The 55,687-nt window shown below is 58.9% G+C and carries 57 protein-coding genes (1 of these 57 cut by a window edge); 33 read left to right on the forward strand and 24 right to left on the reverse strand.

Annotated elements, in window-relative coordinates; translation table 11 throughout:
• Together SJY13_RS16775 and SJY13_RS16780 are read right to left on the reverse strand one after the other, a co-directional pair.
• On the reverse strand, positions 1-699 hold the 5' portion of the coding sequence (locus SJY13_RS16775; RefSeq protein ID WP_085823417.1) for a winged helix-turn-helix domain-containing protein. 3 nt of this gene lie to the left of the window's left edge; the window shows 699 of its 702 coding nt (coding positions 1-699); the start codon lies at positions 697-699; its stop codon lies beyond the left edge, outside the window.
• Positions 671-958, reverse strand: a complete 288-nt coding sequence (locus tag SJY13_RS16780; RefSeq protein WP_377192471.1) for a hypothetical protein — start codon at positions 956-958, stop codon at positions 671-673. Before SJY13_RS16780 ends, SJY13_RS16775 begins: the two co-directional genes overlap by 29 nt.
• Before the next feature lie 177 nt (positions 959-1,135).
• On the opposite strand from SJY13_RS16780, the gene SJY13_RS16785 reads away from it, so the two are divergent.
• The 4 genes from SJY13_RS16785 (at position 1,136) to SJY13_RS16800 (ending at position 5,089) form a co-directional block, all read left to right on the forward strand.
• Positions 1,136-1,624 (forward strand): hypothetical protein, encoded by a 489-nt coding sequence (locus tag SJY13_RS16785; protein ID WP_377192473.1) that lies wholly within the window; start codon positions 1,136-1,138, stop codon positions 1,622-1,624.
• 109 nt (positions 1,625-1,733) lie between these two features.
• Positions 1,734-2,351, forward strand: coding sequence for a ribonuclease HII (locus tag SJY13_RS16790; RefSeq protein WP_377192475.1), 618 nt, complete (start codon positions 1,734-1,736; stop codon positions 2,349-2,351).
• Positions 2,352-2,457: 106 nt separating this feature from the next.
• On the forward strand, positions 2,458-3,561 hold the full coding sequence (locus SJY13_RS16795; RefSeq protein WP_377192477.1) for a site-specific DNA-methyltransferase: 1,104 nt from the start codon (positions 2,458-2,460) through the stop codon (positions 3,559-3,561).
• 145 nt (positions 3,562-3,706) lie between these two features.
• Positions 3,707-5,089 (forward strand): adenylate/guanylate cyclase domain-containing protein, encoded by a 1,383-nt coding sequence (locus tag SJY13_RS16800; RefSeq protein WP_377192479.1) that lies wholly within the window; start codon positions 3,707-3,709, stop codon positions 5,087-5,089.
• 84 nt (positions 5,090-5,173) lie between these two features.
• Here SJY13_RS16800 and SJY13_RS16805 read toward each other — a convergent pair whose 3' ends face one another.
• Together SJY13_RS16805 and mutY are read right to left on the reverse strand one after the other, a co-directional pair.
• Complete coding sequence (locus tag SJY13_RS16805; RefSeq protein ID WP_377192481.1) at positions 5,174-6,310, reverse strand: alkane 1-monooxygenase; 1,137 nt, start codon at positions 6,308-6,310, stop codon at positions 5,174-5,176.
• Positions 6,311-6,368: 58 nt separating this feature from the next.
• On the reverse strand, positions 6,369-7,424 hold the full coding sequence (gene mutY / locus SJY13_RS16810; protein ID WP_377192483.1) for an A/G-specific adenine glycosylase: 1,056 nt from the start codon (positions 7,422-7,424) through the stop codon (positions 6,369-6,371).
• Between the two features lie 81 nt (positions 7,425-7,505).
• Here mutY and SJY13_RS16815 point away from each other — a divergent pair, with 81 nt between their 5' ends.
• Entirely contained in the window at positions 7,506-8,012 is a 507-nt protein-coding gene (locus tag SJY13_RS16815; RefSeq protein ID WP_377192485.1) for a DUF721 domain-containing protein, read from the forward strand.
• Positions 8,013-8,026: 14 nt separating this feature from the next.
• A complete protein-coding gene (locus tag SJY13_RS16820; RefSeq protein WP_377192487.1) occupies positions 8,027-8,692 on the forward strand; it encodes a DsbA family protein in 666 nt (221 codons plus the stop codon).
• Between the two features lie 41 nt (positions 8,693-8,733).
• On the opposite strand, the gene lpxK is transcribed toward SJY13_RS16820, so the two are convergent.
• The 5 genes from lpxK to SJY13_RS16845 form a co-directional block, all read right to left on the reverse strand.
• Positions 8,734-9,732, reverse strand: coding sequence for a tetraacyldisaccharide 4'-kinase (gene lpxK, locus SJY13_RS16825; protein ID WP_377192489.1), 999 nt, complete (start codon positions 9,730-9,732; stop codon positions 8,734-8,736).
• Positions 9,719-10,954, reverse strand: a complete 1,236-nt coding sequence (locus tag SJY13_RS16830; RefSeq protein WP_377192491.1) for a 3-deoxy-D-manno-octulosonic acid transferase — start codon at positions 10,952-10,954, stop codon at positions 9,719-9,721. Before SJY13_RS16830 ends, lpxK begins: the two co-directional genes overlap by 14 nt.
• Positions 10,951-11,751: an inositol monophosphatase family protein gene (locus SJY13_RS16835; protein WP_377192493.1), complete on the reverse strand. Its 801-nt coding sequence runs from the start codon at positions 11,749-11,751 to the stop codon at positions 10,951-10,953. Before SJY13_RS16835 ends, SJY13_RS16830 begins: the two co-directional genes overlap by 4 nt.
• On the reverse strand, positions 11,738-13,084 hold the full coding sequence (locus SJY13_RS16840) for a TldD/PmbA family protein (protein WP_377192495.1): 1,347 nt from the start codon (positions 13,082-13,084) through the stop codon (positions 11,738-11,740). The genes SJY13_RS16835 and SJY13_RS16840 overlap by 14 nt, the downstream gene beginning before the upstream one ends.
• A gap of 155 nt (positions 13,085-13,239) precedes the next feature.
• Entirely contained in the window at positions 13,240-14,763 is a 1,524-nt protein-coding gene (locus SJY13_RS16845) for a DUF2125 domain-containing protein (RefSeq protein ID WP_377192497.1), read from the reverse strand.
• A gap of 139 nt (positions 14,764-14,902) precedes the next feature.
• Here SJY13_RS16845 and SJY13_RS16850 point away from each other — a divergent pair, with 139 nt between their 5' ends.
• Genes SJY13_RS16850 through SJY13_RS16860 form a run of 3 tightly spaced genes read left to right on the forward strand, consistent with a single transcriptional unit; the run spans position 14,903 to position 16,985 of the window.
• A complete protein-coding gene (locus tag SJY13_RS16850; protein ID WP_377192499.1) occupies positions 14,903-15,646 on the forward strand; it encodes an SDR family oxidoreductase in 744 nt (247 codons plus the stop codon).
• Positions 15,643-16,251, forward strand: a complete 609-nt coding sequence (locus tag SJY13_RS16855) for an enoyl-CoA hydratase/isomerase family protein (protein WP_377192501.1) — start codon at positions 15,643-15,645, stop codon at positions 16,249-16,251. The genes SJY13_RS16850 and SJY13_RS16855 overlap by 4 nt, the downstream gene beginning before the upstream one ends.
• Positions 16,242-16,985: a VOC family protein gene (locus SJY13_RS16860; RefSeq protein WP_377192503.1), complete on the forward strand. Its 744-nt coding sequence runs from the start codon at positions 16,242-16,244 to the stop codon at positions 16,983-16,985. Before SJY13_RS16855 ends, SJY13_RS16860 begins: the two co-directional genes overlap by 10 nt.
• Here the strand turns inward: SJY13_RS16860 and SJY13_RS16865 are convergent, their stop codons facing one another.
• Positions 16,986-17,282, reverse strand: a complete 297-nt coding sequence (locus SJY13_RS16865; protein WP_377192505.1) for an HNH endonuclease — start codon at positions 17,280-17,282, stop codon at positions 16,986-16,988. It lies immediately after the preceding gene.
• A gap of 48 nt (positions 17,283-17,330) precedes the next feature.
• Here SJY13_RS16865 and SJY13_RS16870 point away from each other — a divergent pair, with 48 nt between their 5' ends.
• Complete coding sequence (locus tag SJY13_RS16870; RefSeq protein WP_377192507.1) at positions 17,331-18,515, forward strand: TIGR03862 family flavoprotein; 1,185 nt, start codon at positions 17,331-17,333, stop codon at positions 18,513-18,515.
• Here SJY13_RS16870 and holA read toward each other — a convergent pair.
• The 4 genes from holA to SJY13_RS16890 all read right to left on the reverse strand — a co-directional run bounded on the left by holA (position 18,512) and on the right by SJY13_RS16890 (position 23,110).
• Positions 18,512-19,540, reverse strand: coding sequence for a DNA polymerase III subunit delta (gene holA, locus SJY13_RS16875; RefSeq protein ID WP_377192509.1), 1,029 nt, complete (start codon positions 19,538-19,540; stop codon positions 18,512-18,514). The genes SJY13_RS16870 and holA overlap by 4 nt on opposite strands.
• Positions 19,537-20,028 (reverse strand): LPS assembly lipoprotein LptE, encoded by a 492-nt coding sequence (lptE, locus tag SJY13_RS16880; RefSeq protein WP_085823398.1) that lies wholly within the window; start codon positions 20,026-20,028, stop codon positions 19,537-19,539. Before lptE ends, holA begins: the two co-directional genes overlap by 4 nt.
• Positions 20,015-22,552, reverse strand: coding sequence for a leucine--tRNA ligase (gene leuS / locus SJY13_RS16885; RefSeq protein ID WP_377192511.1), 2,538 nt, complete (start codon positions 22,550-22,552; stop codon positions 20,015-20,017). Before leuS ends, lptE begins: the two co-directional genes overlap by 14 nt.
• A gap of 72 nt (positions 22,553-22,624) precedes the next feature.
• Positions 22,625-23,110 carry a DUF3576 domain-containing protein gene (locus SJY13_RS16890; protein WP_377193690.1) on the reverse strand — a complete coding sequence of 162 codons (486 nt, stop codon included), beginning with the start codon at positions 23,108-23,110 and terminating at the stop codon, positions 22,625-22,627.
• Between the two features lie 283 nt (positions 23,111-23,393).
• Here SJY13_RS16890 and SJY13_RS16895 point away from each other — a divergent pair, with 283 nt between their 5' ends.
• Positions 23,394-24,407 carry a porin gene (locus SJY13_RS16895; RefSeq protein ID WP_377192513.1) on the forward strand — a complete coding sequence of 338 codons (1,014 nt, stop codon included), beginning with the start codon at positions 23,394-23,396 and terminating at the stop codon, positions 24,405-24,407.
• A 102-nt stretch (positions 24,408-24,509) separates the two neighbouring features.
• Positions 24,510-25,169, forward strand: a complete 660-nt coding sequence (locus tag SJY13_RS16900; RefSeq protein WP_377192515.1) for a YggS family pyridoxal phosphate-dependent enzyme — start codon at positions 24,510-24,512, stop codon at positions 25,167-25,169.
• Here the strand turns inward: SJY13_RS16900 and SJY13_RS16905 are convergent.
• Entirely contained in the window at positions 25,153-25,653 is a 501-nt protein-coding gene (locus SJY13_RS16905) for a L,D-transpeptidase family protein (protein WP_377192517.1), read from the reverse strand. The two genes, SJY13_RS16900 and SJY13_RS16905, sit on opposite strands and share 17 nt — an antisense overlap.
• Complete coding sequence (gene ribA / locus SJY13_RS16910; protein WP_377192519.1) at positions 25,650-26,744, reverse strand: GTP cyclohydrolase II; 1,095 nt, start codon at positions 26,742-26,744, stop codon at positions 25,650-25,652. The genes SJY13_RS16905 and ribA overlap by 4 nt, the downstream gene beginning before the upstream one ends.
• Before the next feature lie 162 nt (positions 26,745-26,906).
• Here ribA and SJY13_RS16915 point away from each other — a divergent pair, with 162 nt between their 5' ends.
• Positions 26,907-27,593, forward strand: coding sequence for a response regulator transcription factor (locus SJY13_RS16915; protein WP_068337060.1), 687 nt, complete (start codon positions 26,907-26,909; stop codon positions 27,591-27,593).
• A 191-nt stretch (positions 27,594-27,784) separates the two neighbouring features.
• Here the strand turns inward: SJY13_RS16915 and SJY13_RS16920 are convergent, their stop codons facing one another.
• Positions 27,785-28,387, reverse strand: a complete 603-nt coding sequence (locus SJY13_RS16920; protein ID WP_377192521.1) for a hypothetical protein — start codon at positions 28,385-28,387, stop codon at positions 27,785-27,787.
• Between the two features lie 255 nt (positions 28,388-28,642).
• On the opposite strand from SJY13_RS16920, the gene SJY13_RS16925 reads away from it, so the two are divergent.
• From SJY13_RS16925 to SJY13_RS16940, 4 genes are all read left to right on the forward strand, one after another.
• A complete protein-coding gene (locus tag SJY13_RS16925; RefSeq protein ID WP_085823388.1) occupies positions 28,643-29,431 on the forward strand; it encodes an exodeoxyribonuclease III in 789 nt (262 codons plus the stop codon).
• Positions 29,432-29,507: 76 nt separating this feature from the next.
• Positions 29,508-30,425, forward strand: coding sequence for a thioredoxin (trxA, locus tag SJY13_RS16930; RefSeq protein ID WP_377192523.1), 918 nt, complete (start codon positions 29,508-29,510; stop codon positions 30,423-30,425).
• A 27-nt stretch (positions 30,426-30,452) separates the two neighbouring features.
• Positions 30,453-31,094, forward strand: a complete 642-nt coding sequence (locus SJY13_RS16935; RefSeq protein ID WP_377192525.1) for an LON peptidase substrate-binding domain-containing protein — start codon at positions 30,453-30,455, stop codon at positions 31,092-31,094.
• Positions 31,091-31,276 carry a Trm112 family protein gene (locus tag SJY13_RS16940; protein WP_085823385.1) on the forward strand — a complete coding sequence of 62 codons (186 nt, stop codon included), beginning with the start codon at positions 31,091-31,093 and terminating at the stop codon, positions 31,274-31,276. The genes SJY13_RS16935 and SJY13_RS16940 overlap by 4 nt, the downstream gene beginning before the upstream one ends.
• 25 nt (positions 31,277-31,301) lie before the next feature.
• Here SJY13_RS16940 and SJY13_RS16945 read toward each other — a convergent pair whose 3' ends face one another.
• Positions 31,302-32,564 (reverse strand): FAD-dependent monooxygenase, encoded by a 1,263-nt coding sequence (locus SJY13_RS16945; protein WP_377192527.1) that lies wholly within the window; start codon positions 32,562-32,564, stop codon positions 31,302-31,304.
• A 54-nt stretch (positions 32,565-32,618) separates the two neighbouring features.
• Between SJY13_RS16945 and SJY13_RS16950 the strand changes: the two genes are divergently transcribed.
• The 4 genes from SJY13_RS16950 (at position 32,619) to SJY13_RS16965 (ending at position 38,775) form a co-directional block, all read left to right on the forward strand.
• Positions 32,619-33,947: an amidase gene (locus tag SJY13_RS16950; RefSeq protein WP_377192529.1), complete on the forward strand. Its 1,329-nt coding sequence runs from the start codon at positions 32,619-32,621 to the stop codon at positions 33,945-33,947.
• A gap of 109 nt (positions 33,948-34,056) precedes the next feature.
• Positions 34,057-35,238, forward strand: coding sequence for an aminotransferase class I/II-fold pyridoxal phosphate-dependent enzyme (locus tag SJY13_RS16955; protein ID WP_377192531.1), 1,182 nt, complete (start codon positions 34,057-34,059; stop codon positions 35,236-35,238).
• A gap of 14 nt (positions 35,239-35,252) precedes the next feature.
• On the forward strand, positions 35,253-38,138 hold the full coding sequence (locus tag SJY13_RS16960) for a DNA translocase FtsK (protein WP_377192533.1): 2,886 nt from the start codon (positions 35,253-35,255) through the stop codon (positions 38,136-38,138).
• A gap of 40 nt (positions 38,139-38,178) precedes the next feature.
• Positions 38,179-38,775, forward strand: coding sequence for a LolA family protein (locus SJY13_RS16965; RefSeq protein ID WP_085823380.1), 597 nt, complete (start codon positions 38,179-38,181; stop codon positions 38,773-38,775).
• Between the two features lie 12 nt (positions 38,776-38,787).
• Here the strand turns inward: SJY13_RS16965 and SJY13_RS16970 are convergent, their stop codons facing one another.
• Positions 38,788-39,366, reverse strand: a complete 579-nt coding sequence (locus SJY13_RS16970; RefSeq protein WP_377192535.1) for a transglycosylase SLT domain-containing protein — start codon at positions 39,364-39,366, stop codon at positions 38,788-38,790.
• Between the two features lie 60 nt (positions 39,367-39,426).
• Positions 39,427-40,308, reverse strand: coding sequence for an AEC family transporter (locus tag SJY13_RS16975; RefSeq protein ID WP_377192537.1), 882 nt, complete (start codon positions 40,306-40,308; stop codon positions 39,427-39,429).
• Positions 40,309-40,387: 79 nt separating this feature from the next.
• Here SJY13_RS16975 and hspQ point away from each other — a divergent pair, with 79 nt between their 5' ends.
• Complete coding sequence (gene hspQ / locus SJY13_RS16980) at positions 40,388-40,714, forward strand: heat shock protein HspQ (protein WP_085823377.1); 327 nt, start codon at positions 40,388-40,390, stop codon at positions 40,712-40,714.
• 23 nt (positions 40,715-40,737) lie between these two features.
• Here hspQ and SJY13_RS16985 read toward each other — a convergent pair whose 3' ends face one another.
• From SJY13_RS16985 to SJY13_RS16995, 3 genes are all read right to left on the reverse strand, one after another.
• Complete coding sequence (locus SJY13_RS16985) at positions 40,738-42,315, reverse strand: gamma-glutamyltransferase family protein (protein WP_377192539.1); 1,578 nt, start codon at positions 42,313-42,315, stop codon at positions 40,738-40,740.
• Between the two features lie 214 nt (positions 42,316-42,529).
• On the reverse strand, positions 42,530-42,970 hold the full coding sequence (locus SJY13_RS16990) for an ATP-binding protein (RefSeq protein WP_377192541.1): 441 nt from the start codon (positions 42,968-42,970) through the stop codon (positions 42,530-42,532).
• A gap of 32 nt (positions 42,971-43,002) precedes the next feature.
• Complete coding sequence (locus tag SJY13_RS16995; protein ID WP_377192543.1) at positions 43,003-43,341, reverse strand: STAS domain-containing protein; 339 nt, start codon at positions 43,339-43,341, stop codon at positions 43,003-43,005.
• A 101-nt stretch (positions 43,342-43,442) separates the two neighbouring features.
• Here SJY13_RS16995 and SJY13_RS17000 point away from each other — a divergent pair, with 101 nt between their 5' ends.
• Together SJY13_RS17000 and SJY13_RS17005 are read left to right on the forward strand one after the other, a co-directional pair.
• Positions 43,443-44,615, forward strand: coding sequence for a thiolase family protein (locus SJY13_RS17000; RefSeq protein ID WP_377192545.1), 1,173 nt, complete (start codon positions 43,443-43,445; stop codon positions 44,613-44,615).
• Between the two features lie 54 nt (positions 44,616-44,669).
• Positions 44,670-45,122, forward strand: coding sequence for a GAF domain-containing protein (locus SJY13_RS17005; protein WP_377192547.1), 453 nt, complete (start codon positions 44,670-44,672; stop codon positions 45,120-45,122).
• 3 nt (positions 45,123-45,125) lie between these two features.
• Here the strand turns inward: SJY13_RS17005 and SJY13_RS17010 are convergent, their stop codons facing one another.
• The gene (locus tag SJY13_RS17010) at positions 45,126-45,470 is read right to left on the reverse strand and encodes a DUF1294 domain-containing protein (RefSeq protein WP_377192549.1); all 345 of its coding nucleotides are present in this window, start codon (positions 45,468-45,470) and stop codon (positions 45,126-45,128) included.
• Positions 45,471-45,526: 56 nt separating this feature from the next.
• Here SJY13_RS17010 and SJY13_RS17015 point away from each other — a divergent pair, with 56 nt between their 5' ends.
• The 9 genes from SJY13_RS17015 (at position 45,527) to SJY13_RS17055 (ending at position 55,559) form a co-directional block, all read left to right on the forward strand.
• A complete protein-coding gene (locus SJY13_RS17015) occupies positions 45,527-46,096 on the forward strand; it encodes a helix-turn-helix domain-containing protein (RefSeq protein WP_085823486.1) in 570 nt (189 codons plus the stop codon).
• On the forward strand, positions 46,096-46,719 hold the full coding sequence (locus SJY13_RS17020; RefSeq protein WP_377192551.1) for a LysE family translocator: 624 nt from the start codon (positions 46,096-46,098) through the stop codon (positions 46,717-46,719). Before SJY13_RS17015 ends, SJY13_RS17020 begins: the two co-directional genes overlap by 1 nt.
• 4 nt (positions 46,720-46,723) lie before the next feature.
• A complete protein-coding gene (locus SJY13_RS17025; RefSeq protein WP_085823369.1) occupies positions 46,724-47,104 on the forward strand; it encodes a GFA family protein in 381 nt (126 codons plus the stop codon).
• Positions 47,105-47,119: 15 nt separating this feature from the next.
• The gene (locus SJY13_RS17030; protein ID WP_377192553.1) at positions 47,120-49,567 is read left to right on the forward strand and encodes a GcvT family protein; all 2,448 of its coding nucleotides are present in this window, start codon (positions 47,120-47,122) and stop codon (positions 49,565-49,567) included.
• A gap of 16 nt (positions 49,568-49,583) precedes the next feature.
• Complete coding sequence (locus SJY13_RS17035) at positions 49,584-50,060, forward strand: cupin domain-containing protein (protein WP_377192555.1); 477 nt, start codon at positions 49,584-49,586, stop codon at positions 50,058-50,060.
• Between the two features lie 12 nt (positions 50,061-50,072).
• On the forward strand, positions 50,073-51,125 hold the full coding sequence (locus SJY13_RS17040) for an alcohol dehydrogenase catalytic domain-containing protein (protein ID WP_377192557.1): 1,053 nt from the start codon (positions 50,073-50,075) through the stop codon (positions 51,123-51,125).
• Positions 51,126-51,137: 12 nt separating this feature from the next.
• Positions 51,138-52,031 (forward strand): homocysteine S-methyltransferase family protein, encoded by an 894-nt coding sequence (locus tag SJY13_RS17045; RefSeq protein ID WP_377192559.1) that lies wholly within the window; start codon positions 51,138-51,140, stop codon positions 52,029-52,031.
• Positions 52,032-52,041: 10 nt separating this feature from the next.
• Positions 52,042-53,016: a GlxA family transcriptional regulator gene (locus SJY13_RS17050; RefSeq protein WP_377192561.1), complete on the forward strand. Its 975-nt coding sequence runs from the start codon at positions 52,042-52,044 to the stop codon at positions 53,014-53,016.
• A gap of 89 nt (positions 53,017-53,105) precedes the next feature.
• Entirely contained in the window at positions 53,106-55,559 is a 2,454-nt protein-coding gene (locus tag SJY13_RS17055; RefSeq protein WP_377192563.1) for a GcvT family protein, read from the forward strand.
• Positions 55,560-55,687: the final 128 nt, after the last annotated feature.

Raw genomic sequence — 55,687 nt, forward strand, 5'->3', positions numbered from 1 at the left:
GACCATCTGGATCACGTCTTTTTCAATGGACAGCATGTAGCCCTTTTTGGCGATGTTCTTGACCAGCAGCTCGCTGACCATCTGGTTGCCAAGTGTATCCCGCAGCCGTTTTATGCGCGTGGCCCCTGCGGCTTCATCGCAATCGGCAGCGTCACGGCCGGAAATCATGCCTTCGATCTGTGCGCCGGACAGAACCTCGTCATCCAGCCGGGATTCGGCCAGAACAGACAGGGTTTCCATCGCCGCCGGGGTCAGTTTGAAATCCATGTTGTTCAGGTAAACGGTGTTTTCCTCGCGGCTGATCAACAACGAGGTCACCTGAATACCGGTGCGTTCGATCTGTGCCATACGTCGGTTCAACAGCACCAGCATCACCAGAAACACCAACGCCGTCACCAGCATCGCGCTGGCAAAGACCAGCAGAACGAAGATCACCATCCGATAGCTGGACAAGGTGTCGGCAAAAGCCGTGCCTGATTGGGCCAGAATCTCAAGCAGGCGAATTTCGGTCTGTGAGGTCAGGTCGCTTTCGATAAACAGCCGTTCGACCCGGGCATTGAAGGCATTGGCGTCGGGCAGAGTCCAGAACAGGAAAATGGCCGCCGTCACCAGTATCAGGACGATTGCCACGATGCCCGCGCCAACCAGTCGCACGCCCGAGCGTCTGGCCTCAGTAACGGAGATAGAATTTTCCGGCATTGGCCTTCCTTTTATCCAACCCTTCGGGTCCGAAAACGGACATGATGTTCAGCAAGGTCCAGCCCGACCCCTTGAGGCGTTGGGCAACCTCTTTTTTGGCCTGCCCTTTGTCACAGGCCGAGACTTGCATGACGCCATAGTGCAGGCGCAACGGATTGTCCTGCTTGGCCTTGTAGTCGGCATAGCAGTCGGCCGCCTGCGCCGCAGTGCCTAGCGATATCAGGGCCATAACGGCCAGAGAAGAGAGGATCTGTTTCATAGGCCGCATCCTGCGCATGGGATGGTCCGATATTCAATAACCTAAGGGGTTTCGCGGGTCTGCTATCGGATAACACCGGGGCGTTATTGCTTGTCTGACAGGGGGGCAGCCAGTGTCGGGACATCGAATACACGGCCCGCCCCGGGCCTTATCTGAGACTATTGAAGGACACGCACCATGCATAAGAAATTTATCGCCCTGATCGTGGCAACAGCGGTTGCAGTCACCGGCGTCTCGGCCTCACAGGCGCGGGCCGCAGATGCCGGGGACATCCTTGGCGGGCTGGCCGCCATTGCGCTGATCGGCGCTGCCGTGAAGCATTTCAGCGATGAGAACAAGAAAAACACGGTGACGCATAACTACAATCATGTGCACCAACCGCCCAAGCACCACGCGCACCCCAAGCCCGCAATCAGGCCGCATCATGTGCGCCCGCTGCCGAAACACATCGCTAAATACGACCTGCCGCAGCGCTGCCTGCGCACCTTCAAGGCGTATTCCCACAAACGCCCGCTGTTGGGGGCGGGTTGCCTCAACAAGCACTACAAATACAGCAAAAGCCTACCGAACCAGTGCAAGGTCAAGTTCTGGAACGGCAAAAAAACCAGACGGGCGTATCACCCCGGTTGCCTGCGCCAAAAGGGATACCGCGTGAGTTACAGGTAACGGTCTTCGAGCAGGAGCGGCACCGCAGAAGTGCCGCGCTGGAGAGGGTGGCGCAAGCTGCCCTCTCTTTTTTCTTGCGATGGGCGGTAAAACGCGTTTTTCCTGATCTATGACATCTCCGGATTACTCTATTGAACAAGACGCCGTGGCGCAGGGCTATTTTCGGATTGCCGGCGTCGATGAGGTGGGCCGTGGGCCACTGGCCGGTCCGGTGGTGGCAGCCGCCGTTATCCTCAACCCCGACGATATCCCCGAAGGGCTGAACGATTCCAAAAAGCTGGCCGCGAAAAAGCGCGCCGTTCTGGGGGCAGCCCTGCACGATCGGGCTGAGGTCGCCGTGGCCCAAGCCTCGGTCGCCGAGATTGATGAGATCAACATCTTGCGGGCCTCTCATCTGGCGATGGAGCGCGCGGTGGCGGCGCTGGACCCACCGCCGGATTACTTGCTGATCGACGGGAACATGATTCCGCGCGATCTAGCGCCTCCGGCGCAGGCGGTGGTCAAAGGTGATGCTTATTCGGTGTCGATTGCGGCCGCTTCGATCGTCGCCAAAAACTGGCGCGATCAACTGATGGTGGATTTGGCGCAACAGCATCCCGGATATGGCTGGGAGACAAACGCCGGTTATCCGTCGAAACAACACAAGCAAGCGCTGCAAAATCTTGGTGTGACCCCACACCATAGACGTTCGTTCAAGCCGGTGCACAATATCTTGTATCAAGAGTAAATTGTAAGTCGCTGATTCAAAAAAGAAATTGACGGCGAATCCAGGATGACTCATCCTTGTCTCAACCAAATGAGCGCAAAAGCGCCGTGGAACTTGAGGCAGTGATATGACAACGACCAAGACAAAGGGCGCAGCAGCGCTCCCTCTAAACACGATTCTATCCGGGGACTGCATCGAAGTGATGAACAGTCTCCCCGAGGCGTCGGTAGACCTGATTTTCGCCGATCCACCCTATAATCTTCAACTCAAAGGTCAGTTGCACCGCCCGGATAACAGCCAAGTGGATGCGGTTGACGACCACTGGGATCAGTTTTCCAGCTTTGGGGTCTATGATCAGTTCACGCGGGAATGGTTGAAGGCGGCACATCGTCTTCTGAAACCTAACGGCGCAATCTGGGTGATCGGGTCGTATCACAATATTTTCCGCGTTGGTTCCGCCCTGCAAGATGCCGGATACTGGATTCTGAACGATGTCGTCTGGCGCAAGTCGAACCCGATGCCAAACTTCCGCGGCAAACGGTTCACCAACGCGCATGAGACGATGATCTGGGCCAGCAAACGCGAAGGTGCGAAATACACCTTTAACTATGAGGCGCTGAAGGCTCTTAACGAAGGCATTCAGATGCGCAGCGACTGGGTCCTGCCAATTTGCACCGGGCATGAGCGTCTGAAGGACGAAAACGGCGACAAGGCACATCCGACGCAAAAACCGGAATCACTGCTGCACAGGGTGTTGATCGGGTCTACCAATCCCGGTGACGTGATCCTGGACCCGTTCTTTGGCACTGGCACAACCGGGGCTGTGGCCAAGATGCTGGGCCGCGAATTCATCGGGATCGAGCGCGAGGAAAACTATCGCAAGGTGGCCGAGAAACGCATCGCCAAGGTCCGCAAGTTCGATCGCGAGGCGCTGGAGGTCAGCGCCAGCAAACGCGCCGAGCCGCGCGTGCCCTTTGGTCAGTTGGTCGAACGCGGCATGCTGCGCCCGGGCGAAGAGCTGTATTCCATGAACCAGCGCCACAAGGCCAAGGTGCGCGCCGATGGAACGCTGGTGGGTGACAACGTCAAAGGCTCGATCCATCAGGTGGGGGCGCATCTGGAAAACGCGCCTTCCTGCAATGGGTGGACCTACTGGTGCTTCAAACGCGACGGCAAGACCGTGCCGATCGACGTGCTGCGCCAGCAGATCCGGGCCGAACTGCACAACTGATTTCACGAATACCGCCGGTGCCTGTGGCCTGACACACGGCACTAAGCCTTGCCCCGCCGTCTTCGGCGGGGTCTTTTGTTTTCATCCGCCTCAGGTTTCGATATGAGCCTTCTATACTTTACGGCCCAGTGAAGGAGCCCCAGCCATGTCGGATACCACAGCCAGCGTTTCCCGTTTTGGGCGGTTCTTTGGAACGCAGCCCGACAGGGTCGAGGTGGAAAACAAATACACCGAGGCTGCATTGGAGCGGCATAAGCGCGAAGGGCTGGAACTGGCTGTTCGAGCCCGCTGGATCGCGATGGGGCTGACCGGGGTTTTGCTGATCTATCTCAACCCGCATTGGGATGTGCTTTGGTATCACTTCATCTTGGTGCTGATCTGCGCCAATGGCTGGCTAATCCAGCGTGCAGGTCGCGTAGGCCAGTCCCGGACCGAGCTGCTGCTGATCTTTGCCGATCTGCTGATCATGACCTTGGGCATGATCGTGCCAAACCCGTTCAGCGACGATGTGCGGCCGTTGGCCATGCAATACCGGTTCGACAATTTCCAGTATTTTTTCATCATCCTGGCCGCGGGTACGCTGGCTTATTCCTGGCGGACGGTGATTGCTATCGGGTCCTGGACTGCCATGATGTGGACGGTAGGTTGGATCATCGCCTGGTGGGTGTCCACACCGATGCCAGAGATCAGCACCCGATTGACTGACGCTCTGACCGGATACCCGGATATGGCTCAAATCCTAGATCCTAATAGTTTCAGATCCTCCATACGCGTTCAGCAGGTGGTTGTGTTCATGATGGTGGCCGTGACTTTGGGTGTGTCGATGCGGCGGCTCAATCTGTTGTTGATGACAAATGCGGGGCTGGAACGTGAACGGGCCAATCTATCGCGGTACTTTTCACCCAATGTGGTTGAGGAGTTGAGCCAGAATGACGACCCTCTCAAGCAGGTGCGCAAAGAGAATGTAGCGGTCCTGTTCATCGATATTGTCGGGTTCACCAAATATGCGGCCGGTCGCGATCCCTATGAGGTGATCGAAGTTCTGCGCGGGTTTCATGCACGCATGGAGGCTGAGGTCTTCCGCCATCACGGTACATTGGACAAATACCTGGGCGATGGTCTGATGGCCACGTTTGGCACGCCAGTGCCGACACCGTCGGATGCCAGCAACGCGGTGGCCTGCGCGCGGGATATGATTACTGTTATCAACCGCTGGAATCTGGAGCGGCGTCGGGCCGGCGAGCCCGAGATCCATGTTGGGGTCGGGGTTCACTATGGCTCGGTGGTTTTGGGCGATATTGGGGCTAATCGTCTGGAGTTTGCGGTGATAGGAGATGCGGTGAACGTTGCTGCCAAGCTAGAGGCGCTGACACGCGAATTTCGGGCCCGGATTGTCCTGAGTGAAGCGGTGCGGGTGCAATTGGAGCAGGAGGGCAACACCGCGGCCGAACTCATGGACGGGTTCGAGGCGCATATCAACAAGGCGGTGCGCGGCGTTGAATACCCGATGGATGTTTGGGTGATGTAGCACAGGGTGCTCCCGCCGATCTGCCCTGCATCAAAGATGCAAAGCGGATCGTTGGGCCGGGCAGCACGCTGGCGCGTGCTGTGGTCAGGTCCCGGGCGTCGGGTTTTGCGACCGGTTGTAAGGTTTCCAGTCTGAGATTTCAGGGTAGTACTGTCGACGCCAGGCCCGCACGCGCGGGTTCATCACCCGCCGCCAGAGCGGTGGGATCATCGCGGCAACCGTCATCACCGGATAGCCATAGGGCAGTTGCGGCGCGGCATCCTCGGAATGGTGTTGCAACAGCGGAAAGCGGCGGTTGGGTTTGTAGTGGTGGTCCGAGTGTCGTTGCAGGTTGATCAGCAGCCAGTTTGACGCCTTTTGTGACGCGTTCCACGAATGACGGGGCTGAACATGTTCGTATTTGCCCTGACCCAGATATTTCCGGGTCAAGCCGTAGTGCTCCACGTAGTTGACCAGCTCAAGCTGCCAGATGGCGACACCTGCCTGAATCAAAAACAGGGCAACGCCGGGCAGGCCTCCGATCGCGAAGGCCAGCACCAGCATGGCTAGCTGTAACGTCCAGTAGCGCCAGAATGGGTTGGCGTGGTCGGTCCAGGGGCGGTCCTTGCGCGCCAGTTTGTCACGCTCGGCCCGGAAGGCCGAGACGAGGCATTGTATCAAGACACGGGGGTAAAACCGGTGGAACCCTTCGTTGTACCGTGCGGTGACCGGGTCGCGCGGGGTGCCAACATAGCGGTGATGCACCAGCAAGTGCTCGGACCTGAAATGCGAATACAGGACCATAGCCAGCAGGATGTCCCCCAGCCAGCGTTCCAATCGCCCTTTCTGGTGCATAAGCTCATGGCTGTAGTTGATGCCGATGGTCCCGGAAATCACGCCCATGCCAAAGAACAGCCCGATTTTGGTCAGTGTGGTCAGATGATCCGTATGGGTTGTGTACCAGATCAGTCCATACAGCGTCAGGAACTGTGTTGGGACCCAGGCTTTGGTCAGCAGGACATACCAGTGCAACGCAGTGTCGGGCGTGTCGGGGTCGGCGTTGTTCAGCGCTAGCCCAGTCAACCGATCCAGCAGAGCAAAGGCCCACCAGGTCGACAGCGGCACCAGCAGAACCCACCAGCCGCCTGCAAAGGCAGCGGCCCAGATCAACGGGATCAGCAGGAAAGAGACCCAGAATGGAAGGGCCGATTGCCAGCGTGACAGGGTCTCAGGTGCGATCATCGAGTGGCTCCGTACAACTGCGCCGAGATTAGTCCCAGACCGACATCGTCACAATGGGTTACCGATTGCGCCAGAGATCATGGGCCTTGCGCATGACCGTCGGCAGATCGCCGGGTCGAAAAGCGTGTTTCGCCATCACAAGTAGGCCGTTTGGAATAGTGTTTTCAGGCAAGGGCGCTGTCCAGATGCGCAGGATCAGGTGGAAATGGGTAAAGGTATGGCGCACCTCGCCTGGAAGGGAATGCCACTGGGCCGAAAAAGGCGGCGTTTCGGCTGGTGCCTCTGACCAGTCGGAACCGGGCCAGCCCAGCATGCCACCCAACAACCCTTTGTCTGGGCGACGCTGCAGCAACAGCGCTCCGTCCTCTGCTTGCGCGATGTAGATATGCCCATAGCGGGTTGGTTTGGGCTTTTTCGGTGTTTTACGCGGCAGGTCAGGCTGCGTTCCGGCCATACGGGCCTGACAAGGGTCGCGCAGCGGACAAATCCCACAGGTCGGGGATTTCGGCGTGCAGATCGTCGCGCCCAGATCCATCACTGCCTGCGCGTAATCGCCGGGGCGCTGGCGCGGCGTCAATACAGCGGCTTTTTCCTTGAGCTGTGGTTTGGAACCGGGCAGAGGGTCGTGGATGTCAAAAAACCGGGCCATGACCCTTTCGACATTGCCGTCCAGAACGGTTTCCGAGCGATCAAAGGCAATGGCCGAGATCGCAGCGGCCGTGTAAGGGCCAATGCCCGGCAGTTTCAGAAGGGAGTCATAAGTGTCGGGGAATGCTCCGCCATGGTCATCGGTCACAACCCGCGCGCATTTCAGCAGATTTCGGGCGCGGGCGTAATAGCCCAACCCGGCCCATTCGCCCATGACTTGGTCGTCAGGCGCGGCCGCAAGGGCCTGAACCGTTGGCCAGCGCGAGGTGAACCGAAGGAAGTACTCGCGCACAGCAGCCACTGTCGTTTGTTGCAGCATCACCTCGGACAGCCAGATGCGATAGGGGTCCGGCACCACGCCTGCAGCCCGATCTGCCGGGCCCACGCGCCATGGCATCGAACGGGCGTGGTGGTCGTACCAGTTCAGCAGGGTTCGGCTCAGGTCAATTTCATTGGTTTCACGCAAGTTTTATCTAACTCCCTGTCGGGTTTCGCTGGCGCCTGTTCATATGCCCTCTACAATAGTGGGGCAGGAGTTGGAAACCAGATGCAGCGCAGACGTTCTTCGACCCGCGGGTTCAAACGCACCGCGACATTGCTGAACGACCAGATCAGGCGCGCCGGGGAAAGCCGGGGCTTTGCAGTGTCGCGTCTGCTGACCCGATGGGCTGAAATCGTCGGTCAGGATATGGCCGCCATCGCCAGCCCCGTAAAGGTGGGCTATGGCAAGGGCGCCATGGGCGCGACCCTGACCGTTCTGACCACCGGACCGCAGGCCCCGATGCTTGAGATGCAAAAGGAACAGCTGCGCAGCAAGGTGAATGCCGTCTATGGCTATAACGCGATCAGCCGGGTGCGCATCACCCAGACCGCGCCGACCGGATTTGCCGAGGGGCAGGCCAGTTTCGACCACCAGCCGAAACAAGCGAAACCCAAGACCGAACCAGAAGTCGCCGCCCAGGCGGACCGGGCCGCGCAGGATGTTCACGATGGTGATCTGCGCGCAGCCCTTGAATGTCTGGGCCGTAACGTTTTATCCAAGCAAAAACGCTAAGAAAGGGCTGAGTAATGAGCCGTATTGCAACCGGAATTTGTGCGGCCGTCGCCGTGGCCGCTGGCGGCTATTGGCTGTCGACGTCAAATTCCAATTCCGCCTCCTATCCGCTGATCAGCAGCGCCCAGGCACAAGAAGCTGAACTGGACACCTCGACCGTCGTCGAAATGGTGCAAGGGGCCGACGACGCGCCGGTCGAGATCATCGAATATGCGTCTTATACCTGCCCGCATTGCGCGAATTTCCACACCGGGCCGTTCAAACAGCTCAAGAAGGATTTCATCGACACGGGCAAGGTGAAGTTCATCTATCGCGAAGTGTATTTTGACCGCTATGGCCTGTGGGCTTCGATGGTCGCGCGCTGCGATGGTCCCGAGAAATTCTTTGGCATTTCCGACCTGATCTATGATGGCCAGTCGGAATGGACCAAAGCAGGGGGCCCGGCTGAAATCGTGGACGAGCTGCGCAAGATCGGCCGTCTGGCCGGGATCGACAATGACCAGCTTGAGGCCTGCCTTCAGGACGGCACCCGCGCGCAAACGCTGGTGGCCTGGTATCAGGAAAACGCCGAGCGTGATGGTATTCAGGCGACCCCGTCTTTCCTCGTGAACGGCAAGCAGGTCGACAACCAATCTTATGAAGAGTTCAAGCAGCTTATCGAAGCTGAACTGGGCAGCTAAGCTTTTGCGACCGGCCTATCGGGCCGGTCGTTTTCCACCAATCAGGGCGACGGGGCGATCTGCAACAGCATGTCCCGGACCATGTCAGCCTCATCGATTTCCAGACGCACGGGCAGAGTGATCACCTTGCTGCGAAACGCTGCCGGAAGGCGCACAGCGTCTTTCTCTGTTGTGACCATCTGCGCCCCCAACACCCGAGATTCGCTTTCCAACCGTGTCATCAGCGCCGGGGTCAGCGGCTGGTGGTCGTCCAGCGCTTCGGCTCGCAGCAGGGTTGCACCCAGGCCGCGCAGCGTTGCAAAGAACTTCTCGGGGTGGCCGATGCCGGCAAAGGCCAGAACCTGCGTGTCGCTCCAATCCATGCCAGTTTGCAACGGCGCGACAGCACCAGTTGCGTGTGGGACAGTCAGCTTGTTTTGCCAGAGCCTTGAGAACTGGTCCTGCGCCTCGGCCTCGCCCAGTGACAGAACCAGATCGGCGCGTTGCAAGCCAATATCGACCGGTTCCCGCAGGGGGCCAGCTGGCAGGCACAGCCCGTTGCCAAAACCTTTGACCGCGTCCACAACGATCACCGAAAAATCCTTGGCCACCGACGGGTTCTGAAACCCGTCATCCAACACAATCACGGTGGCTCCGGCCGCTGCGGCAGCCTGTGCGCCAGCCGCGCGATCCTTGGCCACCCAAACATCAGCAAATGCAGCTAGCAACAGCGGCTCGTCCCCCACCTGTGCGGCGGTGTGTTTACCGGGATCGACGCGAACGGGACCCTCCAGTGATCCGCCATGGCCGCGGGTGACAACATGGGTTTGATGCCAGGCATCACGCAGCTGTTCGATTATCCAGATCACGGTCGGCGTTTTGCCGGTGCCACCTGCGTTAAGATTGCCGACACAGATGACGGGCACGCCGGGGTTCAGACCAGGTTTTGATGAGATCCGACGCGCAGTTGCCGCCCCATAGAGACGCCCCAGCGGGGCCAGCACCCGGGCGCGCAGGTCCAGGTGATCCGGGGCGGTATTCCAGAAATCAGGTGCTCGCATGATCGGCGCTCCGTTCATCCAGACAGTCTTGCACCAGATCAATCAGCTGATCCGCCTGCGGGGCACCCTCGGACACGATTTTCCACCCGGACAGCGCCATATCCGCGGCCCGATCCGGGGCCAAAAGTTCGACCACCGCGTCACCCAGTTCGGTGGCCGTTCTGACGGCACGGGCGGCGTCTGCGTGGTTCAGCTGATCGTATAGCTGCTGGTGACGGTGTACAAAAGGTCCGTGAATGATCGCCGATCCCAGGGCTGCGGCGTATAGCGGATCGTGCCCCCCGGCACCGCGTTCCAGCGAGCTGCCCAAAAAACTCACGGCAGAAACCCGGTACCACAGGCCCAGATCCTCGGGCATGGCGGACAGGATGACTTGGGTCGTATCCTCAATCTGACCGCTGCTATCCCAGTTGGCGCAGCGCAGGTCCATGGTTTCCAACCGCCGCCTCAATGGCTCGGCCTCGGTCATGTCTGCAACCTGCAACACCAGAGCCAGCCGGGGCAACATCCGGGTTGCTTGCCGGTGGGCGCTGAGGACCGAGATGAACTCTTTGTCCTGCACCCATGCGGCAAGCCAGACAGGCCTGCCTGCAAGGGCGTGATTGGTCTCGATCAACTCGTCTTCGGGCCAGGGTTTGGGGTTTGGGCTGACATGCAAAGGGGGCGCTTGCTTTACCTTGGCAGAGGCAACCCCAAGCCGCCGGATGTTTCGGGTCGTCTCAGCGGTGGTGGCCAGAATCGTCTGGAAACAGTCGAACGTATAGCGCGTGATGTCAGGCAGCCATCGACCCCCGCGCGCGACCTGAATATCCGTGCCAGCCTCGATCAGAATCAGGGGAATGCCGTGTTCCTCGGCCCGGGTGATGACATTTGGCATCAGCGCGCCACCGACCCACAATCCAAGATCCGGGCGCCAGTTATCCAGAAATGCCCGCGCCGCACCGCCCTGTTCGGACGGGAGGTTGATCAGTGTGTAGCCCCCGCTTTCCCACCGGGTCAGGTTGGCGTCAGGCGGGGCAGTCAGCAACACCGACAGGCTGGGTCGGGCCTGTTGCAGTCTGCGACAGAAATCAACAACCGCGCGCTGGCGATCCTGCGTGCTGATGTGAATCCATATCAACTCACCCTCGGGGCGTGGGATATAGGGCGTGTCGGCGCTGTTTTGCACCCCCCAGGATAGAACGCGATAAGCGGCCAGGCTAAGTGAGCGCGGTTTGCTCATGAGGCGATCCCGGAACTGTCTGGATCGAGTTGCGCATATAGCGCCGCATGTATGCCAGTGCTGGCGGCGAGGACACCGTTCAGGCGTGGATGGGCGTTGTTGAATCGTAAGGGCTGACCCTGTCGATTGGAACAAATGCCGCCCGCCTCGCGGATGATCAGATCCCCGGCGGCAATATCCCATTCCCAGCTGGGTCGCAGGGTCAGCATTCCGTCGAACCGGCCTTGCCCGACCAGCGCCATGCGATAGGCCAGCGACGGGCGGTAATTTCGTTTGAAATCCGGCACCTGACCCTGCCGCCAATGGTGGGCGTCCAGGTTGGGTTTGGCGGCCAGAATCTCGGCCATTTCCAGGTCAGGCACATGTGACACGGAAATTGGCGCGCCGTTCAGCGTCGCACCTTGCCCCTTGGCGGCGGCATAGAGAAGATCACGCAAGGGCAGGTAGATCACTGCGGCGGTCACCTCGCCTTGCTCGGCAATAGCCAACGAATGTGCCCAGGTGCGTGAGCCTTCGGCAAAGCTGCGGGTGCCGTCGATCGGATCAATGATGAACACGCGGCTTTTTGTCAGCCGGTCACTGGTGTCCTCGGTCTCTTCGCTTAGCCAGCCATATCCCGGGCGGGCGGCAGGCAGGCGCTGTTCCAGCATCACATTGACGGCCAGATCAGCCTCGGTCACCGGGCCTGCACCATCGGGCTTGTCCCAGCGTTGCACTGTGCGGCCCGAAAACTGGGTGGCGATCTTTCCGGCTTCAAGCGCCGCGTCGATCAGAAGGGGCAGATCAGGTGCCGGCAAGGGTCATTCCCTCGATCAGCACCGACGGGACAACGCGCGACAGGTGGGTGCGGGCATCGTTGGCTGGGATGATCCGTTTCAGCATGTCGCGCAGGTTGCCTGCGATGGTGCATTCATTGACCGGGTGCGTGATTTCACCATTCTCGACCCAAAAGCCCGAGGCCCCGCGCGAATAATCGCCGGTATTTGGGTTGATCGTCGATCCGATCATCGAGGTGACGAGCAGGCCCGTTCCCATATCGCGCAACAGGCCTGCGCGGCTTTGGTCGCCTTGCGTCAGGCTCAGATTCCAGTTGCTGGGCGAGGGCGGCCCAGACACGCCACGCGCGGCATTGCCGGTTGAGGTCATGCCCAGTTTGCGGGCGCTGGACAAATCCAGTGTCCAGCCGGTCAGGATGCCGTTTTCAACAACAGCTCTGCGCCGGGTCGCCAATCCTTCGGCATCAAAGGGGCGCGAGCCTGAGGTGCGAGGTCGGTGGGGATCTTCGATCAGGGACAAGTGGCTGGGCAGCACCTGCTCGCCCAGGCTGTCTTTCAACCACGAGGCACCACGGGCGATGGCCGCCCCGTTGCTGGCCCCCAGCAAGTGACCGATCAACGAGGATGAGATGCGTTCGTCAAACAGAACCGGGAAAGTGCCGGTTGCGGGTTTTCGCGCCCCAACCAGTGCCACGGCGCGTTCGCCGGCGGTTCGGCCGATCTCATCCGGGCTACGGAGGTCGCTTTGAAAGATACGGCTGTCGCCGTCATAGTCACGCTCCATCCCTGTGCCTTGGCCTGAGATTGCCACGCAAGAGGTCGAGCGGCTGCTGCGCATGTAGCCGCCGGAAAAACCGTTGCTTGCCGCCAGATGCACGCGATGGGTTCCATAGCTGGCCGCCGCGTCTGACACCTGCGACACGCCGCGAACCGCCATCCCGGCGGCCTCGGCAGCCAGCGCATCACGCAGCAATTCCTCGGCCGCGGGTTCCGGGCTTGGGTCAAACAACTCCAACGCCTGCAGGTCCCAGTCCTGGGCCAGCAGGTCCGCATCAGCCAATCCGGTGAACGGGTCTTCGGGCGCCTCGCGGGCCATGGCGACCGCGCGTTCCGCCATCGCGGTCAGCGTTTCAGGGCGGCTGTCCGAACTGGATACGATGGCCTGCCTTTTGCCCAGAAACACCCGCAGGCCAAGATCGGTGCCTTCTGAACGTTCCGCATGTTCCAACGCCCCGCCGCGCACCTCGACCGACACCGAAGAGCCATCGATCACAATCGCATCCGCTGCCTCTGCCCCGGCCGTGCGGGCAGCGTGCAGCAGGTTTTGGCTGATTTTCTCGGGTGTAAGGGTCATGTGGCCTCCGGTCCTGTTGAATTGGACCTAGCCTTGGACCGCCGGTCCCGCAAGACCTACGGCCTTATTGGATGGTGCAAAATAAGGTGAAAGGGACAAGGGTTGAGAACCGCTGAGGGTGGAAAGGCGACCGAAGCCGCCTTTCCAGGGTTTCCTCACTTGATGCGCTGACCATTGGCCAGGATCTGGCCATCTTCGGTGAACTCGATTTTCGAGTTCAGCGTGTCCGGCTCTTCGCCCGGTACGGCCATCAGACCCATCATCATGCGTGCGCCCATGGCGTCACTTTCGCCAAGCAGACCCATGCCGATGAGCTTATCGATCAGCGCGTTTGCACCAACCAGTTTCAGGTTCGCAACGCCTGAAGGGGCGGGCATGCCGTCGAATTCATCGGTGTTGGAATTGTCGAAAGCGAAATCGCCGTCACCGGTCAGTTCAGCACCAACCAAAGACACCAGCAATTCGTTGATTTTCAGCGAATGCAGCTCACCCGGGGCCTCCTCCGAAAATTCCATGGCCTCGATCGCTTCGGGGTCAAAGAAATTGGTCAGGATTTTGGCCGTGCCGGAGGTATCCAGCGCAATGGTTGCTGGATCGCGAGGCAGGGCGCCTGCGGGGTCAAAGATGCTCCACAGGATGTCCGACATCGTGAAATCCGTCAGGTTCATTGCGAAACCAAAGGGCTGAATTTCTTCGGACTGCTGTACCGGGAATTCGAACTTGAGCCCGGCATTGGCCATGGCGATTTCGATCGGGAAGGGTAAATCAGCCGTGGTGATCGCCAGTTTCGCGCTGTTTTGCTCGATATCATAGGCCAAACGCTCGGAATCGAGGCCGACGCCGAACCGGCCGCCCTCGGATTCGCTTCCCATCGTGAACGCTTCGCCTTCGCTGGTACCCGCGATTGCGGTTTGACCAGCGGCATAGGTGAACACGCCCGAGAAGGAGAAACCGTTGCCATAAAAGGCCTGAGGATCGGAAAAGTCGAAATCCTCGGGGATCAGGCTGTTGCCTTCAAAGGTCAGCTGGTTGGCCGATCCGTCGATCTTGCCGGTATCATTGGACTCAGGGTCGACGAATGCCAGATCATAGGTCAGGCCCGCCGCGGTGAATTCCTGATCCACATCGCGAATCTCACCGATTTTCATGCGCGAACTGCCGGTCACCTCGGTCATCTCAAAGTTCACACCCAGAACATCGTCGGGCATGACCTCGTCGTCGACTATCAACTCGTCCAGCGTGATGCCAAGGGTGTCGGCTGTATAGTCATAGGTCATCTCGTCCGGGGTGCCCGAAACGACCATGTCCAAACCGGTCTGGGAATAGCCGATATTGACGGAAAACGTCTCGCCCTCAGCTTCGCCCGCAATGATCATGGGGAAGTTTTCCGGCATTGCAATGCTGACCGTGCCGTCGCCGTTTTCAGTCAGCGTCATCTCGGGGATGGTCATCTGGAACTGTCCGTCTTCTTCCGGCAGGTCCACCGACATGGTCATGTCGGCGATGGTTGTCACATCTCCGGCAACGGATTGTTCACCGGACACGGTGTACCCCATCTGGGACAGATAGGCCTGCCAATCGTTCCAGACATCTTGGGCGGTAACGTCTGCCAACGCACCCTGGGTGACAACGGCATAAGCCAAAACTGCGCCGCAGCTGCGGCGAAGGAAAACGGACATTAGAGAACCCTTCTTGATCAATTTTGCCGGCATGGTCGTGCCTGCGGCGTCGGGCGTCAAGGGGCAAGGGCTGGACCCTTTCCCCGTTCACGCGTTAGAGATTTACACAATCTAAAACCAACGGAGGTACAGCGTCCCAATGCAGGGCAAAACCGTACTGATAACAGGGGCCAGCCGCGGCATCGGGGCCGAGGCGGGGCGCGTATTTGCCGCAGCCGGGGCGAATGTCGCTTTGGTCGCGCGCAACCGGGACCAGATTTCGGCGCTGGCGGAGGCGCTGGGCGACAATGCCATCGCGCTGGAATGTGATGTCAGCCAGTTCGCGCAAGTAGAACAGGCCGTTGCTGATTGCGTTGACCGATTCGGTGGGTTGGACGTGCTGATTGGAAACGCAGGCGTCATCGATCCGATCTTTCACCTGTCGAACGCGGATGTCGCGGCTTGGGGCACGGCGATCGACATAAACCTCAAGGGTGTTTTCCACGGAATGCGTGCCGCCTTACCGGTCATGCGGGCCGCTGGTGGGGGAACAGTGCTGACGGTTTCGTCGGGTGCGGCGTCAAACCCGGTTGAAGCGTGGAGCCATTACTGTGCCTCAAAAGCAGGGGCGAAAATGCTGACTGAATGTTTGCATCTTGAAGAAGCCATTCACGGCATCCGCGCCCTGGGCCTGTCCCCCGGAACCGTCGCCACGGATATGCAGCGGGTGATCAAGGCCAGTGGTATCAATGCCGTCAGCCAGCTGGATTGGAGCGATCATATCCCTGCCGACTGGCCCGCACGGGCGCTGTTGTGGATGTGTACCAGCGACGCGGATGAATTTTTGGGATCCGAGGTTTTATTGCGGCGTGAAGAAATGCGCCAAAGGATTGGACTGACGTGATTGAACTGACCAGGGCAGGCGGGTTGTGGACGGTCACGCTGAACAACCCGGAAAAAGCCAATGCGCTGACGGGCGCGATGCTGACCGAACTGTCGGAGATTGCCGAGGCTGCAACCGAAGCGCGTGCGTTGATTTTAACTGGCGCGGGCAATGTGTTCAGCGCTGGTGCTGATCTGGATGAGGTGCGCGCCGGTCTTGCGACCTCTGATCTGTGGGAACGCCTGTCCGGCGCAATCGCCGCGTTGCCCTGTTTAACGGTCGCGGCCCTGAACGGGACGTTGGCGGGGGGTGCCAACGGGATGGCGCTGGCCTGCGACATGCGTATCGCTGTGCCGTCTGCCAAATTTTTCTATCCGGTTATGAAGCTGGGGTTCTTGCCGCAACCTTCGGACCCAGTGCGCATGGCGGCCCTGATCGGGCCGTCCCGGACCCGGATGATCCTGATGGCGGGGCAAAAGATCACAGCGGAGGAGGCGTATCGCTTTGGTCTGGTGGATCAGGTGGTAGACCCTGACATGCTGATGCATACGGCGCAGGATCTGGTTGCCGACAGTCTTGCGGCCGACCCGGCGATCGCGGCTGGTATTGGGCAGTTATGTCGATGAGGTTGTCTGCGCTGTACCTGCGTGTCACCGACCCCGATCGCCTGGCCGGGTTCTACCGGGACATTCTGGGGATGTCTGTACATGGGCACCGGCAGAACCAGCGCGTTGGCTATGGTGGGCCGGATGCCGACTTGTTGCTGATGCACGGCGGCGGCGGGTATGCGCAGGACCCGGGGCAGCGCTATTGGAAGATCGGGATCACGTTGCCGGATGTCGATCTTGCGGTGGAATACCTGCGCCAGAAGGGAGTAAAAGTCTCGGACCCGAAGCAGTTTCAGGATATCGGGTATATGTGCCATCTGCAGGACCCCGAGGGGTTTGTGATCGAGCTTCTGCAACATGATTTTCAGGGCAATCGCCCTACAGGTGCTGCAGACCCTGCCGATCCCTTTGCGGGGGCTTGTATTGGCCAGATCACTCTGCGCACCGGGGATATCGCAGCCGAGGATGCTTTTTGTCGCGCGCAGGGCATGCGGTTATTGTCGATGCAGGATGTCTCGCAATACGGGTTCGATCTGCATTTCTATGCATTCACTGACGAGGTTCCGCCCGACGCGGATCTGTGGTCAGTCGAAAACCGCGAATGGCTGTGGAAACGCCCTTACACCACGTTAGAGTTTCAGCACGTCGCCGGTGCCAGGTTCGCGCCAGTGCCGGATTATCGTGGGCTTGAATTTCAGGGGCTGAAGGACACTGTCCGCGATGCCTTTGGCGATCCGGTCCGGCCGGGCTGATCACCGTCCGCGCCGCTTGCCCGGTACTTTCGACCGAAAGCCGGGCGGGCGTTTGCGAACCCAGTTCAGGAATGTCTCTAACCGTGGATGGCTGCGCAGCGCCTCGACCGTGTTGAACGCGCGCGCCAGCTGGGCTTCGGTCAGGGTGGCGTGGATTTCTTTGTGGCAGATCACGTGCAGCAAAACCGTGGGTCCGCCCTTGCCCCCTTTGAGTTTTGGGATCAGATGGTGCAGGCTGCCACCCCCATCGGGGATCGGGCGGTCACAAAGCGGGCAGATCGGATCGCTGTCAGTCATGGTAAAGGTAAGGTCGCGCCAGGCAGCGCGGAAGGCAAGGGGGCAGCAATGGCGCAGGCAGTGATAATCGGGGCCGGACCCGCAGGCCTGATGGCCGCGCAAGAGCTGTCTCGCGCTGGGCACAGCGTGATGGTGGCCGAAGCCAAACCCTCTGTTGCACGCAAATTTCTAATGGCAGGTAAATCCGGTTTGAACCTGACCAAGGATGAACCGTTCGAGATGTTGATGCGATCCTATAGTGGCGCGGCTGACTGGCTGCACCCGATGATTGCAGAGCTCGACGCTGCCGGGGTTCAGATCTGGGCGCGGGACCTGGGCCAAACGCTGTTTACCGGCTCAACCGGTCGGGTGTTTCCCACTGCGATGAAAGCCTCTCCGTTATTGCGCGCCTGGCTTGCACGGCTTGAGGGTTCAGGCGTGCAGATCAAAACCCGGTGGCGGTGGCAGGGCTGGGACGATGATGCACTGATGTTCGACACGCAGGATGGCCGTCAGACCATCGCGGCGGATGTCACCGTGTTGGCATTGGGCGGGGCCAGTTGGGCCCGGTTGGGGTCTGACGGAAAATGGTCGCATATCTTGTCCGAACAGGGCGTTGCGCTTGCCCCGTTTGAGCCTGCGAACTCGGCCCTGTCGGTTGATTGGAGCCATCACATGAAGCCTCATTTTGGCGCTGCGCTGAAATCGGTCCGCTGGATGGCCGGAGAGCTGGGCAGCCGGGGTGAGGCGACGATTTCCGCATCCGGGCTAGAGGGCGGTGGTCTATATTCACTGACCCCGGCTTTGCGCAACGGTGATCCGCTGTTTGTCGATTTGGCTCCTGATTTGGACAAGCAGACCTTGCAGGCGCGGCTTACAGCTAAAAAACCCAAGACGACGCTGTCCCAGTGGTTGAAAAAGTCCCTGCACCTGTCGCCGCAGAAAATCGCGCTGTTTCATGAGATGGTCAGGCGCTGCGCTGTTCCACAGTCCCAACAGATGGCCGCGCTAAAGCAGCTGCCGATCCTTCACGCCGGGCTGCGCCCTATGGATGAGGCAATTTCAACAGCCGGAGGCGTCCCACGCACTGCACTGGATGACGGGCTGATGGTGCGGTCAAAACCGGGCGTGTTCTGCGCTGGAGAGATGTTGGATTGGGAGGCCCCGACCGGTGGCTATCTGCTGACCGCTTGTCTGGCGACGGGACATTGGGCCGGGCGTGCGGCAGCCGATTGGCTGCAGCGCGCCGGTTAGCGGGACCGTGCCAGCATTGCCAGACGGATCATCGCGCGTTCGACCAGCGCCATGGCCGGGGCGGTTTGCCCTGCGGACCGCAGCGACAGATCCGTATCGGTCAGCACCGTCAAAGCCGTCTGCAGCTTGGGTGCACCCCATCCTTGTGCCTGCCGCACAATCCGGTCGCGGCGTTTGCCGTAAACCGGAGGGCGCAATTTGCCGATGCCCTGCGCCGCGCCGCCGGGATCAGAGGCGCAGGCATAAAGCGTCCGAAAATGCCGGGTGGCGCCGATACATAAGCTGACCGCATTTGTGCCCTGGGATTGCAACCGACGGATCAGCGGCCCGATCTCACCGGCGCGGCCCTCGGCGACCACGTTCAGAACATCGTCCAGCGCGGCCTCGGTCGAGCCCGGCGCGCAGGCTTCGATATCATCGATGGTCAGCTCTGACTCGTCGCCGCGTTTATAGAGAGACAGCTTTTCAATCGTTTGCGCAAAATCGCCCGGGCTGATGCCGGTGGCCAACTCAGCGATGGCCGACATGCTTTCCTGCGGGATGTTCTGCAACCCGGCCTGGGTCAGGACCCGCTCAATTTCTCCGCGCGAGGGCGGATCGTCATAAATGCCAACGGCGTAGGCTGCCGGGTTTGCCTCAAACGCTTTGCGGATTTTCGAGCTGGGCTTGAGTTGTCCGGCCGTGACAATGATCTGCGCGTCACCGGGGGTCCAATCTTGAAACGCTGCGATGATCGCAGGGGCGGCGACATCGGTGGTGTCTTCGACAAACACGGCGCGTTGTCCGGGGAAAAACCCCACCGCCTTGACCGCGTCCAGCAGCAGAGCAGGATCGCCGCGCAAGTCAGCCCCCGGCATGCGGGTCAGGCGCATTTCCTCTTCGGCGCCGGGGCCCAGTAATGCGATCAGAACCTGTTGACGTTTCAGCGCCACACGCATCGCATCCGCGCCGTAGATCAACAGCCCGGCCTTATCCGCATCCGGCTTGGCGAAATACCCGTCAGCCTCGCGCGGGCTGAGCTTCATTTGGGCAATCTCGCTGAGGCGTAAAGCTGGGTGACGATCTGGTCAGACAGAATCACCATCAACCGATCGGTGGCGTCGCGTTCATCGGCCAGCGTCGACACGGTCGATCCCGCGGCAGAATAGCCAACAAAGTTGGAAACATCGCCCGACGCCAGCACTTGCCCTGTTTCATTGGACTTGAGCGTATAGTTGGCGCGCCCGTTTATCGTATAGCGGCTGGTTTCGTTCGACGTTGTGATCGCTGCGCGCTGGGACACGGTCGAGACCCGTACATCCAAAGCGTATTCCTTGCCCGAATTGGCGCTGCGACCCAACCTTTGTTCCAGATTCTGAACCAGAAGATAGCTCTCAACCGTGTTCGGGGCAGAGACCTCAACTTTTCCGTTCAGCTCCGCGCCGGCCCCGCCGGGAGCGTAGACCGGTTCAAAGCCGCAGGCGGCCAGCGCCAGCGGCACCATCAACAGGGTTCTGCGATTAAACAACGACATTTACAATCCGGCCCGGGACAACAATCACTTTCTTCGGTGTGGCACCATCCAGCGCCTTTTGCACAGCTTCGGTGCTGAGCGCGATTTTTTCAACCTCGGCTTTGTCCAATTCTTTGGCCACGCTGATTTCGGCCCGGCGTTTGCCGTTGATCTGGATCGGCAGAGTGACGGTGTCATCAACCAGCATCGCCTCATCTGCGACCGGCCAAGGAGCGGTGGCAACCAGACCTTCGCCGCCCTGATGGGCCCAGATATCTTCGGCCAGGTGCGGTGTCATCGGTGACATCAGCTGTGCCAGTGTTTTGATCGCCTGCTTTTGAGCTGCGGCACCGGCTTTGGATTTGGCCAGCGTATTGGTGAACGCATAGAGCTTTGCAATCGCCGCGTTGAAGCCAAAGCTTTCAACACCAAGTGTCACGTCGCGGATGGATTTGTGCATCTCGCGCAGCAGATCCTGATCGCCATCGCCTGACGCACCGGGATCCATGGCACCGATCTTGTCGCACAGGTTCCAGACCCGGTTCAGGTGCTTAAAGGCCGCTTCGGCCCCGGCGGCGGTCCATTCAACGTCCCGCTCGGGCGGCGAATCGGACAGGACGAACCAGCGCGCGGTATCGGCACCAAAGGCCGAAATGATGCTGACCGGATCGACCACGTTCTTCTTGGATTTGGACATCTTGGCCGAGGGGATGATCTCAACCTCGGTACCGTCGGCCAGTTTGCCGTCGGTTACATCCTCTGGCAGGTGATAGACCGGGCGGCCATTGGCACCGCGGGTCTGATAGATCTCGTGGGTCACCATACCTTGGGTGAACAGCGCATCGAAGGGCTCGATCGCCTTTTCCGGAAGGTGGCCGGTGATCTGCATCGCCCGTGCGAAGAAGCGAGAATAGAGAAGGTGCAGGATCGCATGCTCGACGCCGCCGATGTACTGGTCGACATTCATCCAGTATTCAGCTTCGGCCAGATCGGTGGGTGTTTCCGCGTTGGGCGCGGTGAAGCGGGCGAAATACCACGACGAATCGACAAACGTGTCCATCGTGTCGGTTTCGCGCCTGGCGGGCGCGCCACAGGATGGGCATGCACAATCGCGCCAGGTCGGGTGGCGGTCCAGTGGATTGCCCGGTTTGTCAAAGGTGACATCGTCGGGCAGGCGGATCGGCAGGTTTTCCTTTTTCTCAGGCACCACGCCGCAGCTGTCGCAATGCACAACGGGAATCGGGCACCCCCAATAGCGCTGACGCGACAGTCCCCAATCGCGCAGACGGTATTTGGTGACGCCTTCGCCCCAACCTGCCTTTTCGGCGAAATCGACGGTGGCGTTGATGGCCTCGTCGCCGGTAGCCTCGGTCAGGCCAGCGAAATGATCCACCCAAAGCACCTTTTCGGTTTTCGGTGGAACAAAGGCGATCTTGTCGACTGGGGTGTCGTCATCCAGCGCATAGAAGGTGTCGATCACCGGCAGGCCATATTTACGGCAGAAATCCAGGTCACGCTGGTCATGGGCCGGGCAGGCAAAAATCGCGCCGGTGCCGTAGCCCATCAGGATGAAATTGGCGATCCAGACCGGCAGTTCCCAATTCGGGTCCAGCGGATGCGTGACGCGAATGCCTGTATCATAGCCCAGCTTCTCGGCGGTCTCGATGGCCTCTTCCGTGGTGCCCCCCTTGCGGCATTCGGCAACAAATTCAGCGACCTCTTGGTTTTCCGCCTCAAGCTTCCGCGCAATCGGATGATCGGGCGAGATGCCAACAAAGCTTGCGCCCAGCAGCGTGTCGGGGCGGGTTGTATAGACGGTGATCGGCTCACCATCATCGGTGCGGTCGAACGCAAATTGCAGGCCGCGCGACTTGCCGATCCAGTTCTCCTGCATCAGGCGCACCTTGGCGGGCCAGTTCTCAAGCGTATCCAGCGCGTCCAGCAGCTCCTCGGAATAGTCCGAGATTTTGAAGAACCACTGGGTCAGCTCGCGCCGCTCGACCAAAGCACCCGAGCGCCAGCCGCGCCCGCCTTCAACCTGCTCATTGGCCAGAACCGTCATGTCGACCGGGTCCCAGTTCACCACAGCGTTCTTGCGGTAGACCAAATCAGCGTCGAGCATATCCAGAAACAACGCCTGCTGCTGGCCGTAATATTCAGGGTCGCAGGTGGCAAATTCACGGGACCAGTCGATGGACAGGCCCAGCGGCTTCATCTGGCCGCGCATGTCAGCGATATTGCCGTAAGTCCAATCCTTGGGGTGGCCGCCGATGGCCATCGCCGCGTTTTCCGCAGGCATACCAAAGGCATCCCAGCCCATCGGGTGCAGTACGTTATGCCCGGTCGCCAGCTTGTGGCGCGCAATCACGTCCCCCATCGTATAGTTGCGCACATGTCCCATATGAATGCGACCCGAGGGGTAGGGGAACATCTCAAGCACATAGTATTTCGGCTTGTCCGCCTTGTGGTTGGCGGTGAATATCCCGGCTTTGTCCCAGGCCTCTTGCCATTTTGCTTCGATTTCGGTGGCCGAATAGCGCGACATCGTGCGGTCCTTCGTGAATGAAAACGCCGGGTAAGAACCCGGCGTGGTAATATTGTGATTTTCGGCGGGTGGCTAGAGCTTGTTGTCCGCAATGCGCAACTGACGGGCGCGGGACAGGATCGCATCCTCGACTGCGCGCGTGGTTGCGGCACTGACCGGCGTGCCGCCGCTGGTGAGCAGTGATACTGACAAGGATCGCGCCGCCAGCGCCGGGTCGCTGATGTGCACGGTGGCGCGATAAGACCGGCCACCACCAGGTGGTTTGCCGTAACCTGTTACGATCACGCCGGTAAACGGATCAACTTCTTGCACGGGCAGGAAATTCAGCACATCCAAAGACGCAGACCACAAATACCGGTTCACGTTAGTGACTTGTTCATTTTTTCCGGTGTCGAACACATCCCAGATCGTTGAACGATTCGGATCGTTCAATTCACGCTCTTCAGAATTGCCGCCGACAAGATTCTGGTTGTAAGTGGTCGGGGTGCTTCGGTTGTTGGAGCAGGCAGCAAGCGCGGCGGCCAGTGAAATCAAACCGAAAATCTTTATCAGGCGCATCGTCGACAGGTCCTGTTTCATTGGGCATATGGTGTTCCCTGATACTCCTAGACAAGGTCCCGTTCAGCAACAACCCTATTCTTGTCACTTATAGGTAGGGCGGATGCCGCCCCGGGGCCAAAAAACGACTGTGACATCCTTGCACCAATTTAGGTCGAATGCGGACCATGCGTTTATGCCAAGCTTGCGTAATGGGGGCAAAAAGAGCGAAACGGTTCCCGTGCTGAGACATGTGCTGAGGCATGTGTCGAGTAGAAAAACTTTTGAAACCGAGGGAAACAAGATGAAAAAAGTTCTCTTCGCATCGACCGCACTGATCGCAACCGCAAGTGTTGCAGCGGCCGAAGTAAACTTTAGCGGTTACGGCCGTTTTGGTATTGGCTACGTAGAAGACCGTGTCAACGTGACCGGTGCTACGACCACAGCAAGCGGCGCGATCGTTCCAACCACTGCAGATTCTGACGATGCTATCCTGGTATCTCGCTTCCGCTTGAACATTGACGCAAACGTCGAAACCGACGGCGGCGTTGAGTTCTCGGGTCGTGTTCGTCTGCAGGCTGACGAAGACTCGTCCACTGGCGAAGCCAACTCGGCTGGCCTGAACGGCGCACGCTTCTCGGTCATCTACGGCGGTCTGCGTGTTGACGCGGGCAACGTTGCAGGTGCCTTCGACAACTTGGCAAACTACTACGGTAACGAAGTTGGTCTGGAACTGTTCGCTGGTCAGTACTCTGGCGTGAACTACAACTTCCTGGCTTATTCGTCGACCGGTTCGGGCGCGAACGCTGTGTTCTTCCAGTACGCAGTTGGCGATTTCGCCTTCGGTGCTTCGTATGACCAGCGCACTTTCTTCCCAGGTGGCGGTGTAACAACCGATGCTGACCGTTGGGACGTAAGCGCGACCTATACGTTCAACAACATCACTGCTGCTGTTGCGTACGGTCAAACTGACGCCAGTGGCGCTGGTAGCGACCCAAGCCTGACCGTTCTGACCTTGGGCGGTGAATGGGGCGACTTCGGCGGTACTCTGTTTGTTGCAGACGATGCGACTGAAGTTACCGCAACTGACGGTACTGCATGGGGTCTGTCGGCTTCCTATAACCTGGGTGCTGCAACCACACTGCTGTTCACCTATGGTGACGGTAATGCTGATGCCGACCTGCAGCAGGTTGCTATTGGTGCCATCTACGACCTGGGCGGCGGCGCATCGCTGCGCGGTGGTCTTGGTGTAAACGATTGTGACGTTTGCAGCGACTCCACTATGGTTGCTGACTTCGGTGCCCAGTTCAACTTCTAAGTTGATCTGAACCGTAAGGTTTAAGGGCAGGTCTTCGGGCCTGCCCTTTTCTTTTGCGCCAACATGGTGTTTCTCTGCCCGTAAAGCATGTTGAGGAACCCGATGTCGCTGCAGGAAATCACCGCCCGTATCACCCAAGCCGAAACCACCGCTGGACGACCCGCGGGGTCCGTTAAGCTGATTGCGGTGTCCAAAGTGCAGCCCAATGACCGTGTTCAGGCCGTTCTGCAGGACGGTCACAGGTGTTTTGGTGAAAACCGGGTACAAGAGGCGCTGGGCAAATGGCCGGGGTTCATAGAACAGTTCTCTGAGGTCGATCTGCACCTGATCGGCCCGTTACAGACCAACAAGGCCCGGCAGGCGATGGAACTGTTCAGTTCCATCCATTCCGTAGACCGGCCGAAATTGGCAAGGACGCTGGCGCGTCTGACGCAGGAGACCGGTACTTGCCCGGACCTGTTTCTTCAGGTCAATACCGGCGAAGAACAGCAAAAAGCGGGCGTCTTACCGGCCGAGGCAGATGATTTCATTGCCGAATGCCGGGGTCTGGATCTTCCAGTCCAAGGTTTGATGTGCATCCCACCGGTGGATGAGGAACCTGCGCTGCATTTTGCACTGCTGGCCAAGATCGCCGGGCGCAACGGGCTTGCGGGCCTGTCGATGGGAATGAGCAGCGATTTTGAACAAGCCATAGCGCTGGGGGCGACCCATGTGCGGGTGGGTTCGGCCATCTTCGGGGACCGCATCAAACCGCAGGAATAATCAACCGCGCGCCCAAGTCCACCCGGTTGGCGATCCATCGCAGATGATCGCGGCGAAAGGCAATACAGCCTTCGGTCGGATAACCGGGACGGCGCCATTGATGAATAAAGATAGCCGATCCACGATTGGGCACGGAATTGGGCCAGTTCCAGTCGGTGACCAACACCAGATCATACAACGGATCAGCGCGGCGCAGCTTTTCGTGGCTGAACGCATAGGGCGTGCTAACCAGATGATTGTACTGGTTGTCCCGACTATCATCAGACCACAGGTCGCGCGGACCGATTGGAATGGCCCACGGCACCGGCCTTGCAATCCGGTCCGGGCGGTATAGCATTCCGACGATCTGATGTACGCCGGTTGGTGTGGCCCCATCGCCTTCGCGTTTGGCGTCACTCACCCCGCCTTTACCGATTGAGCAGGGAAAGACACGCCCCGCAAACCGAACGCCACGCGGGGTCAGGACGAGGTCATCAAGGGTCACAACAAATGGCCAGATTTGGCCGCTTTCGTCGCCAGATATCCGCGGTTATGCGCAGTTTCGCCGACTTTCAACGGCACGCGTTCCGTTACGGCGATACCTGTTTTCTCCATCATCGCGATCTTTGCAGGGTTGTTTGTCAGCAACCGGACAGAGTTGAATCCCAGGGATTTGAGGATGTCCGACCCAAGGCGGAAATCACGTTCATCATCCTCGAATCCCAGCCGGTGATTGGCTTCAACCGTGTCAAACCCCTGATCCTGCAGGAAATAGGCGCGCATCTTGTTGGCCAGACCAATGCCGCGCCCTTCCTGATTGAGATACAGCAAGACACCGGCGCCCTCAGACCCCATCTGGGCCAGCGCTCCGCGCAATTGCGGGCCGCAGTCACATTTCAGGCTGCCCATCAGGTCACCGGTAAAGCAGGCCGAATGTAGCCGCGCCAGAACAGGTTTTTCACGGTCAGGGCGCCCGATTTCCACGGCATAATGCTCCTCCCCGCCGTCTTCCGGGCGGAAGACATGCAGCCGTCCGGCCTCGGACACTTCCATCGGCAGCCGCGCGGCGACAACGGAATGCAAAGCACTGCGATCCGCCAGATGCGGTGCGGCACGCGTGTGGTCGATGCAGGTCAGACCATGGGTGGCGGCAAAGTTCCGGCCTTCCTCAACCGCGACAACTACGGCCGCAGGCAACAGGCGCGCGGACTTCGTCAGGGCAATGGCAATGCGGTGTAGATTGGCACTGCCGTGCCGCTCGGTCATCAGAGGGCCCTTCATTGGTGCGCTCAGATCATCCGACGGATCGGCCACGGCCTGCACCCAGTCAATCCCGGCATCTGCCGGAACAACGACCCGTGCCAGGTCGCCATCATAGGCCCGCGCCTTCAGCGTTTCGGCCCGGCGCACAGTGACGGCAACCACCGGCTCGCCGCCAAGCCCACGTAGGTCCGCCAGCCGCTGAGCGCTGAGCGTTTCTGTCGCGATGGCCAGCACGCTGAAACCGCTGCCATCAGTCAGCGCCACCGGCAGCCCCATGCGCAAATCCGCACGGGCCCGGGCCAGCAATTCCGTGATATCGGGGATAAGACTCATCTGTGTTACCCTGTAACGTTCTGGCTTTTTCCTAGCCTGATCAGACGGAAATGTGAAACATTTCCTCCGCGTCAGACACGAGGGCGTGAGACGATTGCAGTAAACCTTGTTGATTGCATCTTCTGCACGCAAGTGATGGAAAAGGCTTAGGAGGAACCGATCATGGCTCAGCTCAAGAAAATCCTGCTGGTGGATGACGACGAAGACCTGCGCGAGGCGCTCAGTGAGCAACTTGTGATGACCGAGGATTTTGATGTGTTTGAGGCGCAGGACGGTCAATCCGCAATGGAGCGAGCCCGTGAAGCGATCTACGATCTGGTCATTCTGGACGTCGGCCTGCCTGATACTGACGGCCGAGAGCTGTGCCGCCTGATGCGCAAACAAGGCGTCAAAAGCCCGATCTTGATGCTGACAGGCCATGACAGCGACGCGGATACCATTCTGGGCCTGGATGCAGGCGCCAATGATTACGTGTCCAAGCCGTTCAAATTTCCGGTTCTTCTGGCCCGTATCCGCGCACAGCTGCGCCAGCATGAACAGTCCGAGGATGCGGTGTTTGTGCTTGGGCCCTATACGTTCAAGCCTGCGATGAAGATGCTGATCACCGAAGAGGATCGCAAAATCCGCCTGACCGAAAAAGAAACCAACATTCTCAAGTTTCTCTACCGTTCCGCAGATGGTGTTGTTGCCCGCGACGTGTTGCTGCACGAGGTCTGGGGTTACAATGCCGGTGTTACCACCCATACGTTGGAAACGCATATCTATCGGTTGCGTCAAAAGATCGAGCCTGATCCGTCCAATGCACGCCTTTTGGTCACAGAATCGGGTGGATATCGCTTGGTCTCTTGATCCGTGGTGGATTGACTTGGATCAAAGTGATACTCTGAACGTATCTTTAAGTTACTCCCAACCCGTGCATGTCCGGGTAATGACATGTACCTCCCTGTTGGACTGCCGGGCCTTAGGGCCCGGCCTTTTTTGTTAGGGTGGTGAGATTTCTAGGTCTGCTTCGAGCCCTTACCGGTCGTTACGCAGTCAGTTCAGTTGACTTTCTTCAACTTAAAGTACGCGTCTGTTTCAAATAGGCTCAGAGTTACGAGGTCTTCACCCAGCCTGTATCGTAGGACGGCTGCATCAGTTTTTGTCTTTTCTTTAGCTCGTTCCAGGCATTCGTCTTTGTCGACCACTAACTTACATTCAGCCAACAGCGCCCGCGCAATTTCTGTAGAAAGTTGGTCTTCTGCCATGAAACGTTCAAAAACCACCCCATTGGCTTTCAAGTATTCTGGTGGGGCCGTTGATTGAGAAATGCGCGATAAATTCGGCGCATGACTATAGGTCTTGCCTGAGACACTCACGGTCTGACGATGGAAAAATGCGATAACACACTGATTGTCAGCGAAAACCACTGCATATTCGATTTGTTTCGATGTGTCGTGCAGCGGATTTTGTTTTAGTGTGAAGCTGCCGGTTTGATGGACAGATTTCCATGCTTCAAAACCCGGGCTGCAATATTCGACAGACGCTAAAACCTGTTCGTGCATTGATGCCTTGCTGACGTTGTTCGGCGTTTTCGCGCAACTGATGAGTAAAAGTCCCAAGAGAACTCCTACGGATTTTGCAAACAACTTTCCAATTTTCATCTAATATCTTCTTTCGGTAAGTAAGCGCCTAGCTATGTATTGCGGCCACTCTAAGTGTATGCGGCTTTTGGCTAGTTGTCCGCCCAGTAGCTACGCAGCCAACCAATCTTGGTCAATAAATCAGGAGAGAACCAATGGCAGGTTTGTCCGCGTAGCTGCCATTGAGCAAACTATATCACTCAGCGGCCTTTTCTCATGGCACCCTATCTCGCACCACGCTAACCTGCGCCAATCGCGACAGAGGAATCCCCAATCATGTCCTTCACCCTTGCCACCTGGAACATCAACTCGGTCCGCCTGCGCGAGCCCATCGTGCTGAAATTGCTGCAGGAAGAGGCGCCGGACGTCCTGTGTCTGCAAGAGTGCAAGTCACCCGTCGAGAAAATTCCGACCGAAGGGTTTGCTGAACTGGGCTATACCCACATGGTTGCGCGCGGGCAAAAGGGATATAACGGCGTCGCCATTCTGTCGCGCTTGCCGATCGAGGATGTTGGTGACAAGGATTTCGCCAGCCTGGGCCACGCCCGCCACATTGCCGGACGGCTGGAGAATGGCGTGACCATTCACAATTTCTACGTCCCCGCCGGTGGTGATGTGCCAGATCGCGAGAAGAACGAGAAGTTTGGCCAAAAGCTCGATTATCTCACCGAAATGCGCGATTGGTTCCATGCGGATAAACCGCAGAAATCCATTCTGGTCGGTGATCTGAACATCGCTCCGCGCGAAGATGATGTGTGGTCGCATAAGCAATTGCTCAAGGTTGTCTCGCATACACCGGTTGAGGTCGATCAACTGGCCGAAACGCAAGGTGCAGGTGGCTGGGTGGATATTACCCGCCAGGACATTCCTGAAGGACCGCTTTACAGCTGGTGGTCCTACCGCGCGCGGGATTGGGATGCTGCAGACAAAGGGCGGCGTCTGGATCATGTCTGGGCCACGCCAGATATCTCGAACTCGGGGCATTCCAGCCGTATCCTGCGCGACGCGCGCGGGTGGGAAAAACCCAGCGATCACGCTCCGGTTTTTGCGACATTCGACCTGTAATTGCGCAACTCGGCCCTTGGTTTCTGACCCCTGGGGTTGCATATAGGGCGCAAACCAGAATGAAAGTGTGAATGCCATGGATCTTTTGAACGCCGCCACCGGCTCTGCTGCCGCTGATCTGATCAAGGACGGGTCCGAGGCTACGTTCATGGCCGATGTCATTGAGGCATCGCAGGACACGCCGATAATCGTCGATTTCTGGGCCCCTTGGTGCGGCCCGTGTAAAACGCTCGGACCCCTTTTGGAAGAGGCCGTGACGGCCGCAAAAGGTGCGGTGAAGATGGTCAAGATCAACGTGGACGAGGCGCAGGCCATCGCGTCGCAACTGCGTATCCAATCTGTCCCGACCGTCTATGCCTTTTTCAAAGGCCAACCTGTGGACGGGTTTCAGGGCGCGGTGCCCGGGTCCGAAATCAAGGCCTTTGTGGACCGCGTGATCGAAGCAGCAGGCGGCGAAAGCCCCGGCGGCCAGTTGGAAGACGCCGTGCAGGCTGCCGAGGAAATGTTGGCCGATGGCGCAGCCGTTGATGCCGCGCAGACCTTTGCCGCCATTCTGGGCGAAGACCCAAACCACGCCGCTGCCTATGGGGGATTGGTGCGCTCGCATATCGCGTCGGGTGATCTGGACCAGGCCGAGGCCATTCTTAATGGCGCGCCTGCCGAGATCTCGACCTCGGCCGAAGTCGAGGCGGCGCATGCCCAGCTGGAACTGGCCAGACAGGCGGCAGATGCCGGTCCGTTGGCCGATTTGACCGCTGCGGTCGAGGCTGACGCCAGTGACCATCAGGCCAGGTTCGATCTGGCACAGGCGCTGCATGCCAATGGCGATGTGGAAGAGGCTGTGGCGCAATTGCTGGAGCTGTTCCGCCGCGACCGCGAGTGGAATGACGGGGCAGCCAAGGCGCAGTTGTTCACGATTTTTGACGCGCTCAAGCCGAACGATCCGATTGTTCTGAACGGCCGGCGCAAGCTCAGCTCGATGATATTTGCCTAATTCGGGATCAGAGCTACACTCGGGTACATGATGCATCCCGCTGACCTTCCGGAAACGGTATCCGTTTTTCCATTGCCCGGGGCGCTGTTGCTGCCCCGCGCGCGCCTGCCGCTGCATATTTTTGAGCCGCGATACCTGCAAATGCTGGACGATGCCCTCAAAACGCAGGAACGATTGATCGGCATGGTGCAGCCCAATCCCTGTCAGAGCAACGAAGACAAGCTGCATCTGATTGGTTGCGCCGGTCGCGTCACACAGTTTTCCGAAACCGAAGACGGCCGGTATCTGATTACGCTGACCGGGATTTCGCGTTTTCGTATCCGTGCGGAACAGGACGCTTTTACACCTTATCGGCGGTGCACCGTCTCGTGGGACGGGTTTGACCGTGATCTGGGCAAAGCCGAACATGACAATAATTTCGACCGCGCCAACTTTCTGGCATTACTGGAGCGGTACTTTTCGTCCCGCCAGATGTCCACAGATTGGGACACGCTCAAGGATGCGGATGATGAATTGCTGTTGAATTCCCTGTCTATGCTGCTGGATTTCGACCCCGAGGAAAAACAGGCGCTGCTGGAAGCGCCCTGCCTGCGCACCCGGCGTGAAACGCTGGTTACCCTGATTGAGTTCGCCATGCGCGGCGGATCGAACGAGGAAAAACTACAATGACCGAAAACGAACACGCCTTTGATCGCCATATGCTTGAGGCGCTAATCTGTCCGCAAAGCCATACGACCTTGCACTACGACGCTGACAAACAAGAACTTGTGTCCAAAGCTGCCGGTCTGGCGTTCCCCATCCGCAATGGTATCCCGGTGATGCTGGTGGATGAAGCGCGCGAATTGGACTGATCGTACCCGTAAACGCGGGCGGGACCTAAATCGCCCGCCCTTGCAGCAGTTTAGGCAGGTCTCCGGTCAGTCCAGCCGCTTCACGTACGAAGCCGCGGCGTAACCCGGGCAGAGAGCCTATCAGCCCCATTCCAAAATCGCGACCCGCACGTAGTAGCGGATTGTCGTTCGAAAACAGTTTGTTGAACACATCCGTCGCCATCGTCAGTGCTGCGGTGTCGAACCGCCGCCACTCTTGATAGCGTTCCAGAACCAGTACCGAGCTGATATCCTCGCCGCGCCGACCGGCCAGTGTCAGCACCTCGGCCAGCGCGCCGACATCGCGCAGCCCTGCGTTCAGGCCCTGACCGGCAATCGGGTGCATACCATGGGCCGCGTCGCCAACCAGGGCCATACGATCACCGATGAAGGAATTGGCGATAGTCAGGTTCAGCGGATAGGTGAATCGATCGCCCTGCAGGCGGATGTCGCCCAGAAAATCGCCAAAGCGAGGGCGCAGAACCTGCAGATAGTCATCCTCGGACAGGGCGTTGATACGCTTGGCCATTTCGGTGCGCTCGCTCCAGACGATTGAGCTGCGATTGCCGGTCAGTGGCAGGATGGCCAGCGGACCGGGGGGCATAAAGAACTGATGCGCGATACCGTGATGGGGCAGGTCGTGCTCGATGGCGCAGACCAAAGCGGTCTGGCCGTAATCCCAACCGCTGCGTTTGATCCCCGCGCGAGTTGCAGTGCCGCTACGGCGCCCGTCGCATCCGACCAGCAGGCTGCCGGTCAGGGTGGCGCCATCGTTCAGGGTCAGGGTGACGCCGGTCTCGTCCGCCTTTTGCGCAACGACGGTCTTGCCACTGATCTGCGAGATGCGCAACTCTTCGACCATCGCCTCCAGAAAAGCGCGACGCAGGTGGCGGTCTTCGACCATGTAGCCCATTGGACCTTCTTCAATCTCGGCATGATCGAAATGCATGAAGAACGGCGACGGACCAGCGCCGGCATGCCCATCGGTAACCTTGATCTCAAGCATGGGCTGGGCCTGATCCGCAATCCGCGCCCAAACCCCGGTCGCGTCCAACAAACGCTGAGAAGCCAGCGCCAGCGCATAGGCGCGGCCATCAAAGGCCGCGTCCTTGCGCAGCTTTTCGTCCAGCGCATCAATCACGGTGACCGTATGACCCGTTTGCGCCAGTGCCAAAGCCAGGGCCGGGCCGTTCAGGCCGCCGCCTACGATCAGAATATCCGACATGTGTTCCATGGCTCGCAATATGCGCGCCCTTTCGGGATTGTCCATGTGCGGTCCTGTCGCTACCGTCCGATACACCACAGGATTTCGAAGGGGGCAGGGATGCAGGACTGGCTGAGCATGACGGCATGTGATCTGGGCCGCGGCATTGGCATGGGGCGCATTGATCCGGTTGAGCTGACGGAAACGTACCTGTCCGCCATCGACGCGCATCCACATCAGGACCGGATCTATGCCCGCGTCACCCACGACCGAGCCCGGTCTGAGGCGCAGGCTGCGCAGGCGCGGGCCAGCCTGGGACTGCGCCGATCCCTGCTGGACGGTGTACCGATCAGCTGGAAAGACCTGTTCGACACAGCCGGCACCGCGACCGAGTCAGGCTCGGCCCTGTTGAAAGGGCGCGTGCCCGAAGCCGACGCGCAGGTCGTGCGCAACGCCACCGCGATGGGCACCGTCTGTCTTGGCAAAACCCATATGAGTGAGTTGGCCTTTTCCGGTCTGGGCCTGAACCCGATCACGGGGACGCCGCCCTGTGTCGATGACGTTGACGCGGTGTCGGGTGGTTCGTCCTCGGGGGCCGCGGCTTCCGTCGCGTGGGGCCTGGCGGCCTGCGGAATCGGGTCGGATACCGGCGGTTCCGTGCGTATCCCCGCGGCCTGGAACAACCTGGTCGGTCTGAAAACCACTGCCGGGCGCGTCAGCCTTGAGGGCACCGTGCCGCTGTGTCTGCGGTTTGATACGGTTGGTCCCCTGACGCGTTCGGTTGAGGATGCCGCGCATATGCTGGCCTTACTGGAGGGCGGCAGTCCTGCGGATCTGCGTGGGGCCAGCCTGCAGGGCCGCTGCTTTGCCGATCTGCAAAACGTCGCCAAGGATGATCTACGCGCTGCGCCGGGCAAGGCCTTTGATGACGCGCTGGACCGCCTGCGTGATGCCGGGGCGGAAATCGTCCCATTGGAAGTGCCGGAATTGAACGAGGCGATGGGCCTGTCTGGCGTTTTGTACACGACCGAGGCCTACGGCCTGTGGCGCGATGTGATCGAAGCCAACCCCGAGGCGATGTATCCTGAAATTCTGGAACGATTCCGGGCGGGTCGTGATGTCTCTGGCCCTGACTACATCGCGGCCTGGTCGAAACTCAAGGCGTGCCGGGCGGCGTGGGATGCCGCAACCGCCGGGTTTGACGCTGTTTTGGCCCCTACTGCACCGATTCTACCACCGAATCTGGATCGGCTGATGAATGATCATGACTACTATGTCACCGAAAACCTGCTGGCCCTGCGCAATACGCGCATTGGCAACCTGATGGGGCTGGCCGCGCTGACGCTGCCCACCGGGACACCGGGTTGCGGGGTGATGATGATGGGCTATCCGGGCTCGGAAGAGGCCCTGTTAAGGCTTGGATCCGCGGCCGAAGCGGCATTGGCTTGAATGCCACAATCCCCTGATTCGGCACCTCTTTGTCTGGACGAAGTGGCTCTGGCTCTGTAACCTGCTAAAAAAACGGGGCGAAAATGATCCCGGTATTGAGGCAGTAGTTATGAATTTCCCCGAGCGGTTTTCGAACCTACCGGAATATGCATTCCCGCGTCTGCGCACCCTGTTGGATCACCACCAACCGGGTGGAGACGTCATTCACATGACCATCGGCGCGCCCATGCATGACTTTCCGTCCTGGGTGACGGACGTGATTGCGGATAATGCTGCCGGGTTTCAGGGTTATCCGCCAAACGAAGGCACACCCGAATTGCGCGGGGCGATCACCGACTGGATCGCGCGCCGCTATGGCGTCACGATGGACCCGGACGCAAATGTGATGGCCCTGAACGGCACGCGCGAGGGGTTGTACAACGCTGCCATGGCGCTGTGCCCAGAGCAGAAGAACGGCGAGAGGCCGGTTATTCTGTGCCCGAACCCGTTTTATCAGGTCTATATGGTCGCCTCGATCTCGGTCGCGGCCGAGCCGGTATTTGTACCCGCCACAGCCGCCACCGATCATCTGCCCGATTACGCTGGTCTGCCCGAGGAGGTGCTGAACCGCACTGCTGTGGCCTATATCTGTTCACCCGCCAACCCACAGGGGGCCGTTGCATCGCGCACGTACTGGGCCGAACTGATCCGGTTGGCTGAAAAATACGATTTCCGCATTTTCGCCGATGAATGCTATTCCGAGATTTACCGCGATGAGGCCCCTACAGGTGTTCTGAGTGTCGCACAAGAGCTTGGCGCCGATCCTGAGCGGGTCACGCTGTTCAATTCGCTGTCAAAACGGTCGAACCTGGCCGGGCTGCGGTCCGGTCTGATTGCAGGCGGTCCCGAGACGATCAAACGGGTCAAGCAATTGCGCAACTATGCGGGCGCTCCGCTGCCCACACCCCTTCAGGCCGCTGCTGCAAAAGTCTGGGCAGATGAGGCGCATGTGGTCGAAAACCGCGCGCTCTATCAGGAAAAGTACGAGATTGCAGATCAGGTCTTTGCGGGTCTACAGGGTTACATGCCGCCCGAGGCCGGGTTTTTCCTGTGGCTGCCGGTCGAAAATGGTGAAGAAACCGCATTGAACCTGTGGCAGAAAACCGGTGTTCGGGTGCTGCCCGGCGGATATCTTTCTCAAGGTGATCCGGGGAAAAACCCGGGCGAGCAATTTATCAGGGTCGCAATGGTGGCCCCAAAAACAGAGATGCGGCAGGGGCTGATCAAGCTCCGCGACTGCATCTATTCGTGAGGTACGAGGGCAAAATGGCATCATATAATGCGCGCAACCGCGATCCATTGCTGGACAGCACCACGCAGGCCGCCATCGAGCGGCGCAGCAAGGAGCTGATCGGGCTTGCCCTGATCCTGTTGGGGTTGGCTTCTGCCGCGATGATCTGGTCCTACACGCCGGATGATCCGAACTGGATGGTGTCAACTGATACCGCAGTTCAGAACTGGCTGGGGCGTGCTGGGGCATCGATCATTTTTGTTCTGAATACGCTGTTTGGACTTGGTTGCTGGGGTATCGCCGTATTTCTTCTTGTTTGGGGCCTGCGTTTTGTAACGCATAGCGGCATCGAGCGTCTGTTCTGGCCAGCTGTTTTGTTTGCGCCTTGGCTTTTGTTGATCGCACTTCATATGGAAACTCTGAACGCTAGCTCCGACTGGCAATCCAGCCACTCCTTCGGACTGGGCGGTATGCTGGGTTACACGTTCCTCGGCGCGTTGCTGTCCTTGATGCCTACCGGAATGGTCTTTGCGGTAAAACTGTTGTCCCTTTTGTCTTTGCTAGCGGTTTTCGCGGTAGGCTCAGTGGTTCTGGGCTTTACCAAGGCTGATGTACGCAAGGGTTTTCGCGCCTTTCTGCTTGGCCTTGTCATGGCCTACGACATGCTGATGAATCTGCTGGGCCGTGGGGCGGTTGCCACCGCGCAGGCCGCGCGCGACCGACATGCGCAATGGGAAGAGCGTAAAACTGCCCGTGCTGATGCTATGTTTGATGACGAACTGGCCTATGAAGACCCAGTATTCGAAGAATATGAGCCCGCGGTGTCGGAGCCTGCAAAAATCGGTCTACTGTCGCGTATTCCTGACCTGATCCGCCGCCCCGAGCCGATGCCGGAACCCGAGCTGATTGATTGCGAACCTGTCTCCGGTTTCGATGAGATGCCGGGCGAAGATCGTATCCGTTCAAAGATCTCGGCAGCCGTCCGCAGTCGCAAGGTCGCAACAGGTGAAATGACACCCGAGCCCAATCCGGACTTGCCACTGACCAAAGGGCGCGGCAGAGGGCCGGACCCGTTGATTCTGAACTCTGGAGCCGCTGATGATCTGCCGCCTGAGCCGCCGGTAACCTCGGCTGGGCTGCCGCCCGAGCCAATGCTGTCGGCAGATCCCGCTCCAGAATGGCAGGAACCGCTGCATCGTGACTATGCCGCCGAGCCGGATTTCGAGGATGAGCCCGTGTTCGAGGACGCGCCAGCACCAGCCCCTCAGGCGCAACCGGCGATGAAAATCCCTGTGGCCGAGCCACGCAAGCCGGTGGTTGCACAGCCCGTGCGCCGTACCCCACCGCCTTCGCGCAGGGCCCAGGCCGAGGCACAGCCCGCCCTGTCTTTCGAAGACAAGCATTCGGATTTCGAACTGCCACCGCTGAGCCTGCTGTCGAACCCATCCAGCATTGAACGCCACCACCTCAGCGATGAGGCGTTGGAGGAAAATGCACGCATGTTGGAAAACGTGTTGGATGATTACGGCGTCAAGGGCGAGATCGTCAGCGTCCGCCCCGGCCCTGTTGTCACCATGTACGAGTTGGAACCGGCCCCGGGCCTGAAAGCGAGCCGGGTTATCGGTCTGGCCGACGATATCGCGCGCTCGATGTCGGCATTGTCGGCACGTGTTTCGACCCTGCCGGGGCGCTCGGTGATCGGGATCGAACTGCCCAATGAAAACCGCGAGATGGTGGTGCTGCGCGAAATCCTTGCCAGCCGTGATTTCGGCGATGGCAACCACGCGCTGCCACTGGCGCTGGGCAAGGATATCGGCGGCGAATCCATGGTCGCAAACCTGGCCAAGATGCCTCACTTGCTGATTGCGGGGACAACCGGTTCCGGTAAGTCGGTCGCGATCAACACCATGATCCTGTCGCTGCTGTATAAGCTGACACCGGACGAATGTCGCCTGATCATGATCGACCCCAAGATGCTGGAGCTGTCCGTCTATGACGGCATTCCGCATCTGCTGTCGCCCGTTGTGACCGACCCAAAGAAGGCGGTTGTCGCCTTGAAATGGGTCGTGGGCGAGATGGAAGACCGCTATCGCAAGATGTCCAAGATGGGCGTGCGCAATATCGCGGGCTACAATGGCCGCGTAAAAGACGCGCTGGCCAAAGGTGAATTGTTCAGCCGCACTGTCCAGACCGGGTTTGACGACGAAACCGGCGAGCCAACGTTCGAGACCGAAGAATTCGCGCCCGAGGCGATGCCCTACATCGTCGTGATCGTCGACGAGATGGCTGACCTGATGATGGTCGCAGGTAAAGAGATCGAAGCCTGTATCCAGCGTCTGGCGCAAATGGCACGAGCCTCGGGTATTCACTTGATCATGGCGACGCAGCGCCCGTCGGTCGACGTGATCACTGGCACCATCAAGGCGAACTTCCCAACCCGGATTTCGTTCCAGGTGACCTCGAAAGTCGACAGCCGGACCATTCTGGGTGAAATGGGGGCCGAGCAACTGCTGGGGCAGGGCGATATGCTGTATATGGCTGGTGGCGCCAAGATCACCCGCTGCCACGGCCCGTTTGTCTCGGACGAAGAGGTTGAGGAAATCGTCAACCACCTGAAACAGTTCGGCCCGCCCGATTACGTGAATACCGTGTTGGATGGCCCGGCCGAGGACAAAGCTGACAATATCGACGCGGTTCTGGGTTTGAACACCGGTGGCAACACCAACGGAGAAGACGCCCTGTACGATCAGGCGGTGGCGATTGTGATCAAGGATCGCAAATGCTCGACCTCGTATATTCAGCGGAAACTTGCCATTGGATATAACAAAGCTGCTCGGCTTGTTGAGCAAATGGAAGATGAAGGCGTTGTTTCATCGGCAAATCATGTCGGTAAGCGCGAAATCCTCGTCCCCGAGCAATAGGATATTTAATAACAGGGGCAAAAAGCCTATCTGATACCTCATGAAACAGATTGCTTTTGCCCTTGCCCTGACATTGGCCGCCCCCGCCGCGTGGGCCGCGGATAAGTTGCCATTGTCGCAGATCTCCAACTATCTGAACGATCTCAAGACCGTTGAGACCACGTTCACGCAAGTCAACGATGACGGCTCGCTCAGCACCGGTAAGCTGTGGATTGAGCGGCCCGGAAAGATGCGGTTCGAATATGACCCGCCCAGCAGCGCGGTTGTTCTGGCGCGTGCCGGGACGGTGCAGATCTTCGATCCCAAGTCCAACCAGCCGCCGGAACAATACCCGCTGAAGCGAACGCCGCTGTCACTTGTGTTGGCGCGCAATGTGAACCTGGGACAGGCCAATATGGTTGTGGGTCACGACTTTGACGGCACGGCGACGGTTGTCACTGCGCAGGACCCGAAAAACCCCGAATCCGGCCGGATCGAGTTGATGTTTACCGGCGATCCCGTCGAGCTGCGCAAGTGGGTCATTCACGACAACGCTGGCAGCCAGACAACCGTGTTGCTGGGTCAGCTCAGCACGGGTGGCAACTTCAATAACAGCTTGTTCTCGAAATCAAAAAGAAGCGGGTCAGCCAATCGCTGACCCGCGTTTCTTTCAATGGCGGCAACCCGCCAGCTGCGCCTGATACAGTTGCGCGCGCGCATCCACATCGTTGGCGACATTCAGTAGCCAGGTCTTGCTGTAATGGCTGCCGCGTGCATAGCCCGTGTGGCCTTCGTGGTAGGCCAGATACTGATTGCGCGTGTCGCCCAGGTTGATGCCGTTGCGCTGATTGGTCTTGTTCATGTACCAGCCGATAAAGTCCGACGCATCGCGAATCCTGTCCCGCTTGGCACGGCGTTTGCCGGTTTCGCGCTGGTATTCGTCCCATGTGCCGTCCAGCGCCTGACTGAACCCATAAGCGCTGCTTTGTCGGCCCATCGGGATCACGCCCAGAACATATTTATGCGGTGTGCGCGCGTCATGCTTATAGCGGCTTTCCTGATAGATCGTCGCCATCTGAACGTGAACCGGGACGCCCCATTTCCGCTCTGTGCTTTTGAATGCCTTGATATAATCGGGACGCTCTCGCGCAATGCTGCACGCATCATTGAGTTTGGAGGGGGGGTGTTTGGTCCCACCACAGGATGCCAAAAGCAGCACCCCGAAGAGTACGAAAAGAATTCTGCTCATGTGCCTCGTGCCTTTTTTCTTTATTCTAGCGCAGATTGAGCTTTTAGGAAATCACAATCGTTACAGAACAATAGCTAGAATTAGAGGTAAAGCACCCACAGACAGCACGGTTGAGACCATGACCATGCCCGCTACAACGTCTGCATCCGCATCGAACCGTTCGGCCAGCAGATAAGATGTCACGGCTACCGGCGTACACATTTGCAAAAGTAAAACGCCAAAGGCGATCGGCTCCAGGCTGAAAATGGTGCCAAACCCCCAACCGAGAGCAAAGCAAACACTGAGTTTCAGCAGCGACAGCCATATCGCCTGACCCAGACTGCGCGTTGTCAGACGGGCGATTGCGACCCCGACAGTGATCAGCATCATCGGGATCGCCATCTGGCCCAGCAATTCCAACGTGTTGGTCAGGAACACTGGCGTTTGCCAGCCCCGCCATAAAAACACAGCCCCTAGCAGCGTGGCCCAGACCATCGGTTCGCGCGCGGCTTTTCCAAAGCCGCCTTTTCCGGCCACCAGATAGATGCCGTAGGTAAAGGACAGCAAAGCGGTAACCGCCAGAAAAACAACCGCATAGCCCAACCCGGCCTGGCCAAAGGCAAATACGCACAGGGGCAGACCCAAATTACCGGTATTCCCGAAAATCAGCGGTGACAAATAGGTTCGGCGATCCAGCCCACGAAGCCGCACGAACAGCTCAAATACCGAAGCCAGCCCAATATGGCCGACAATCGCGGCCAAGGTAAACCGGGTCAGTTCACCCGCCGGAATCTCGGTTTGCATCAGCGCAACAAATATCAAGCTGGGCACCGCCAGGGTCACACCCAGGCGCGTGACAAACTCCAACCTGTATTCAAATCCCAGCTTGACCCAGGTAAAACCAATCCCTGCCAACAAAAAAACCGGCGCAACGATTTCGAACACTGTCAGCAGAAGGTTCACAGACTGTTTCCCCTAATTTCAGATCAATGATTGGCATTTCCGCCCGGAAAGAGGTAATAAGACCATTGGGGGCCGACAAATGCTGAAGACACAAGCCAAGTACCGCCTGGGCCAGGTGGTCCGCCACAAAAAACATCCCTTCCGAGGGGTGATTTTTGACGTGGACCCGGAATTTTCAAATACCGAAGAATGGTACGAGGCGATTCCGGAAGATAGCCGGCCGATCAAGGATCAGCCGTTTTATCATCTGCTCGCAGAAAACGATCAATCCTTCTATGTTGCTTATGTTTCTGAACAAAATCTGATTGCCGATCAATCTGGCGAACCAGTTGAGCATCCCGATATTCCAGATATGTTTGGCCCGTTTGAAAACGGTGGCTATCCTCTCCATTTTCATCTGAACTAACGTCGCACGTGTGTAGGCACAGGTCAGTATCCAAGTGCACATCCGTCTTTTCGCGGGTCACTTGCCCCCATTAAAGTGCCGTTTTTGCAGATTCGGATCGCCTGTGCTCCACCCAACGGTGTTTCCGGTACTTCTACTTTGTGTCCAATATCGCCTAATTGTTGAGCGGTCATGCGCGAAATTTCCCGCTCCAGTTTTAATACACCCTTGTCGGCAAAAGCCCTTGGTGCATCGATGCTGGCCTGTAGGCCAAGACCGTGATCGACCATATTCGAGACAAACCGAGTGTGCCCGGTGGGTTGATATGCGCCGCCCATCACGCCGAATGGCATCAGGACGCGGCCATTTTGTTTCAACATTCCCGGAATGATTGTGTGCATGGGGCGTTTGCCGCCCGCCAGCTCGTTCGGATGTCCGGCCTGCAGCGTGAGCCCAGAGCCGCGGTTCTGTAGCAACAGCCCATATCTCTCGGACGCAATGCCAGAGCCGAAGCTGTGAAAAATCGAGTAAATCAGCGACACCGCCATCCTGTCCCGGTCGACTACGGTGATGTAAACGGTGTCCTTATGGATAGCCTCGGTCAACGGAGCAGCAGTTGGCATCGCGCGTTTTGGGTCGATCAAAGCGGCCAATTTGTCGGCCAGTTCCTGGTCCAGAAACCGATCCGCATGTGTCATGTGGTCGGGGTCAGCAATGAACCGGTTGCGCGCGTCATAGGCGAGTTTCGAGGCTTCGGCTTCGATATGGATACGTTCGGCCCCAAAGGGATCCATACTGGCAAGGTCGAAGTTCTTCAGGATGTTCAGCAATAAAATGGCTGTGGCACCCTGTCCGTTTGGGGGATGCTCAACCAGATCCAACCCCTGGTATTCCCCGCTGAGGGGCTGGGCTTCTGAGCATTTGGTGGCCAGAAAATCCCCGGCCGTATGTACGCCACCCAGTTGGGTGAGAGCACCGATCATGTCATCGGCAATTTCTCCGGAATAGAACGCGTCCCGGCCATTTCTGGCGATCTGGCGGAGAACTTCGGCCTGACCTGGCGCTCGGAAAACCTGACCAATTTCAGGTGCTTGGTCGCTGATCAAGTAATGTTTGCGCGCCGCGCCTTGCAGCGTCTGCACGGCGATCTTCCAATCAAGCGCCACTCTCGGGGCAACCGGGACGCCGGTTTCCGCATAGTGAATGGCGGGTTGCAGAAGAACGTCCAGACCCAGTTTGCCTTCGGTTTCAGCCAAATGGCAGAACGCATCGACCGCGCCGGGCACAGTCACCGCGTCCGCCGTATTCAGGGGCACTGCCGACAGCCCCCGCGACCGCAGCGTGTCTGCGTTTGTCGCCGAGGGCGCGCGGCCCGAGCCGTTCAGCGCGCGAATGTCATCTTCGCCCGCCCGATTGTACAAAACAAAGCAATCACCGCCCAATCCGGTCATCTGCGGTTCGCAAATCCCCAGAACAACGGCCCCCGCGATGGCGGCATCCATTGCGTTGCCGCCCCGAGCAAGAATGTCCACGGCCACCTTGGCCGCCAGGGGATGAGATGTGGCGCACATGCCTTCGGTCGCCAGAACTTCGGAACGGCCCGGTGTGTGAAAATCCCGCATGACGCTGTTCTTCCCTTATTGAACTCGCCGAAAGTATCGCGTGCTTTGCGGTTGTCCAGTCACATGAAGGGGAAGATCCTCGGCGCCGTTCACTGGGTGGGGGCTGTGACACGTGGCGCCGAGGGAAGCTATCTGAGCTACGAGTACATGTTTGACCGTCCTTTGCGGCGCGACAATGGTTCGATCTGGGCCTTATTATGACCTTTTCTTGCCGCTAAGGGGATTCCGGGAAGTCGAACCGCAGCGATAATCTGTTGCAACCTTCGCTGTGTTCATAGCGGATGTCACTGGTGAGTTCGTGAATCAGAAACCAGCCAAACCCGCCTTCGGGCAAGCCTTGGATGGTCGAACCCAAAGGTGCGGGAACGCCGTCTGGCACACGAAATCCCGGTAGGGGGTTGCCAGTGTCGGCAATCAGAATCTCCAGCCAGTTTTTGTGCAGACGGCATCGTACCTGGACTTTTGCAGGGGTGACGTCGGCATAGGCGTGTTCGACCACATTGTTGATTGCTTCAGCCAGTGCAATCTTTACATCGCTGGCCTTATGCGGCGGAAGGCCTTGCGTCTCAAGGCATTTGCTAAGCTGCGCAATCCCGGCGCTGGCCTCGGATTCCGTCGCTGCAAAGATCAAATCCAAACATTTGCCGTTACACATGGGCGTTGTGCCTATTCAGAGAAACAGAAAAGTCAGTCTGCCGTTGCCGACAAGGCGTCATCCAGCGTGGGGTACAGTTTGAACACCGTGTCCATGCGGGTCAGACGAAACACCTTTTCGACAAAAGGATGCAGCCCTGCCAAATCCAGCCTTCGGTCATTTCCAAGCTGTTTCATCGAGGCGACAATGGCACCCAACCCGCTGGAATCGATGAATTCGACGCTGGTCAGGTCCAGTACAACCCGCGTGGCGCCACCTTCGGCCTCGCTGCGCATGTCTTCCTTGAATTGTATCGCCATGGACGCATCAATCCGGTCCGCTTGAACCTTGATGATCTGGGTGGCGTCGGTTGTTGTGCTGGTCAGGGCCATGCGCGACGGTCCTTTAATCTGAAATCACTGGTAGAAATACGCTAGACGGCAATTCTTACCATTCGGTATCCATCGAACGGAAAACGAAGAGGAGCATCCAAATGAAGCAGGTCATTATCGCCGGAGCAGCGCGCACCCCCATGGGTGGGTTTCAGGGAATGTTCGACGGTGTTGCCGCGGCGGATCTGGGCGGTACCGCCATTCGCGCCGCCCTGGACGGTGCCGGAACTGATACTGTTGATGAGGTGCTGATGGGCTGCGTTCTGCCTGCCGGGCAGGGTCAGGCGCCGGCACGTCAGGCCGGGTTTGCCGGGGGGTTGGGCGAAGAGGTGCCTGCGACCACACTCAACAAGATGTGCGGGTCGGGCATGAAGGCGGCGATGATGGCCTTTGATCAGATCGCTTTGGGGTATGCCAATACGATGGTGGCCGGTGGGATGGAGAGCATGACCAACGCGCCATATCTGCTGCCCAAGATGCGCGGTGGGGCGCGCATTGGCCACGGTCAGGTGGTCGATCACATGTTTCTGGACGGGCTCGAGGACGCCTATGACAAAGGTCGCTTGATGGGCACCTTCGCCGAGGATTGCGCCGAGGCCTATCAGTTCACGCGCGAGGCGCAGGATGAATATGCGCTGCAATCGCTGTCCAATGCCCTGTCCGCGCAGGAAACCGGTGCGTTTGCAGATGAGATCGCGCCGGTCGTCACCCGGACCCGCAAGGGCGCGCTTCGTTTTGCCGAGGACGAACAACCCCAATCCGCGCGCCCGGACAAGATCCCGACGCTGAAACCAGCCTTTCGCAAGGACGGCACTGTCACGGCGGCGAATTCCTCGTCGATCTCAGACGGGGCGGCGGCTTTGGTTCTGGCCTCGGCGGAGGCGGCCGAAGCGCAGGGCCTGACCGTGCGCGCCCGGATCATGGGCCATGCCAGCCACGCGCAGGCACCGGGCCTGTTCACGACGGCTCCAGTCCCGGCAGTGCAAAAACTGCTGTCTCAGATCGGATGGGCGAAGGAAGAGGTCGACCTGTGGGAGGTCAACGAAGCCTTTGCCGTGGTGCCGATGGCTTTCATGCACGAAATGGGCCTGTCGCGGGACAAGGTGAATGTGAATGGTGGGGCCTGTGCGCTGGGCCATCCCATAGGGGCATCGGGTGCGCGGATCATGGTCACTTTGCTGAATGCACTGGAAAAGAGGGGCCTCAAACGCGGTGTTGCCGCCATCTGCATCGGCGGGGGCGAAGGCACGGCAATCGCCATCGAACGGGTTTGACGCCCCGTCTTTTTCGGCATACTCGAAAGGGGTTCTCTGCCGGAAAAGACACCCATGACTCTGGATTACAACACGCTTGCCAAAACCATCGCCGCACTGACCGAAGGTGAAACCGACGAGATCGCGTTGATGGCGACTGTTGCGTGCGAGGTGCATCATTCCGATACCCGCTTTGACTGGACCGGGTTCTATCGCGTGACCGCGCTCGAAACGCTGAAAATCGGCCCCTATCAGGGCGGCCACGGCTGTCTGGTGATCCCGTTTTCCCGCGGTGTCTGCGGTGCGGCGGCGCGCACAGGCGAGCCACAGCTGGTCCCGGATGTTGAGGCGTTTCCCGGCCATATCGCCTGTGCCACATCTACGCGGTCAGAGCTGGTTCTGCCGGTGCGGAATGCACAGGGAGAAATCTTTGCTGTGTTCGATATCGACAGCGATCAGCCAGACGCGTTTTGTCAGGACGATGCGGAAAAACTGGGCGCTATTTTGAATGCGGTGTTTGCGCGGTAGACACTATTGCGCCCATAGGCCGGGCATCTGGTCCAGGGTGACATAGCAGGCCGTGCCCTGAACCAGTACGATCGCAAACAGCCAGACCGTGAAACGGGTTTTGCAAGTCTTGTGGCCAAAAATCCACCGTCCCAACACCGCGCTGGGGCTGCCGCCCAAGGCAGCCAGCCACAATAATCGGCGCTCGGGCACACGCCGTTTGCGGCGTCTGGCCTGCATCTTGTCCCAGCCAAAGGCCAGCAATGTCAGACCGTTGACGGCCCACAGGTATATCACCGCAATCCACATGCCAGACGCATAGTCAAACCGGGCTACAGTTCCAAGTGAAAAAATCCTTGGAATTTTCACTGATTCGGGTCATCGTGAAAAAAGAAGACAAAATTTCACCATCGCCGGAGGACCCCGTGAACAGCCAAGCCCCGCATAGCGCAACACTCGGAGCCGATATCCGGGCCTTGCGCAAAGCCCGTGGGCTGACCCTGACCGAGATCGCCGAGCGGCTGAACCGGTCGGTCGGGTGGCTTAGTCAGGTTGAGCGGGACATGTCCGACCCCTCGATCTCGGACTTGCGGCAGATTGCCGAATGTCTGGGGGTGCCGATGTCGATGCTGTTTGCACATTCGGCGGCGCCTGCAGACGAACAAGGCTATATCGTCCGCGCGGGCGCGCGCCGTCCCATGGGGTCAGGCGACGAAGGGCTGATCGAAGAATTGCTTTCGCCCGATCTGAGTGATGATTTTGAGATGGTGCATTCCACGTTCAAGCCGCATTCGAAAATGCAAACGCCTGCAGATCGTCCCACTCAGGAGGTTGGTTATATGGTGTCTGGTCGTCTTGACCTGACGATCGGCGCGCGTAAGTTCTCGGTCGGGCCGGGCGACACGTTCCGCATCAAGAATGAGCCCTATCAATGGGCCAACCCTTATGATGAGCTTGCCGTGGCCGTCTGGGTCATTGCTCCGCCGGTGTACTGATGAGCTTTGAGGCCTGGACCATATTCGCGCTGTTCTGGGTGGTGTTTGTGACCACACCAGGGCCGAATGCGGTGAATTGCATCTCAAACGGGATGAGCCTGCCGTTTCCCAAGGCCATGCTGGGCGTTCTGGCAATCCTGACACAGGCCAGTGGCTTTTTGATCCTGTCGGCGCTGGGCGTGACGGCGTTGATCGCGACCTCGCCTACGGCGTTCTTTATTGCCAAGCTGATGGGCGCAGGGTTTCTGATCTGGCTCGGCGTGCGGGGGTGGATGAACGCAACCAAACCGGCGCCCGCGTCAGAACGACCCGCGCGCCACGTCTATCTGCACGCGCTGGCCGTCGCCACGATCAACCCCAAAAGCGTTGCGGGTTATCTGGCTGCGTTTTCGCAATTCGTGCAGCCCGACGTGCCGATCTGGCAGCAGATGACAGTGATCATGCCCACTGCGCTGGTTCTGACCACGCTCAGTTACACCGGATTTACGGTACTGGGTGCTGTGATGGGCAAGGCCGCCCTTGGGGCTGTTTTCAATACCTGGGTCCGTCGTGTCATGGCGACCTGTTTCATCATCTATGGCGTGTTGCTGGGGGCCAGTACCGCACCTTCAGCAAGAGGATAAATCAATGCATACCGGATCCTGCCTGTGCGGTGCTGTTGCATTTACCATCGATGGCACCCTTTCCCAGCCCTCGGCCTGCCATTGCGGTCAATGCCGAAAGCAATCGGGTCATGTTTGGGCCTCTACCTCGGCCCATCAGGACAAGCTGAGCTTTACGGCAAGTGACACACTTACCTGGTTCCGCGCGTCAGACATCGCTCGGCGCGGGTTCTGCAACGCCTGCGGGTCGTTCCTGTTCTGGCAGCACAATGACGAGGACACGATTTCGATTTCCATGGGCGCGCTGCGCGAGCCCACGGGCCTGAAACTCGCCCGGCACATCTTTGTGGCCGACAAGGGCGATTACTATGACATCACAGACGATCTGCCCCAAGAGGCACAGTAATAGGGATCAAGACACATGAGTGATTTTCCGACAAAAGCCCGCGTTGTCATCATCGGCGGCGGTGTGGTGGGGGCCTCCTCCCTTTTCCATCTGGCAAAAAAGGGCTGGACCGATTGCGTTCTGCTCGAAAAGAACGAACTGACCGCCGGATCGACATGGCACGCGGCGGGTAACGTACCTACTTTTTCGACCTCGTGGGCGATCATGAACATACAGCGCTATTCAACCGAGCTGTATTCGCGATTGGGCGAAGAGGTTGACTATCCGATGAATTACCATGTCTCGGGTTCACTCCGTTTGGCGCATAGCAAAGAACGGATGCAGGAGTTCGAACGCGCGATGGCGATGGGTCGCTATCAGGGTATTCCGATGGAAATGTGGACGCCGGACCAAGCGAAAGAGAACTATCCGTTCCTTGAAACCCATGACCTTGAAGGTGTGCTGTACGATCCGACCGATGGCGATATCGACCCTGCACAGCTGACACAGGCGCTGGCCAAAGGCGCCCGCGACATGGGCCAGAAGATCATCCGCTTTTGCCCGGCAACCAATGTGACGCAACATGACGACGGCACATGGACCGTGCACACCGATCAAGGCGACATCGCCTGTGACTATGTGGTAAACGCCGCCGGGTACTATGCGCAGCGTGTCGGCGAATGGTTCAAGCCTTATGGCGGCCGCACCGTGCCTGCGATGGTCATGAGCCATCAATACCTGCTGACCGACGAAATACCCGAAATCGAAGCCTGGTCCAAAGAGCACGGTGGCAAGCTGCCGCTGTTGCGCGACGTCGACATCTCTTACTACCTGCGGCAGGAAAAGAATGGCTACAACCTTGGTCCGTACGAGCCCAACTGCAAGGGCCATTGGATGACCGAGGATGACCCGATGCCTGAAGATTTCTCATTCCAGCTGTGGAATGACGATCTGGACCGGATCGAGGACATTGTCACCGACGCGATGGATCGGGTGCCGCTGATGGCCACCTCTGGCGTGGGCCGGGTGATCAACGGGCCGATCCCTTATGCACCGGACGGTCTGCCGCTGATCGGGCCGATGCCGGGTGTGAAGAACGCGTTTGAGGCGCACAGCTTTACCTTTGGCATCGCGCAGGGGGGCGGCGCAGGCAAGGTGCTGGCCGAATGGATCGTCGATGGTCACACCGAATGGGATATGTGGGCCGTCGATCCACGCCGGTACACCGACTATACCGATCAGGACTATTGCAACCAAAAAGGCATGGAGGTGTATGGCAATGAATACGCCATGCATTACCCCCATCATGAATGGCCTGCCGCGCGCGACAAAAAGCTGTCGCCGGTCCATGACAAGGTCAAAGAACAGGGCGGTGTGATGGGCGTCTATAATGGATGGGAGCGCGCCAACTGGTTCGCGCAGCCGGGCGACGACACGTCGCTTGAGGCCACGCATACCTGGGGCCGCGCGGGCCCGTGGGAGCAGCGCATCAAAGAAGAATGCGAGGCGGTGCGCGACCATTGCGGTGTACTCGATCTGCCAGGCTTTTCCCGTTTCATGGTCAAAGGTGACGGTGCAGCCGAGACGCTGCGCGGGCTGATCACTGGTGGGTTGCCCAAGATCGGTCGCATCAATCTGGTCTACATCTCGGACCAGCGCGGTCGCATCCTGACCGAAATGTCCTGCATCCGTCTGGGCGAGGACGAATTCATCATGATCACTGCGGCCACCGCGCAGTGGCACGATCGCGATATCCTGGTCAATGCGATGCCCGCGACCGTTTCGGTCAAGGACGTGACAACCACCCGCGACACCCTGATCGTGACCGGACCCAAATCGCGCGAGATCCTGTCAGGCCTGGCTGACGCGGATCTGTCCAGTGGTTGGCTGACGCACCAGTCTGCCACGGTTGCGGGCAAGCCTGCTTTCCTGATCCGTGTTTCCTTTGCTGGTGAGCTGGGCTGGGAGGTGCATGCGCTGAATGAAGACATGCCCGCGATCTATGACGCGATCCTTGATGCCGGGGCCAAACCGTTTGGGATGTATGCCCTAAATTCGCTGCGCATCGAAAAGGGTTACCGCGCGTGGAAGGGCGATCTGTCGACCGATTACTCGTTGCTGGAAGGCGGGTTGGAGCGTTTCGTCAAACTGGACAAGCCGCAGGATTTCCCGGGTAAGGCTGCGATCCTGAACGAAAAGCAGCAGGGGGCTAAAAAGGCCTTTGTGACGCTGACCGTCGATGCCGGTGATTGTGACGCGCCTTACATGTCCTGCATCTGGCAAAACGGCGAGATCGTGGGCGAGACCACGTCGGGGGCCTGGGGCTACCGCGTTGGCAAGTCCATCGCGCTGGGTATGATCAAGGCCGAACTGGCTAACCCGGGCGCCGAGCTTGAAGTGGAAATCTACGGTCAGAAATGCCGCGCTGTGGTAGAGAAAGACCAACCGCTTTGGGACCCTTCGAACGATCGGTTGCGCGCGTAACAGCGATGGAGACACCATGAGCTTGCGATATTCCAAACTGGGACCCGGTGAGGGTCCCAACTACGACTGGGAAAACGACCACACCTTCGTCAAGGTTTCCGGTCAGGATACGAATGGTGCTTACACGCTCATGGAAGACAACCTGAAGGCCAGCTTTGCGCTTGGCCTTCATCGTCATGACAGCCACGCCGAAACTTTCTATTTCCTCGAAGGGGAGGTGGATTTCTATGTCGATGGCGACTGGCATCGCTGTGGGGCGGGCACCACCATGCACGTTCCGTCGGGAGTACCGCATGCATGTCGTGTGGCCGGGGCGGCCCCGGCACGGATGTTGATGATCTTTCAGCCCTCGGGGTTTGACGGGTTCCTCTCCGAGATGGCGACGATGACCGAGGCGGACTTTGGGGATGAGACAAAGATGGCCACGCTGAACGTCCGCTATGACATCATACCCATGGGGCCGATTCCACCCCATCCAGACGATCAAAACTGAAGGCTGTTTGCGATGGTAGCTCCCAAACACATGTGTGGTGTCTACCTGACGCATCACGGCGGCCCCGAGGCGCTTGAATGGCGCGACGATATTCCGGTTCCTTCTCCGGGCCCCGGTCAGGTGTTGGTCCGGGTGGCGGCGGCCGGAGTGAACAACACCGATATCAATACGCGGGTCGGCTGGTATGCGTCCGAGGTAACCGGCGCAACCGATGCGGTTGATCAGAACGTTGATGCCGGAGGCTGGGGCGGTGCGTTGCATTTCCCGCGCATTCAGGGCGGCGACCTGTGTGGCATTGTCGAAAGCGCTGGGCCGGAGGCTGGGTTTCATCCCGGTCAGCGCGTGACCTGCCCAATCAACCTGCCACGCCCGCGACCGGGCAATCCGACTGGCTTCATCGCGCTGGGCTCGGAAATGGACGGGGCCTTTGCGCAATATTGCCTGGTCGAGGCACAGGATTTGTATGACGTGTCCGCGTCGCCGCTGTCAGACGTTGAGATTGCCGCTATCCCCTGCGCCTTTGGCACGGCCGAGAATCTGTTGACCCGCGCGGGCGTTACATCGGGACAGAACGTGCTGATTACCGGGGCCTCGGGCGGGGTTGGTCTGGCGGCTGTCCAACTGGCCGCGTTGCGCGGGGCCAGGGTTTGGGGCGTGACCAGCCCGATCAAGGCTGAGACTGTCGTCGGGCAAGGTGCCGTCGGAACCTTTGACCGGACCGCGCCCTTGCCTGCGGACAGGTTTGATGCAGTGATCGACGTTGTAGGCGGACCCGCCTGGGCTGGCCTGATCCTGGCGCTGAAACCGAGCGGGCACTATGCGGTCTCGGGCGCCATTGCTGGCCCGATGGTTCAGGCCGATCTGCGCGATATATATCTGCGCGACATCACCATTCACGGCTGCACCCATCAGGCGCTTGAGGTTTTCGGACGGTTGGTTGAGCTGATGAATGCCGGGCGGATCAGGCCTTTGGTCTCGAAAACCTACCCATTGAAAGACATCTCGGTTGCGCAGCAGGATTTCCAATCCAAGGCATTGCCGGGAAAACTTGTTCTGATCCCCTGAGGAGGCTGAAACATGGCAGATATCACCCTTCTGGACGGTTCCATCGGGCAGGAACTGGTCAAACTGTGCGGTGACAGCCCCACGCCGCTGTGGTCGACCCAAGTGATGATCGACCAACCGGATCTTGTGGGCGATGTTCACCGGGCATACTTTCAGCGTGGCGCGACGGTTGCCACCACCAACACCTATGCCGTCCACCGGTCACGTCTGGTGCGTGAGGGGATAGAAGATCAGCTTGCCAATCTGATCAACACGGCACTGTCGCAGGCCGAGCAGGCTCGCAACGCCACAGGTGGGCGCATCGCCGGGGCGCTCGGGCCGCTTCTTGCCTCGTACAGACCCGACCTGAAACCGGATGTGGACGAGGCCGCCGGGAAATTCGCCGAGCTTGTGGATCTGATGTCGGATCACGTCGATCTGTTCCTGATCGAAACCGTGTCGTCGGTACAAGAGGCCGAAGGGGCCATGCAGGGCACCGCGCAAGCGGGCAAACCGGTCTGGCTGGCGCTTTCGGTGATGGACGGTGATGGCACACGTCTGCGCTCGGGCGAGGCCCTGTCCGATATCGCACCAGTTGTGGCCCGTTATGCGCCCCAGGCCGTGTTGATCAATTGCACCCGACCCGAGGCCGTGCCGCCCGCATTGGAGATCATTGCACGGATGGGCCTACCATTTGGGGCCTATGCCAATGGCTTTACCGGGATTACCCAGGGCTTTCTGGAAGAGGCCCCAACCGTCGATGCACTGCAACAACGTCTCGATCTTGGACCCGATGCTTATGCGGATCACGCCATGCGATGGGTGGAACAGGGCGCTACTATTGTTGGCGGCTGTTGTGAGGTCGGTCCCGACCATATCCAGACACTGGCCCAGCGGTTGCGCGCCGCCGGGCATCGCATCGTCTGAGGCGCGGATGATGCGGAAACCCAAAGAAAATTTGCCGGGCATGGTTCAGACCCATTTCGATATCGTGGTCGCACCGGGCTATGTGCTACTGGAGCTGGCCTCGCTGGTCGAGGTGTTGCGGCTGGCCAATCGCGTCTGCCCCAGCCCACCCTTCACCTTTACATATCGGTCCCTTAAGGGCGGCCCGGTTGCCAGCAGCAGTGATGCAACTGTCCAGACCGAGCGGATTCCATCCCACCCCAAGGCCGATTACCTGTTTGTGGTTGGCAACACCGATCCGGATCATCCCGACTTGTCCCTGGGGCGGGTGGTTTCCGATTATACATTCCGCGATGCGCAGGTGGTTTTGCTGGCCGAAGCCGCCAGCCGTTACATCGACGAACGCGGCACCGCCGATATGGCAACCCACTGGGAAAACGCCTCTTTCCTGCGTGAACGTGGCGCCCGCTTCGAGGCCAAGCTGTCGATTGCTACCGAACAGGGCTCTGTTGTGACCTGTGCCGGGATGGGGGCGACGACGGATGTTGCGCTGGCCATCATCGGTCGCCATATCTCGGGGCCGGCCAAGATGACGGTTGCCGATATCATGCTGCACGAAAACATCCGCGACTTTTCGTCGATGCAGCCGTTTTCGGGGGCGCAACTGACGGCGACAGGGGATGCCAAGCTGGATCAGTGCATCAAGCTGATGCAGGCCAACATCGAAGACCCGCTGCCGATTCAACAGATTGTCGAAGCACTGCACCTGTCGAACCGTTCGCTTGAGCGTAAGTTCAAGACTTTCTTCGGCACCACGCCGAACGGCTTTTATCGTGAGATGCGCCTGGCCAAGGCCAATAACCTGTTGTTGAACACCACGATCAGCGTCCGGGAAATCGGGCTGGCCTGTGGATTTCCCAACGGATTCTCGTCGGTTTACAAAAGCTTTTTCGGTGTCACGCCCTTTGTACTGCGGCGGGAAAAACGGGCCGCATCACATCGGTGAAAATCGCCACTGCCTTGACGTTTTTGGTGCATTTATTGTCGATCTTCCATGGCATTTTGCCCCAAACCTGACATAGCGGAGATTTCAGGATGGTTGATCTTCCCAGCAAGGCCCGAGTGGTCATCATCGGCGGCGGCGTCATCGGATGTTCGGTCGCGTATCATCTGACCAAAAAGGGGTGGAGCGACGTTGTGCTGTTGGAGCGTAAGCAGCTGACCAGTGGCACGACATGGCATGCGGCGGGTTTGATCGCTCAGCTGCGGGCCACCGCCAACATGACCAAACTGGCAAAATACAGTCAGGAACTTTACGGAGCGCTTGAGGCTGAGACCGGCGTTGCCACCGGGTTCAAACGCTGTGGGTCGATCACCGTCGCCCTGACCGAAGAGCGCAAAGAAGAGATCTATCGCCAGGCCGCTATGGCCCGCGCCTTTGGGGTCGAGGTTGAAGAGATTTCAAACGAACGGGTGCAGGAACTGTATCCCCATCTGAACATCGAAGACGTCAAGGGCGCGGTGTATCTGCCACTGGACGGGCAGGGCGATCCGGCAAATATCGCCCTGGCCCTGGCCAAAGGGGCAAGACAGCGTGGCGGCATCGTAAAAGAACGGACAAAAGTCACCGATATCGTCAAGCAGGGTCGCAAAGTGACCGGCGTGGACTGGATGGCCGATGATGGCAGCGCATCCGGTCATATCGAATGCGACATGGTGGTGAACTGCGCTGGCATGTGGGGACATGAGGTCGGTCGGATGGCCGGTTCAAATGTGCCTTTGCACGCGTGCGAGCATTTTTACATTGTCACCGAGGGCATCGACGGTCTGGCCCAACTACCGGTGCTTCGGGTTCCTGATGAATGTGCGTATTACAAGGAAGACGCAGGCAAAATCCTGTTGGGGGCGTTTGAACCCAATGCGAAACCCTGGGCGGCAGAGGGTATTCCGGACAGTTTTGAGTTTGACCAGCTGCCCGAAGACTTTGACCATTTCGAACCAATTCTCGAGGCTGCCTGTAACCGGATGCCCATGTTGGCCGAGGCGGGGATTCATACGTTCTTCAACGGTCCCGAATCCTTTACCCCGGATGACGCTTACCATCTGGGCCTGGCACCTGAGATGGACAATGTCTGGGTGGCTGCTGGGTTCAACTCGATCGGAATTCAGTCCGCTGGTGGCGCGGGCATGGCGCTGGCAGAATGGATGGATGCGGGTGCGAAACCCTTCGATCTGGGCGATGTCGATATCAGCCGGATGCAACCGTTTCAGGGCAACAAAAAGTACTTGTTCGAGCGGTCGAAAGAGACGCTGGGACTGCTATACGCGGATCACTACCCCTATCGTCAAAAGGCCACCGCGCGCGGCGTGCGCCGAACGCCGTTCCACCACCACCTGTTAGAACAGGGCGCGGTTATGGGCGAGCTGGCAGGGTGGGAACGTGCCAACTGGTTTGCGAATGAGGGGCAGGAGCGCGAGTACCAATACAGCTGGAAACGTCAGAACTGGTTCGAAAACTCTGCCGCCGAACATCGCGCCGTGCGTGAGAATGTCGGCATGTACGACATGTCATCGTTCGGAAAAATTCGCGTCGAAGGGCCGGATGCCGAAAGGTTCATGAACTACATCGGCGGCGGCGATTACGCAGTGCCCAATGGCAAAATCGTCTATACGCAATTCCTCAACCGCACCGGGGGGATTGAGGCAGACGTAACGGTCACCCGCCTGACAGAAACCTCGTATCTGGTTGTGACACCTGCGGCGACCCGTCTGGCAGATCAGACCTGGATGATGCGCAATGCAGGCGATTTCAATGTGGTGATCACGGATGTCACTGCAGGCGAAGGTGTTCTGGCGGTCATGGGGCCGAACGCGCGGGCATTGTTGGAAAAAGTCTCACCCGCTGATTTTTCGAACACCTCCAACCCGTTTGGTACAGCACAAGAGATCGAGATCGGTATGGGCCTTACGCGTGTGCATCGGGTCACATATGTGGGCGAGCTTGGGTGGGAGGTCTATGTCTCATCGGATATGGCCGGACACGTGTTCGAAACGCTGCACGAGGCCGGGCAGGATATGGATCTGAAGCTGTGCGGTATGCACATGATGGACAGCTGCCGGATTGAAAAAGGCTTCCGTCACTTTGGGCACGACATCACTTGCGAAGACCATGTGGTCGACGCAGGGCTTGGTTTTGCGGTCAAGGTTGATAAGGGCTGCGACTTTATCGGACGCGAGGCGGTGATTGCGCGCAAAGAAAGCGGACCCAAGAACCGCTTGGTGCAGTTCAAACTGACCACTCCGGAGCCGCTGTTGTTTCACAATGAACCCATCGTGCGGAACGGCGAGTATGTCGGCTATTTGAGCTCAGGCAATTACGGTCACACGTTGGGTGGCGCCGTTGGCCTGGGCTATGTGCCCTGCGAGGGCGAAAAGGCAGCGGATGTGCTGGCCTCGACCTATGAGATCGACGTGTGCGGTGTGAAGATTAAGGCCGAAGCCTCGCTAAAGCCAATGTATGACCCCAAGTCAGAGCGAGTGAAGGTCTAATCCAATTGTCGGGGCGCTGACGCGCCCCGGCTCGATTGTTTTTGGGGCGACATATCAGAATTGCTGATGGCCCTCTTCACAGTTTTCGCAGTTCCCAATCCGGTCAGATTTGCCGTAAAGACGAACGG

Origin of the sequence: Ruegeria meonggei (assembly GCF_042768335.1) — a bacterium.
Classification (GTDB): Bacteria; Pseudomonadota; Alphaproteobacteria; order Rhodobacterales; family Rhodobacteraceae; genus Ruegeria; species Ruegeria meonggei.

Coding starts and splice junctions, on each gene's coding strand:
- SJY13_RS16780 (WP_377192471.1), bottom strand. CDS start 958: ATGAAACAGATCCTCTCTTCTCTGGCCGTTATGGCCCTGATATCGCTA.
- SJY13_RS16785 (WP_377192473.1), top strand. CDS start 1,136: ATGCATAAGAAATTTATCGCCCTGATCGTGGCAACAGCGGTTGCAGTC.
- SJY13_RS16790 (WP_377192475.1), top strand. CDS start 1,734: ATGACATCTCCGGATTACTCTATTGAACAAGACGCCGTGGCGCAGGGC.
- SJY13_RS16795 (WP_377192477.1), top strand. CDS start 2,458: ATGACAACGACCAAGACAAAGGGCGCAGCAGCGCTCCCTCTAAACACG.
- SJY13_RS16800 (WP_377192479.1), top strand. CDS start 3,707: ATGTCGGATACCACAGCCAGCGTTTCCCGTTTTGGGCGGTTCTTTGGA.
- SJY13_RS16805 (WP_377192481.1), bottom strand. CDS start 6,310: ATGATCGCACCTGAGACCCTGTCACGCTGGCAATCGGCCCTTCCATTC.
- SJY13_RS16815 (WP_377192485.1), top strand. CDS start 7,506: ATGCAGCGCAGACGTTCTTCGACCCGCGGGTTCAAACGCACCGCGACA.
- SJY13_RS16820 (WP_377192487.1), top strand. CDS start 8,027: ATGAGCCGTATTGCAACCGGAATTTGTGCGGCCGTCGCCGTGGCCGCT.
- lpxK (WP_377192489.1), bottom strand. CDS start 9,732: ATGCGAGCACCTGATTTCTGGAATACCGCCCCGGATCACCTGGACCTG.
- SJY13_RS16830 (WP_377192491.1), bottom strand. CDS start 10,954: ATGAGCAAACCGCGCTCACTTAGCCTGGCCGCTTATCGCGTTCTATCC.
- SJY13_RS16840 (WP_377192495.1), bottom strand. CDS start 13,084: ATGACCCTTACACCCGAGAAAATCAGCCAAAACCTGCTGCACGCTGCC.
- SJY13_RS16845 (WP_377192497.1), bottom strand. CDS start 14,763: ATGTCCGTTTTCCTTCGCCGCAGCTGCGGCGCAGTTTTGGCTTATGCC.
- SJY13_RS16850 (WP_377192499.1), top strand. CDS start 14,903: ATGCAGGGCAAAACCGTACTGATAACAGGGGCCAGCCGCGGCATCGGG.
- SJY13_RS16860 (WP_377192503.1), top strand. CDS start 16,242: ATGTCGATGAGGTTGTCTGCGCTGTACCTGCGTGTCACCGACCCCGAT.
- SJY13_RS16865 (WP_377192505.1), bottom strand. CDS start 17,282: ATGACTGACAGCGATCCGATCTGCCCGCTTTGTGACCGCCCGATCCCC.
- SJY13_RS16870 (WP_377192507.1), top strand. CDS start 17,331: ATGGCGCAGGCAGTGATAATCGGGGCCGGACCCGCAGGCCTGATGGCC.
- holA (WP_377192509.1), bottom strand. CDS start 19,540: ATGAAGCTCAGCCCGCGCGAGGCTGACGGGTATTTCGCCAAGCCGGAT.
- lptE (WP_085823398.1), bottom strand. CDS start 20,028: ATGTCGTTGTTTAATCGCAGAACCCTGTTGATGGTGCCGCTGGCGCTG.
- leuS (WP_377192511.1), bottom strand. CDS start 22,552: ATGTCGCGCTATTCGGCCACCGAAATCGAAGCAAAATGGCAAGAGGCC.
- SJY13_RS16890 (WP_377193690.1), bottom strand. CDS start 23,110: ATGCGCCTGATAAAGATTTTCGGTTTGATTTCACTGGCCGCCGCGCTT.
- SJY13_RS16895 (WP_377192513.1), top strand. CDS start 23,394: ATGAAAAAAGTTCTCTTCGCATCGACCGCACTGATCGCAACCGCAAGT.
- SJY13_RS16900 (WP_377192515.1), top strand. CDS start 24,510: ATGTCGCTGCAGGAAATCACCGCCCGTATCACCCAAGCCGAAACCACC.
- ribA (WP_377192519.1), bottom strand. CDS start 26,744: ATGAGTCTTATCCCCGATATCACGGAATTGCTGGCCCGGGCCCGTGCG.
- SJY13_RS16915 (WP_068337060.1), top strand. CDS start 26,907: ATGGCTCAGCTCAAGAAAATCCTGCTGGTGGATGACGACGAAGACCTG.
- SJY13_RS16920 (WP_377192521.1), bottom strand. CDS start 28,387: ATGAAAATTGGAAAGTTGTTTGCAAAATCCGTAGGAGTTCTCTTGGGA.
- SJY13_RS16925 (WP_085823388.1), top strand. CDS start 28,643: ATGTCCTTCACCCTTGCCACCTGGAACATCAACTCGGTCCGCCTGCGC.
- trxA (WP_377192523.1), top strand. CDS start 29,508: ATGGATCTTTTGAACGCCGCCACCGGCTCTGCTGCCGCTGATCTGATC.
- SJY13_RS16935 (WP_377192525.1), top strand. CDS start 30,453: ATGATGCATCCCGCTGACCTTCCGGAAACGGTATCCGTTTTTCCATTG.
- SJY13_RS16940 (WP_085823385.1), top strand. CDS start 31,091: ATGACCGAAAACGAACACGCCTTTGATCGCCATATGCTTGAGGCGCTA.
- SJY13_RS16945 (WP_377192527.1), bottom strand. CDS start 32,564: ATGGACAATCCCGAAAGGGCGCGCATATTGCGAGCCATGGAACACATG.
- SJY13_RS16950 (WP_377192529.1), top strand. CDS start 32,619: ATGCAGGACTGGCTGAGCATGACGGCATGTGATCTGGGCCGCGGCATT.
- SJY13_RS16955 (WP_377192531.1), top strand. CDS start 34,057: ATGAATTTCCCCGAGCGGTTTTCGAACCTACCGGAATATGCATTCCCG.
- SJY13_RS16960 (WP_377192533.1), top strand. CDS start 35,253: ATGGCATCATATAATGCGCGCAACCGCGATCCATTGCTGGACAGCACC.
- SJY13_RS16965 (WP_085823380.1), top strand. CDS start 38,179: ATGAAACAGATTGCTTTTGCCCTTGCCCTGACATTGGCCGCCCCCGCC.
- SJY13_RS16970 (WP_377192535.1), bottom strand. CDS start 39,366: ATGAGCAGAATTCTTTTCGTACTCTTCGGGGTGCTGCTTTTGGCATCC.
- hspQ (WP_085823377.1), top strand. CDS start 40,388: ATGCTGAAGACACAAGCCAAGTACCGCCTGGGCCAGGTGGTCCGCCAC.
- SJY13_RS16985 (WP_377192539.1), bottom strand. CDS start 42,315: ATGCGGGATTTTCACACACCGGGCCGTTCCGAAGTTCTGGCGACCGAA.
- SJY13_RS16990 (WP_377192541.1), bottom strand. CDS start 42,970: ATGTGTAACGGCAAATGTTTGGATTTGATCTTTGCAGCGACGGAATCC.
- SJY13_RS16995 (WP_377192543.1), bottom strand. CDS start 43,341: ATGGCCCTGACCAGCACAACAACCGACGCCACCCAGATCATCAAGGTT.
- SJY13_RS17000 (WP_377192545.1), top strand. CDS start 43,443: ATGAAGCAGGTCATTATCGCCGGAGCAGCGCGCACCCCCATGGGTGGG.
- SJY13_RS17005 (WP_377192547.1), top strand. CDS start 44,670: ATGACTCTGGATTACAACACGCTTGCCAAAACCATCGCCGCACTGACC.
- SJY13_RS17020 (WP_377192551.1), top strand. CDS start 46,096: ATGAGCTTTGAGGCCTGGACCATATTCGCGCTGTTCTGGGTGGTGTTT.
- SJY13_RS17025 (WP_085823369.1), top strand. CDS start 46,724: ATGCATACCGGATCCTGCCTGTGCGGTGCTGTTGCATTTACCATCGAT.
- SJY13_RS17030 (WP_377192553.1), top strand. CDS start 47,120: ATGAGTGATTTTCCGACAAAAGCCCGCGTTGTCATCATCGGCGGCGGT.
- SJY13_RS17035 (WP_377192555.1), top strand. CDS start 49,584: ATGAGCTTGCGATATTCCAAACTGGGACCCGGTGAGGGTCCCAACTAC.
- SJY13_RS17040 (WP_377192557.1), top strand. CDS start 50,073: ATGGTAGCTCCCAAACACATGTGTGGTGTCTACCTGACGCATCACGGC.
- SJY13_RS17045 (WP_377192559.1), top strand. CDS start 51,138: ATGGCAGATATCACCCTTCTGGACGGTTCCATCGGGCAGGAACTGGTC.
- SJY13_RS17050 (WP_377192561.1), top strand. CDS start 52,042: ATGCGGAAACCCAAAGAAAATTTGCCGGGCATGGTTCAGACCCATTTC.
- SJY13_RS17055 (WP_377192563.1), top strand. CDS start 53,106: ATGGTTGATCTTCCCAGCAAGGCCCGAGTGGTCATCATCGGCGGCGGC.